At 55.0% G+C, this 57,671-nt stretch carries 27 protein-coding genes, 2 tRNA genes and 2 pseudogenes (1 of these 31 running past the window's edge); 24 read left to right on the top strand and 7 right to left on the bottom strand.

From position 1 onward, the window contains the following. The 6 genes from A1830_RS13770 to A1830_RS21540 form a co-directional block, all read left to right on the top strand. Positions 1–800: the 3' portion of a cyclic peptide export ABC transporter gene (locus tag A1830_RS13770; RefSeq protein WP_067707044.1), read on the top strand. Its footprint begins 859 nt before the window's first position; only the last 800 of its 1,659 coding nucleotides appear in the window; the start codon falls outside the window, past its left edge; it ends in the stop codon at positions 798–800. Between the two features lie 56 nt (positions 801–856). Continuing rightward, positions 857–4,084: a non-ribosomal peptide synthetase gene (locus tag A1830_RS13765; protein ID WP_067707040.1), complete on the top strand. Its 3,228-nt coding sequence runs from the start codon at positions 857–859 to the stop codon at positions 4,082–4,084. Next, on the top strand, positions 4,081–13,944 hold the full coding sequence (locus A1830_RS13760; protein WP_067707035.1) for a non-ribosomal peptide synthetase: 9,864 nt from the start codon (positions 4,081–4,083) through the stop codon (positions 13,942–13,944). Before A1830_RS13765 ends, A1830_RS13760 begins: the two co-directional genes overlap by 4 nt. After that, positions 13,944–18,119, top strand: a complete 4,176-nt coding sequence (locus A1830_RS13755) for a non-ribosomal peptide synthetase (protein ID WP_067707031.1) — start codon at positions 13,944–13,946, stop codon at positions 18,117–18,119. The genes A1830_RS13760 and A1830_RS13755 overlap by 1 nt, the downstream gene beginning before the upstream one ends. 4 nt (positions 18,120–18,123) lie before the next feature. After that, positions 18,124–18,924: a thioesterase II family protein gene (locus A1830_RS13750; RefSeq protein ID WP_082804175.1), complete on the top strand. Its 801-nt coding sequence runs from the start codon at positions 18,124–18,126 to the stop codon at positions 18,922–18,924. Between the two features lie 103 nt (positions 18,925–19,027). After that, entirely contained in the window at positions 19,028–19,543 is a 516-nt protein-coding gene (locus A1830_RS21540) for a ParB N-terminal domain-containing protein (RefSeq protein WP_197473337.1), read from the top strand. A gap of 210 nt (positions 19,544–19,753) precedes the next feature. Here A1830_RS21540 and A1830_RS22215 read toward each other — a convergent pair. The 5 genes and pseudogenes from A1830_RS22215 to A1830_RS13720 all read right to left on the bottom strand — a co-directional run bounded on the left by A1830_RS22215 (position 19,754) and on the right by A1830_RS13720 (position 24,546). Further along, a protein-coding gene (locus A1830_RS22215) for an IS3 family transposase (RefSeq protein ID WP_156485006.1) occupies positions 19,754–21,111 on the bottom strand; the annotation gives its coding sequence in 2 pieces (ribosomal slippage) (positions 19,754–20,649 and positions 20,649–21,111; 1,359 coding nt in all). Between the two features lie 77 nt (positions 21,112–21,188). Beyond that, a complete protein-coding gene (locus A1830_RS13735; RefSeq protein ID WP_067707016.1) occupies positions 21,189–22,028 on the bottom strand; it encodes a metal ABC transporter permease in 840 nt (279 codons plus the stop codon). Beyond that, a pseudogene (locus A1830_RS13730) lies at positions 22,025–22,847 on the bottom strand (metal ABC transporter permease). Before A1830_RS13730 ends, A1830_RS13735 begins: the two are co-directional and overlap by 4 nt. Beyond that, the gene (locus A1830_RS13725) at positions 22,847–23,620 is read right to left on the bottom strand and encodes a manganese/iron ABC transporter ATP-binding protein (protein ID WP_067707013.1); all 774 of its coding nucleotides are present in this window, start codon (positions 23,618–23,620) and stop codon (positions 22,847–22,849) included. The pseudogene A1830_RS13730 and the gene A1830_RS13725 overlap by 1 nt, the downstream one beginning before the upstream one ends. Positions 23,621–23,634: 14 nt before the next feature. After that, a pseudogene (locus A1830_RS13720) lies at positions 23,635–24,546 on the bottom strand (metal ABC transporter substrate-binding protein). A 274-nt stretch (positions 24,547–24,820) separates the two neighbouring features. Here A1830_RS13720 and A1830_RS13715 point away from each other — a divergent pair. The 15 genes from A1830_RS13715 to A1830_RS13645 all read left to right on the top strand — a co-directional run bounded on the left by A1830_RS13715 (position 24,821) and on the right by A1830_RS13645 (position 52,598). Next, positions 24,821–25,306, top strand: a complete 486-nt coding sequence (locus tag A1830_RS13715; protein WP_067707009.1) for a GNAT family N-acetyltransferase — start codon at positions 24,821–24,823, stop codon at positions 25,304–25,306. Between the two features lie 489 nt (positions 25,307–25,795). After that, positions 25,796–28,906 carry a type I polyketide synthase gene (locus A1830_RS13710; protein ID WP_156485005.1) on the top strand — a complete coding sequence of 1,037 codons (3,111 nt, stop codon included), beginning with the start codon at positions 25,796–25,798 and terminating at the stop codon, positions 28,904–28,906. Further along, positions 28,903–30,057, top strand: a complete 1,155-nt coding sequence (locus tag A1830_RS13705; RefSeq protein WP_067707003.1) for a MupA/Atu3671 family FMN-dependent luciferase-like monooxygenase — start codon at positions 28,903–28,905, stop codon at positions 30,055–30,057. Before A1830_RS13710 ends, A1830_RS13705 begins: the two co-directional genes overlap by 4 nt. Position 30,058: 1 nt before the next feature. Next, positions 30,059–31,348 carry a hypothetical protein gene (locus A1830_RS13700; protein WP_067706999.1) on the top strand — a complete coding sequence of 430 codons (1,290 nt, stop codon included), beginning with the start codon at positions 30,059–30,061 and terminating at the stop codon, positions 31,346–31,348. A 2-nt stretch (positions 31,349–31,350) separates the two neighbouring features. After that, positions 31,351–36,321 carry a non-ribosomal peptide synthetase gene (locus tag A1830_RS13695; RefSeq protein ID WP_067706995.1) on the top strand — a complete coding sequence of 1,657 codons (4,971 nt, stop codon included), beginning with the start codon at positions 31,351–31,353 and terminating at the stop codon, positions 36,319–36,321. Further along, positions 36,318–42,617 carry a non-ribosomal peptide synthetase gene (locus A1830_RS13690; protein ID WP_067706991.1) on the top strand — a complete coding sequence of 2,100 codons (6,300 nt, stop codon included), beginning with the start codon at positions 36,318–36,320 and terminating at the stop codon, positions 42,615–42,617. The genes A1830_RS13695 and A1830_RS13690 overlap by 4 nt, the downstream gene beginning before the upstream one ends. Then, positions 42,614–43,030, top strand: coding sequence for a carboxymuconolactone decarboxylase family protein (locus A1830_RS13685; protein WP_067706987.1), 417 nt, complete (start codon positions 42,614–42,616; stop codon positions 43,028–43,030). Before A1830_RS13690 ends, A1830_RS13685 begins: the two co-directional genes overlap by 4 nt. Then, a complete protein-coding gene (locus A1830_RS13680; protein WP_067706984.1) occupies positions 43,027–43,872 on the top strand; it encodes a nucleotidyltransferase family protein in 846 nt (281 codons plus the stop codon). The genes A1830_RS13685 and A1830_RS13680 overlap by 4 nt, the downstream gene beginning before the upstream one ends. Next, complete coding sequence (locus A1830_RS13675) at positions 43,872–45,107, top strand: MFS transporter (protein ID WP_067706981.1); 1,236 nt, start codon at positions 43,872–43,874, stop codon at positions 45,105–45,107. Before A1830_RS13680 ends, A1830_RS13675 begins: the two co-directional genes overlap by 1 nt. Continuing rightward, complete coding sequence (locus A1830_RS13670; protein WP_156485004.1) at positions 45,100–45,639, top strand: RING finger protein; 540 nt, start codon at positions 45,100–45,102, stop codon at positions 45,637–45,639. The genes A1830_RS13675 and A1830_RS13670 overlap by 8 nt, the downstream gene beginning before the upstream one ends. Further along, positions 45,636–47,249, top strand: coding sequence for an AMP-binding protein (locus A1830_RS13665; RefSeq protein ID WP_067706973.1), 1,614 nt, complete (start codon positions 45,636–45,638; stop codon positions 47,247–47,249). Before A1830_RS13670 ends, A1830_RS13665 begins: the two co-directional genes overlap by 4 nt. Further along, positions 47,246–47,950, top strand: coding sequence for a thioesterase II family protein (locus A1830_RS13660; protein ID WP_067706969.1), 705 nt, complete (start codon positions 47,246–47,248; stop codon positions 47,948–47,950). Before A1830_RS13665 ends, A1830_RS13660 begins: the two co-directional genes overlap by 4 nt. After that, positions 47,947–49,647, top strand: a complete 1,701-nt coding sequence (locus A1830_RS13655) for an NAD+ synthase (RefSeq protein ID WP_067706966.1) — start codon at positions 47,947–47,949, stop codon at positions 49,645–49,647. The genes A1830_RS13660 and A1830_RS13655 overlap by 4 nt, the downstream gene beginning before the upstream one ends. Next, positions 49,640–50,269: a LysE family translocator gene (locus tag A1830_RS13650; protein ID WP_067706961.1), complete on the top strand. Its 630-nt coding sequence runs from the start codon at positions 49,640–49,642 to the stop codon at positions 50,267–50,269. The genes A1830_RS13655 and A1830_RS13650 overlap by 8 nt, the downstream gene beginning before the upstream one ends. A gap of 19 nt (positions 50,270–50,288) precedes the next feature. Continuing rightward, positions 50,289–52,598, top strand: a complete 2,310-nt coding sequence (locus A1830_RS13645) for a penicillin acylase family protein (RefSeq protein ID WP_082804173.1) — start codon at positions 50,289–50,291, stop codon at positions 52,596–52,598. A gap of 229 nt (positions 52,599–52,827) precedes the next feature. Here A1830_RS13645 and A1830_RS13640 read toward each other — a convergent pair. Beyond that, positions 52,828–52,903 (bottom strand) — tRNA-Asn (locus A1830_RS13640). An 11-nt stretch (positions 52,904–52,914) separates the two neighbouring features. After that, positions 52,915–52,985: transfer RNA gene (locus A1830_RS13635), tRNA-Asn, on the bottom strand. 526 nt (positions 52,986–53,511) lie between these two features. Here A1830_RS13635 and A1830_RS13630 point away from each other — a divergent pair. Genes A1830_RS13630 through A1830_RS13620 form a run of 3 tightly spaced genes read left to right on the top strand, consistent with a single transcriptional unit; the run spans position 53,512 to position 56,982 of the window. Beyond that, positions 53,512–54,435: a sugar ABC transporter substrate-binding protein gene (locus A1830_RS13630; protein WP_067706957.1), complete on the top strand. Its 924-nt coding sequence runs from the start codon at positions 53,512–53,514 to the stop codon at positions 54,433–54,435. Positions 54,436–54,457: 22 nt separating this feature from the next. Further along, the gene (locus A1830_RS13625; protein ID WP_067706953.1) at positions 54,458–55,942 is read left to right on the top strand and encodes a sugar ABC transporter ATP-binding protein; all 1,485 of its coding nucleotides are present in this window, start codon (positions 54,458–54,460) and stop codon (positions 55,940–55,942) included. An 11-nt stretch (positions 55,943–55,953) separates the two neighbouring features. Then, complete coding sequence (locus A1830_RS13620; protein ID WP_067706948.1) at positions 55,954–56,982, top strand: ABC transporter permease; 1,029 nt, start codon at positions 55,954–55,956, stop codon at positions 56,980–56,982. The last annotated feature ends 689 nt before the right edge of the window (positions 56,983–57,671 follow it).

The raw sequence follows: 57,671 nt of genomic DNA, 5'->3' as shown, positions 1-57,671 counted from the left end.
TGACGTTGCTCTACATCACCGCGCCCATAAGCGTCATTATCAATAACATCCACAACATCACGCTGGCGGCTATTTCCATGAAAAAAATCAGGGAGATTGTCAGCATTATGCCTGCTGAATCCACAATCGGCGGGGATGGAACGCTGATGCCCTGGCGGGAAATGACCTTCAACGATGTTGTATATGAACATGTGGTGCATGATCGGGATACGGCTTTTAGTATCGGCCCGGTAAACTTTACGCTTCGTCGCGGAGAACTGGTTTATATCGTCGGCGGCAACGGGTGCGGTAAATCTACACTGGCGAAATTGATCACCCAGCACTATTTTCCCAGTCGGGGGTTAATCAAGGTAGACGGTCAGGACATCGATGACCGAAATCGTGACGCCGTCAGGCAGCATATCGGCTGTATTTATTCCGACTATCATCTTTTTGATTCACTACTGATCGCTGATGCTTCAAGCGATTTAGAAATAGAAGGGTATTTAAAACGCCTAGGGCTTTCTCAAAAAGTCAGTATTAAGGCAGGTGTGTTTTCCACCACATCGCTTTCAGATGGCCAGAGAAAGAGACTGGCGTTACTCACGGTACTGCTCGACAACAAGAATATTTATCTTTTTGATGAGTGGGCTGCCGATCAAGATCCGGATTTTAAGCGAATATTTTATGAGGAAATTTTGCCGGAGATGAAACAGCGTGGAAAAACAGTCGTCGTTATTACCCATGACGACCACTATTTCCATCTGGCGGACCGTGTTTTCAGAATGGATTCGGGAATGATGACGACATTGAAGTCGTGACATCGTTAATCACTTTAGTGTCCTTCACTGGTATTGCTTTTTTTCGGGGTGTTTAGATGGTATGTAATAATGATTTATTTGAACTGACGTTATCGCAGATGGATATCTATCTGGATCAAATTAAAAATATCTCCAGCCCTAAATTTAATATCGGTGGATATATAAAGCTTCACGACATTGATGTCGATAAATTGGTAGTGGCGCATGGGAAACTTATTGAGTGCTCTGATTCCTTTGGAATACGAATATTCAGTCAATTACGGCAGCCAATGCAATCTATCTCCTCTAAGAGGAATATTCAGTTGCCGATCGTTGATTTCTCTACCGATCCTGCGGGCAAAGAAAAAGCGCTGGATTGGGTTAATCACGCTTTTTCCAAACCCTTTAATTTGGACGATGGCGAATTATTTACATCCTGCCTTATCAGGGTGGACGCCTCTGAAAGCTGGTATGTCGGGATTGCCCACCACATCATCAACGATGGCTTCGGTTTTATTAACTGGACTAAGCGCCTCGCCGAAATTTATAACTGCGAACAGCCACCGACCGGTCTGAGCTGGCGCGATATTGCCATCAGCGATAATGATTACTTGCACGGCGAAAAATACCGCAGGGATCAACAATACTGGTCCGAACGTTTGCACGCTGTGGCAGCAATGAGTCTGAAGCCGGTTCACTCCGTGGCTGAACAGGAAAGCGGTGATAAAACCAGCGGTCGTACTATCCGCCATATGAGCCGTCAGGATTACCAGCACTGGATTTTCGTTGCTAAAGAGTATGGACTCACGCTCTATCATCTGATCGCTGCGGCTATCGCCATCGCTTTCTTCCGTAGTGAAAACGCCGATCAGGTTGCTATTGGTATTCCAGTACACAACCGACGCGGCAGCGAGCAAAAAAAAGTTATCGGCGTATTCACCAATATCACGCCGATATATTTGGACATCACCGCCGAAATGCGCGTTCTCGACGTTGCCATGCAGGTTAAAGCACGGCAGAAGCAAGGTATCAGTCATAACCGTTTCCCGCTCGGACACATTTCACAACTGGCTGTCGGGGAGAATCAGCAACGCAGCGTTTTCGATGTCAGTTTCAACTATCTCAAAGTCGGCGGCGGCGTCGTATTTGGTGAACGTTCATCCGAAATGTTTTACCTGAGCCACTTTCACGACGATACGCCATTGAATATCACGCTATGGGAATCAGGAAGTGAACAGGGAATAGAATTTCATTTCGACTACAACTTCAGGTATTTCAATGCGGTCGAGTCGGAACGACTGGCGGACAGAATGATGTTCCTCTTTGACAATTGCTGCCGCGCCATTACGGATAATGTCTGCCAGATCGCGATGTTGCCCGAATCCGAACTGCGGCTGATCCGACAGTTCGCCGTCAATCAATCAACAACAGTTTTACCTGAGGCTCCGGCCGCTTTCCTGCACCAGCTTGTGGAACGTCAGGCGGCACTGACGCCCGATGCCATGGCGCTGGCGGAATCTGACGGACGAAGCCTGAGCTATCGCCAGCTTAATCGACAGGCTAATCGGTTAGCCCGGTATCTGCGGCAGCAGGGCGTAAGCTCCGGCGATCCGGTTGTGCTTTGCGCGTATGCAGGATGCGATGCCACGGTAGGGATTTTGGCGATACTGAAATCAGGCGCCGTTTGCGTTCCTGTCGACCTGCGTTATCCCACGGAGCGCATTCAGTATGCGATCGCCCAGTCAGGCAGCCGCTTTTTTCTGGCGGATACCCAGGCGGCCGGATATGAACGTCTTACCGACCTTGGCCATGGTTGTCGCGAGTTCTCGCTTTGCCACCTGCCTGTTGATGACGATGAGGCGCAGTATCAGGATCTTCATCCAGATACTGTAGCGTTAGTGCCGGGCGCTGCGGCGTATGTCATCTACACCTCCGGATCGACGGGGAAACCGAAGGGCGTCGAAGTGGACCATGGCGCGTTTGCCCGGCATATTATCGATATCAACCGCTGCTATCGCCTTAACGCCGCCGATCGCTGCCTTCATACGGCGTCGATAAGTTTTGATGCGGCGCTGGAACAGCTTTTTGTTCCCTTAACCTGCGGTGCGTCGGTGTATTTTGCCGATTTGCGGATGAGCGATGTCGATAGTCTGGTCGCATTTATTGAACAGCATCATATCACCGTCGCCGATCTGACGGCGTCTTACGTGAATGAATTTCTCAATCTTTATTCGGTCGCCAGGCCTCATGCGCTGCTGAGATTATTAATCGTTGGCAACGAGTGTTTTTACAGTGCCGTATTGCGTCGGTGTCTGGCCGCCAGACTCGCGGACAGAGTGATTAATGCATACGGGCCGACTGAAGCGGTGATTACCAGTACGCTCTATGAAGTGAAACGGGATGCGCCGCCTGCAGGCGTAACCGTGCCCATTGGGCGCGCTGTTCCTGGGAATCGAACATATATTGTCGGTCGGCATGGACAACTGAACCCGATTGGCAGTATCGGCGAATTATTGATTGCCGGAGAGAGTTTGGCCCGGCGTTATATTAATGATGCCGGGCTCACGGCCAGCCAGTTTTTTGTCAAACACTTTATGCCTGGTGTTAATGAACGTTGCTATGCCACGGGCGATCTGGTTCGTTTTCGTGACGATGGAAATATAGAATATATTGGCAGAAAGGATAGCCAGCAGAAAATAAGGGGGCACCGCGTTGAGCTGCTTGAAATAGAGTCGGCGCTGCTGGAACTTGACGAAGTCAAGAATGCGCTGGTTAATTATCAATGCCATGAGCAAGAGCACGGACGTCTGGTCGCCTATATTGTCCCCAGGGTACAACAAAGTCCACCGGCTACGGTGATTAAAACCATCAAGAACAGACTGCGCTCAACCTTGCCGGACTATATGATCCCGGCACAAATCATTGTTAAGTCTGATTTTCCCTTGCTTCCCAATGGAAAGACCGATGTTAACCTGATTTTCAATACGCCTGCTGACTATGATGACGTCATTTTCACACCGGTAACGCTGGTTGAAATAAAACTGGAAAAAATGTGGTGTGAAATATTGTCGATGGACGAAGTGGATATTCACACCAGCTTCTTTAGCCTGGGCGGTGATTCGCTTCTGGCCATACGGCTTAACGCCTTCATTAAAGATGCCTTTGGCGCGTCTCTTCCCGTGGAGTTGATTTTTAACTATCCCACCGTCCATGAGATGGCGATGAATATCGACCTGATCCGCGACTGTATGACTTATCACGAAAACCCTGTTTTATCTCAATTTAATACCGAAGGATTTCTATGAGTGCTATCAATATTATCAATAAGGCGAAAGAGTCAGGGGTTTTTCTTTATTTAAATGAAGGGCGTCTGGCTTTTAAAAGTCAGGGCGAATTAAACGCTGCGTTAAAGGCTGAGATAATAGAACATCGTGAAGACATTATCGCTTTGTTGAGCAATTACCAACGCTCGTTATCGGTGATGGCGTCCGACACGCCTGCAGCGAAGCGTCGTACGGCACAAGAAAGAAGGCCAGTTACGTTCGAGCAACAGAGGATGTTGGTGCTGGATACGATATCCGTCCATAAGCAAAGCTACAACATGACCGCTTTGATTAGGCTGTCAGGGCAACTGGACATTGCCGCATTGATACGTGCTATCAATACGCTGGTGGAATGCCATGAGGTGTTGCGTACCTCCTACCGGTTTGACGAGCAGGGTTACTATGGTGTGCTTCATGCCGAGGCGGATGTCGTACTGTCGAGGGAAGACCTGAGCGCGCTTCCTGCTTCGCAGCGTGAAGCGCTTCTGTCTGCAATGGCGCAGGAAAGCGCTGAGCTGGAGTTCGATCTGGCCTGCGATATTCCGCTGCGGGTAAAGCTGGCCCGTGTCGCGGAAACAGAGCACTGCCTGTTTATCACGCTGCATCATATCGCCTTCGACAATGTGTCGATGGCGATTTTTTGCCAGCAGTTAAGTACCGCTTATAACTATGCAGCCAATGCCGCCGAGGCGCCATTATCGGCTTTGCCGCTACAGTATGCTGACTATGCGGATTTCCAGCGCGCCCAGATGAATACGCAGCGCGACAAGCTGAAAGACTTCTGGCATGAGCGTCTGCGAGGTCTGCCCACGCTGCATGATCTGCCGCTGGACTATGTACGGCCGGCAACGCTGTCAGCCGCAGGGAAATTGCATCACGACCGTTTGCCTGCGGAGTTAAGCCGGCAGGTGAGCGCCCTCGCGGAGAAAAGCCAGACGACGATTTTTGCCGTGCTACAGTCGATATTTGCCGTTTTCCTGCACCGTTACAGCGGTGCGGGAGATATTGTCGTGGGGACGCCGGTCAATAACCGAATGAGTAGCGAACTTAATACGCTCATTGGCCTGTTTGTGAATACTCTGGTTATTCGCTCGGAAATCCGTTCGCACGATACGTTCGATCGGTTTTTGACCGATAATAGCGCCATGATCCAGCAGTGTATCGCTCACTCGTTGTACCCGTTCGAACAACTGGTCGACACGATGAAGGTTGATCGCAGCCTGAGTTACAATCCGCTGCTTCAGATAGTTTTTGTTTATCAAGATGAGAGGGAGGAGTTGCTTCATCTGAACGGGTTGCAGTGCCAGATTGAGGAGATTCATACCAATACGGCCAAGTTTGATATCGTCCTGACCCTGAGCCACCATCACGATGGCCTGGCGCTCAAATGGGAATACGCAACCGATCTTTTCAGCCCTGCCTCGATAGCAAATATGTCCCGCAGTTTCATCCGGGTGCTGGAAAGTCTCTGTCGTCATCCTTCACAGAACATTGGTGCCATTCCGCTGCTCGATGCCGATGAGGCCGCGGCGACTATTGCCGCCACCTGCGCCGCTCGCCAGTGTTATACCCCTGAGTTGACGCTGGATCGTCTCTTTAATCGTCAGGCTGAAAAATATCCACAGAAGGCGGCGCTGGAGCTGGGAGAGCTTTCCCTTTCCTATGCGCAACTGAATGCGGCGGCTGAGCATCTGGCGGGGCACATCACAGACACAGGCATTCTCCCTCAGTCCCGGATTGCCATCGTAGCGGAACCTTCGTTTGAGATGATTATCGGCGTTCTGGCGGTGCTTAAGGCAGGCTGCGCCTATGTGCCAATTGATCCTGCCAGCCCTGAAGCTCGTACTCGTTACATTGCACAGGATGCCGGTGCCGATGTCTGTCTGGTGACGGAACAGACCCGGGAACTGGCGCCGGTTGAATGCACACACCGCCTGCTTATCACACTCGACCAGCCAATAGCGTCGGCGGCATTTACGCCAGCGGCTATCAGACCGGACGATCTGGCCTATGTTATTTACACATCGGGCTCGACCGGTACACCGAAAGGGGTGGAAATCACCCATGCTAATGTCGCGAGACTGTTTTCTGCCACGGAGCAGAAATTCGGTTTCCATCATCAGGATATCTGGACGCTGTTCCACTCTTTCGCTTTTGATTTCTCCGTATGGGAAATCTGGGGCGCTCTGCTATTCGGTGGAAAACTGGTACTGGTCAACCGGGAGCAAAGCAGAGATCCGGACGCGTTTTACAAACTGGTGGCGAGCAAGGGAGTGACCGTGCTTAATCAAACGCCAACCGCTTTTAATCAGTTCATCGCCGCCGACCAAAGGCAGCCGCGCAACCTGGCGTTACGCTATGTCATCTTTGGTGGGGAAGCACTGAATTTGATGAGTTTGCAACCCTGGCTACTGCGCCATGGCGATCTGCAGCCCCAGTTAGTTAACATGTACGGCATTACCGAAACTACCGTGCATGTAACCTGCAAGCACCTGACTCGTGAAGAGATAGCATCCGGCCGCGGCAGTCTGATTGGCAAACCGCTCGACGATCTTTCTCTCTACCTGCTCGATACTTCATTACAGCCGGTACCGGATGGCGTGGTCGCTGAACTGTTCGTCGCCGGCGGCGGTCTTGCCAGAGGGTATCTGAACCGGCCGGAAATCACCGCCGAACGGTTTATTCCCAATCCGTTCAATCCACAGGAGCGGCTCTATCGTACCGGTGATTTAGCCAGTCGCTTGCCTTCGGGCGAGTTCCGTTATCATGGCCGCTGCGATCAACAGGTAAAAATCCGCGGTTTCCGCATCGAAACTGGCGAAATCGAATTTGCTTTGCTACAACATCCGCAGGTGCGTGAAGCCGTTGTCATTGTCTATGAACCAGAAGGACATGGACCGCAGCTGGTGGCATATGTGGTAGAGGAAAGCGGGCAGAGCAGCAGCCAGTTACAACAGACGCTGAGACAGCATTTGAGCGCGACACTGGCTGAATACATGATCCCCTCGCTGTTTATCGGTACGCCAGGCATTCCGCTGACAATCAACGGTAAGGTAGCCCGTCACTTGCTGGCGAAACCGGATTTCAGCCTGCTCTATGAGAACAGTTTTGTTGCACCGGACACCGAGCTACAACGGCAGATGTGTGAAATCTGGCAGCGCGCACTGAACGTAACTCGCGTAGGCATTGACGATAATTTTTTTGCCCTCGGCGGCGACTCTATTCTTGTTATTGGCATGGTGGTGGCGGCCAAAGACGCCGGTATCGCGCTTTCTGCCAAAGATGTGTTTGTGCATCAGACTATCGCCCGGCTGTCTGAGCATATGGAACAGCAACGAGGGGCGTGGGTGGACGACGAACGGCCAGCGCCATTTACGCTGCTCAATGAGCGGGAAAAAGCGGTGCTGGATGGGCTGCATGACGCCCGACTCTTGCAGGATGCTTATCCGCTGACTCAGTTGCAGAAAGGCATGGTTTTCCATAATCAGCGTGACGGCGATCAAGCGACCTATCACGATATGATGGGGCTGCAACTGGCCATTGCATGGCACCAGCCCACCTTCCTCGCGACATTGAGCGTGCTGGTCGAACAGCACGATATTTTGCGCACCCGATTTGTGCTGAACGGCGACGCCATGCTGCAAGTGGTTGAGGCGGGAGTCGAGCCGGAACTGGAGTGTTTTGATTTACGTCACGTGCCGGCAGAACAGGCGGAACTGGCAATTAGCGCCTGGATGGAAAAGGAAAAATGCCGCGCGTTCGATGACGACTCCCGCTTGTGGAAAGTCACTGTTCATGTTCTGAGCGATGAAGCGATCAATTACACGCTGACTTGCCACCATGCAATTATGGATGGCTGGAGCGTCGCATCGTTCAATAGCGAACTGTTTAAACTGTATCGCGCAGCCTTGCTGCATGAGCCGGGTACGGTGGCCAAAGGATTGCCTTACAGCCGCTATGTCGCGGCTGAGATGGCCGCGGCGCAATCCGTGGTAGCACGGGATTACTGGCGGCGGACACTGGATGGCGCAACGCTGCCCTGGTGGCACCGTAGTGGACGAGGCAAAATCCTGCTGCAGACTGTGGATATAGGGGAGGATGTCGGCGACGCGCTCGTCCAGCTTGCGCGCCGGTTACAGGTGCCTGAGTCCACTCTGTTTCTGACAGCACATCTTTTTATGCTGGCCTTCCTGAACGGTAAACAAGACGTGGTGACGTCGATAGTAACTCATCAACGGCCAGCCATCGCGGGGGGCGATAGCGCGCTGGGGCTGTTCCTCAATTCGGTGCCACTGCGCATGACGCTGGATGCCGATACACCCTGGAGCCAATTGATTGACGACGTTCGGCGTCAGTTGGCGGCAATGGCGGATTATTGCTATTACCCCCTCGCGAATATTCAGAAAGACACGTCGCTGGATTTCTCATCATCGCTGTTCAATTTTACGCACTTTCATACTTACAGCGAGCTGGCTGATTCGCTAGAACTCATTAAGGAGCAGTCGTTTACAGAAACCAACTATGCGTTCGCCTCGCAATTTTCCAGGAACATCTCTACCCGGCGCTATGAGTTGCTGCTTGAGCTGGATAGCGAGGTGTTTGATCCTGCATTTTCACAGCGTATTGCGCAGTATTATTCCACCCTGCTGCGGCAACTGGTTCTCCAGCCGGAGCGGGCTGCCGATTACTACGCCATTCTGGGGAATGATGAATATTCAAGCCTGCAGCAGAGGCAACGCCCGCCTGAAGGGTTCCACCCCGGTCTGTGTATTCATGAACTGTTTGAAGTATGTGTAAAAAATCATCCGGAGAAAGTGGCGCTGACATTTGCCGATGAAATCCTGACTTATCGGCAACTTAATCAACGCGCCAATCAGCTTGCCTGTTGGCTGGTGGAGCAAGGTATCGGAGCGGATAGTCTGGTCGGACTGTGCCTTGAGCGTTCGCTGGACATGGTCGTCGCCATTTACGGCACGCTTAAAGCCGGGGCCGCCTACGTACCGCTGGACCCGGAAGCGCCGTCTCAGCGTTTGCAGGCGATGATCGCCTCGGCTGAGATATCCCGGGTTATTACCTCGGCGGAGATCGCACCCAAACTTTATCTGGTGGATAGCGGGCAACTTGTTATAGATGATGCCGACAGGATTCTGATGTTACGGAGCTATTGCGCCGAAAATATCGATAAGGCCAGACTTGGCCTGACGCCGCAGCATCTGGCCTATGTTATCCATACTTCCGGGTCTACCGGTGCGCCCAAAGGCGTGATGGTGGAACATGCCGCGTTGGTTAACCGTATCGCCTGGATGGACAAAGCATATCCGCTTGCCAGCGATGATGTGGTTTTGCAAAAAACGCCATTCAGCTTTGACGTTTCGGTGTGGGAATTTATCTGGCCGTTGACGCATGGTGCATCGTTAGTTATTGCTAAACCACAAGGTCACAAAGACCCGGATTATCTGGTGGATGTGATTGTCTCGCAGCGTGTCACCATCATGCATTTCGTTCCTTCTATGCTGCGGGCGTTCCTGAGTATCGATGAATGCCGCCGTTGTACCACATTACGGCATGTCATATGCAGCGGCGAAGCGCTTTCGACGGATGTGGTCGAGGCATTTCATCAGATGCTGCCTGAAACGGGGTTGCACAACCTGTATGGGCCGACTGAGGCGGCGATTGACGTTACCTTTTGGGATACGCGAAATATTACCCATGCCAGAACGGTGCCGATTGGCTACCCGATCGATAACCTCCGCATCTATATTCTTAATGATGGCAGAAAGCCGATGCCGCAGGGATGTCCGGGTGAACTGTATATCGGCGGAGTAGGGCTGGCACGCGGCTATCGTAACCGTGACGACCTTACCCGAGAGAAATTCTTCCTGATCTCCGATCCGCTGTTTAACGAGGAACGTGTTTATCAGAGCGGCGATTTGGCGGTGTATCACCCGCAGGGTGAAATCGAATATCTGGGCCGTATCGATGATCAGGTCAAGATCAAGGGATTCCGCATTGAGTTGCAGGAAATAGAACATCATATCGCCGGATTCCAGCCCGGAGCGCACGGCGTTGTACTGGTTAAGTCGCAGCATCACGCCAGTCAACTGGTGGCGTTCGTCACAGGCGTCGGCGATGTTGATGCGCTGCGCGCATTTCTGAGCGAGCGGCTAAACGAATACATGATCCCAGCCCATTTCATTGAGCTGGACAGCATTCCGCTGTCGGTGAACGGAAAAGCGGATCGCAAGGCGCTGGCAGCGATACCTGTTAACGATGTTCCGGCCGTTACCGGGTTTGTCAGCGCATCGACGACAATGGAGCGGACGCTGGTGCAGATTTTTGCCCGCGTGCTCGAGGCGCAGAGAGTGAGCGTGCGGGATAATTTCTTTGCGCTGGGCGGCGACTCCATCCGGAGTATCGCTCTGGTGGCCGAATGTCGAAGCAAAGGTCTGCGCATTAGCATTCAGGATGTTTACCAATATCCCCAGGTAGATCGGCTGGCGGCCTGTCTGGACTCCCGACAGCCGCCGCAGGACGACACGATGCTGATCGGTCCGACGACGCTGTTGAGCGATGAAGACAGGCGCCAGCTACCGGAAGATATTCAAGAAGCCTATCCACTAACGACGCTGCAAAAAGGGTTGGTGCTTGAAAGCCAGCTCGCCTCCGGCCGCGCGATGTATCACGATATTGTCATTTATACGGTGGAGGAGACGCTTAATTATTCTGCGTTTTCGGAGGCGTTGAGTGAAGTGCAGCAGCGGCATTCGATACTGCGTACCTGTTTTGACTGGTCGACATTCAGCGAACCGTTGCAGATTGTACGCGCAGGACAGTGCAACGGGCTGGAGTGGGTGGATTTGAGCGCGCTGTCGCCTGCAAAGCGGCAGCAGGCGCTGGATGATTTTCTGGTGCAGGAAAAACAGCATGAATTTGACTGGACGGCGCCATTAATTCGTTACTTTATTCATCAGCTCTCGAACGATTGCTATCAGTTCACGCTCAGTTTTCATGATTCCATGCTGGATGGCTGGAGCATCAACGCCTTGTCCGCCGAGATCTTCGAACGTTATTTTGCTTTGCAGCAGGGGCAGCCTCTGGCTGAAAAATACCGGTTGCCTGTCCTGCCATTCCGAGAGTATGTCGCTCTGGAAATGGCCGCCCTGTCGCGTCATCAAGATCGTGACTACTGGCGGGATAAACTGACTGATTTTACCTTCACACCACTGCCATTCACCGGTGCGAATTCAGACAATACGATTTGTTATGCAGATGTCGAACTTGCTCCCGGCATCTCTGAGGGGGTGCTGGAACTGTCGGCGCAAATGGGTGTCCCGGTGAAAGTCATTCTGCTGGCGGCCCATATGCGCGTACTTGCCTTTATCAGCGGCCAATACCACGTTGTATCCGGGCTGGAGCAAAACGGTCGGCCGGAAATGGCCGATTCAGAACGTACGCTGGGGCTATTTTTAAACACGCTGCCGTTCCGGCTGGATCTGTTGCCGGGCAGTTGGAAAGATCTGGTACGTCAGGTGTTCGATGAGGAAATTGCGCTGATGCCTTATCGCCATTACCCCATGGCGCAGATGCGGCTGGATAACGGTATCGGTGAGCTGTTCGACGTGGTCTTCAACTATGTGCATTTCCACGTGAGTCAGGAAACCATGGCCCGGCATGGCCAGGCGCTGGCGCATCTCGATTCGGTGCTGGAGACGGAGTACCCGCTGCGCGCCGAGTTCAGCCGGGATACGCAGCAAGGGCAGGTCGCGCTGAGTCTGCATTATGATGCCAGCCGCATTAGCGGTGAGGAGGTGGACGTCGTCCGTCATTACTATCAGTGCGTGCTGAAAGCGATAGCCACCGACAGCGATGCCAGCTGGCTGGATTTATCACTTCTGACCGCAGAGCAGCATCACAACATCATGCACCGCTGGAACGATACCCGCCACGCGTTGCCGAGCGCAATGGGCATTCACCAGTTGCTCGACCAGCAAGCGGCGGCAACGCCGGACCGCATCGCCGTTATTGAAGGCTCGCAGCGGCGTAACTATCGGCAACTGGCGGAAGAGGCGAACCGGATTGCCAGCGCATTGCAGCAGCAGGGTGTGAATCGCGGCGACGTCATCGCGCTCTATGCCGATCGCAGCATCAATTTCCTGACGGTTATGCTGGGGATCTTTAAAGCTGGCGCCGTCTACCTGCCGCTGGATGTCAATCATCCCGGCGATCGTGTCAGGACCATACTGGCACAATGCGATAGCCGTATGGTGGTCACCGAACGTGACCATTTGGCCTCGTTGCGTGGAATAGCCGACGGGGTACCGTCTTTCCCCGGGATCCTTCTGATCGATGACCTTCAATTGCATGACTCGACGCAGCTACCGTCCGGCGTCAGTTACGATCTGAATGATTTGGCCTACATCATCTTTACCTCTGGCTCCACGGGCACACCGAAAGGGGCGATGGTGGAGCACATCGGGCTAATCAACCACGTCTACGCCAAGATGCGCGATTTGTCGCTGACGGCGGAGGATATCGTGGCCCAGAATGCCTCCCAGTGCTTCGATATTTCGATCTGGCAATTCCTGTCTCCGCTTGCGTTCGGCGGCTGTGTTTGCCTCTGCCCGGATGACATTTCGCTGGATGCGAATCGCCTGATTGCCACCGTAGCCGGGCAGGGCATCACGATTCTGGAACTGGTGCCTTCGCTGCTTAAAGAGTTGATGAATCAACTGGAAGAGATGCCGGAAATCCGTCATCAACTCGCCCGGTTGCGCTGGCTGATACCGACTGGCGAAGCCTTACCGCCGCAGTTGGCAAGGCAGTGGCTGACTCTTTTCCCGCAGGTGCCGATCCTGAATGCCTATGGTCCGACGGAGTGTTCCGACGATATTACGCACTATCCGATAGTGACGCCGCCGGCGCAGGACGTTGTGAATATGCCGATAGGCAGACCGGTGGTGAATATGCGGATGTATATTCTCGACAGCCGGAGAAAAATGGTGCCGTTGGGGACCGTAGGGGAACTTTATGTTTCCGGTATCGGCGTAGGCCCGGGTTATATCAATAACCCGCAGAAAACGGCGGAGGCGTTTATGGACAACCTGTTCGACGATGGCTATTCCCGCCTGTATCGCACCGGAGATCTGGCTCGCTATCAGAAAGAGGGAAATATTGAATTCCTGGGCCGCGTTGACCATCAGGTGAAAATCCGCGGATTCCGCATTGAGCTGGGTGAAATCGAAGCCATCCTGCGGCGCTATCCTGACCTTAATGAGGTTGTGATTGCCGTTGTGGAAAACGGCCGGGATGATAAGCAGCTGATCGCTTATATCAGCCTCAAGAATAGCAGCGAAGCCGAACTTACCGTGCAGTATGGCGCTATCGTCGAGGCGTTGACCTCGCTGCTGATGGCGAATTTGCCGCAGTACATGGTGCCTTCGTATTTTGTTCTGCTGACGATGTTGCCGCACTTGTCGAACGGCAAGATTGATCGCAAGTCGCTGCCGGATTACCGGCTGCATATGCCCGCTGGTGTGCAAAACGTCCCACCAGTCACGCCACTGGAGCAGCAGGTCGCCGCGCTGTGGCAGGCGCACCTCACTATCGATGCCATCAGCATGGATGCCAATTTTTTCAACGTCGGTGGTCATTCGCTTATGGCGATGCGTTTGGTAAACGACATGAATAAAACGCTGAGTATGCAAGCAAGCGTCAAAGAACTGTTCATGCACCCGACCCCTGACTACTGGGCACGGAAGGCCGAGTTGCTTCGGGCGCTGGCCGGCAACGCCGAAGCTACGGTGGACGACAGCGACAACACCAGCATTGAGATGGAGTTTTAATGATGATGGATATCATTGAGATAGTGCATTTTTGCAACACGCATCGCATCAAAATCTCGGTAGAGAACGATCGTTTAAAGCTGAAGTCAGCGGAAAAAATCACCGATGCGCGGTTAGTCGCCAGCGTAAAAGAGCACAAATTGGCGCTGATCGCTCTGTTTTCGCAGCAGCGCAACGGGAGCGACGATGAGCCAGTTCCGGTTACGGAGGAGGAGCGGTCAGCGCTGTCCTATGCGCAGCAACGGCTGTTTCTGTTGCACCAAATGGATCCGCAGTCTGGCGCTTACAACATGCCGAACCAGATCGATATTAAAGGGAAATGGGACCGCCGCGCTTTCGAGGGCGCTATCCGCGCGCTGGTTGAACGCCATGAGGTATTAAGAACCACTTTTCAGGCGGAAAATCAGCAGCTTCGTGCGGATGTTCATCACGAACGTTACCCGGAGATAACCTATGAGGATCTGAGTGATTACTCCGGTCAGGATCGGGATGAACAGGTCTGGCTGCGTAGCCGGGCTGAAGCGCTGCGCGCCTTCGATTTGCAGCGGGATATCCCGCTGCGAATCACCTTAATGCAATGCGAGCCGGAACATGCCGTCCTGCTATTTACTCTGCCACACATTGTCTCCGACGGGTGGTCAATGGGCGTGCTTGTCAGGGATTTTTGCCAGTTATATCGCTGTCTGGCAAGCGGGGATGTGCAGCCGCCCGCGCCGCTACAATTCCAGTATGCGGACTATACAAACTGGCAGAAGGGTTATTTTTCCTCTCATGGCATGCAGCAATCCCTGCATTATTGGCGCGACAAACTGGCCGCTTTGCCGCTTTGCCATAGCCTGCCGGCTATTCTGGGCGGCAGAGATAAAAAAGTGTCTCTGGGGGAGAAACTGACGTTAAGGCTCGAGCCATTGCTGCGCGACGACATCGCCGCGTTTTGTCAGCGTCATAACGTCACTCTGTTCATTTTTTTGCAAACCGTCTTTGCTCTGCTGGTTTCACGCTACAGCAATGAGCGCGATGTTGTGGTCGGTTTCCCGGTTTCAGGGCGTGATGACGAACGCTTTTACGACAATATCGGCTGTTTCGTCAATACGCTGCTGGTCAGAACGCCCGTCGCTCCCGATGTGTCGTTTCTGACCCTGCTCAGGGACAATAAACTCACTATCATCGAGGCATATGAACATCAGCGCGTGCCGTTCGATATGCTGGTGGAGCAGCTCAATCCGCTGCGCACTTACCAGTGCAACCCACTGTTTCAAATTCTGTTTACCTTGCAGAACAATGAGGAGGCGGTGGCGGTTCTCCCTGACGTTATAGTAACGCGGATGGAAAATCAGACCGCGCTACTAAAAATGGATTTGGACGTCAGCGTAACGGAAAGCGACAGCGGTCTTCAGATCGATTGGCTGTATAACCCGTGCCTGTTCGAACGCTACGTTATGGAAGGGATGCTGGAGAGCTATCAGACGTTGATCCGCGCGGTGTTGACTGCGCCGGACTGCGGAGTCGAGGCGCTTCCGTTGCTGTCTTCACAGGCGGCAGCAAATATTGTTCGGATCGGCCGATCCGGACCGGACGAACCGCTCGAGGTTTGCCTGCACCAGCTGTTTGAGGCGCAATGCCTGCGTTCGCCGGACGCGGTAGCTGCCGTTTTCGATAATCGGTGCATCAGCTACCGGCAACTGAATGTATCAGCTAATCGCCTGGCGCATCAGCTCCGGCAACGACACAATATCACCCCTGATATGGTCATCGGTTTATATTGCCGGCGCAGCGCCGATATGCTGGTGTGTCTGCTGGCGATTCTGAAGGCGGGGGCAGCCTATCTGCCGCTCGATCCCGGCTATCCGGAACAGCGTATCGCCTATATGCTGTCCCATTCAGGTGTCAGGCTGGTGCTTACCACGCGGTCACTTGCTGCGCGTTTGCCAGCCGGCCCGGAAAACGAGGTGCTGATGCTGGATGAATCATTGCTCATCGACGAATCTGAAGCCGATCGTTATCCGGATCCAGCCACGTGTTCTCCCGGTAATCTGGCATACATCATTTATACCTCGGGTTCTACTGGCAACCCTAAAGGGGTCATGATTGAGCATCGTTCGGTGGTTAATTTCCTCCGCTCGATGGCGCGATCGCCAGGATTTGGCAAGGAGGATCGCCTGCTGGCGGTGACGCCGATAAGCTTCGATATCTCCGTACTGGAACTCTTTTTGCCCTTGAGCTGCGGGGGACGGGTTGTTATCTGTGCAGAAGAGGATAGCCGTAACGCTGAGATCCTGAGTGCGATGCTGTTAACACATCAGATTACGGTCATGCAGGCGACGCCGGCCACCTGGAAACTGCTGCAGCAAAGCCCTTTCTGGCATACACATCAGCGTCTCAAAGTGCTGTGCGGTGGCGAAGCCATTAGCCGTGAGCTGGCTGGGGCGCTGTGTGAAAATATGGGGTCTTTCTGGAATATGTATGGGCCAACGGAAACAACGATCTGGTCGACTGCGGGGCAAATCCATAGCGCTGAACGCGAGATCGTTATCGGTCGGCCGGTCGCCAACACGGCTTTGTATATACTGGATGAGCAGCAACAGCTGTCGCCGGCCGGGGTCATCGGAGAGTTGTACATCGGCGGAGATGGCCTGTCGCGCGGTTATTACAAACGCCCCGATCTGACGGCTGAGCGGTTTACTTCTGACCCATTTGTGCTGACAGGGCAGGCCCGGTTCTACCGCACTGGCGATATGGCAAAATGGAATGCGCAAGGGGAAATGACGGTACTTGGGCGCAGCGACAGCCAGGTAAAAATCCGTGGATATCGGGTCGAGCTGGGGGAGATCGAAAGCGCTTTGCTGTTGCAGGAGTGGGTCAGCGATACGGCGGTCAGGCTTGGCACCCGCTATAAAGAGATGCTGATTGCCTGCATCGTATTAACGCCCGAGGCGCATCAGCGCGCCGATTTTGACAAAGAGTGGCTTATCCAATCTCTCAGAGAAGGTGTATCGCAACGGCTTCCTGATTATATGGTGCCGCATCATTACCTCTTTCTTGATGCACTGCCGCTGACGCCTAATGGTAAGGTGGATCGTAACGCGCTTCCCGATATCACGCAGGTAATGACGTCCGATACGAATTACGTCGCCGGGCGCAATGACCGGGAAAGGCAGCTTTGCAAAATTTGGGGAAATACACTGGATATCAGTCAGGTTGGCATCCACGACAATTTTTTCAGCCTGGGCGGAAATTCCCTTGTTATGTTCAGGCTGTTTAATAAAATGAAAAGTCGTGGTTTCACGTTCACGCTTGAAGATCTCTTTCGGCACCAGAGCATTAATGAACTGGAGAGCTATGCCATCCAGCCGCTTGATATGCGGGCGATAAGTGTTCCCGAGTCCTCTGTCGTCGTGAAGCTCAATAACTCGTCAAGTCCGCGCAAGATATTCTGCGTTCACCCAGAAGGTGGCATAGCTACCTGCTATTCCGCCCTTGCGGGTCAACTGGTGGATTACGCACAGTGTTATGGGCTGCAGGCGCCCGCTATCTTCGGCGATGTCGAACTCAGCACCATTGACAGCCTGGCAAACCACTATGTTGACCTCCTGCTGCGCCAGCAGCCGACGGGAAGCTACCGTATTCTGGGATGGTCGCTCGGTGGCAGTATCGCCTGGCAGATGGCCGTTCAACTGCGCCGTCAAGGCTATGAGGTCGATTATCTGGGGGTATTTGACTCTGAGTTGCCCGTGCTCGCCTCAGAAGAGGAAAGGGACGGTCTGGCGTGGGAGGCGCTGGTCAACGATTTCAGAGCTGATGGATTATCGCTGGATAGCACGTTGCTGGCGTCATTAACGCCGGCCAGTCGTAAAGATTACCTGCTGGACCAGATGGCGATCGGCAAGATCCGGCCGGAAGGAATTACGGATGAGATGGCTGGCCGTTACCTGGGTTATCTGATCGATATTAAACACTCAAAGTATGACACCCGCTTAACAGCCGCCGATATCGACATCGATTATTACGCAATTGAGGACAGTATTTACGCCGCACAAGGTCAGTACCGCGGCTGGGATGACGTCTCGTCGGGCACCGTGACGCTGCTTCCTGCACAGGGTAGCCATCTGACCATGCTGCAACCTCCGTTTGTAAGTGAACTCTGCGCCACATTGCGCCAGCGGTTGGGAATATAAATCGATGAAAAGTATCCGACAACACGTTCAGACAGGCGATCCACTGGCGCGCTCGTCGTCTCCGTCCCATCTGTGGTTTAAACGGTTAAACGTCTGCACCAGGCCACGCTTACGATTATTTTGTTTCCCCTACGCAGGAGGAAGCGTTTCGGTCTTCCGTCACTGGTCCGATTATTTTACCGGGGATATCGAGTTGATTGGTGTCCAGTATCCGGGGCGCGGCGAGCGCTATAATGAAACGCTTATTGCCGATTGTGGCCAGATGGTGGATGCGATTTATGCAAATATTATCCCGCAGTTGGACGTGCCCACTGCATTTTTCGGGCATAGCAATGGTGGGTTGATCGCCTATGAGCTGGCGCGAAAACTTCAGTCCGCTAATGGCTATTCGCTGTTTCACCTGTTCCTGTCCGCCAGTCGCTCTGCGGCCGATCGTCATCCGTCGTTGGGGCGTTCAGCGTTGAGCGATGAAGAACTTATCAGCGAACTGGTCAGCCTTGACGGTACGCCGCCGGCGCTGCTGGCAAACAAAGAGATGCTGGAGCTTTATCTTCCCATTCTGCGTGCCGATTTCGCCCTTTCTGACAACTATCGTTATTGTTCCACGCCACATCTTAAAAGCAATTCATCCATCCTTTACGGTCTGCGGGATAAAAGCGTATCGGAAGAGGAAATAAACGGCTGGCAGAATATTATTCAGGGGGAAATTAATTTTATCTCCATTGATGGGGGCCATTTTTTTATTCATGAAAATTTGGAAATTGTCATTTCAAAGATTAAACGTCAACTGGGTAGTCGATCCTAATCTGACTCATTGCTACAGTCGAGCCGCCGATGTGGACACGGGAGTTTTACGTTGATGACGAGATGCTAGCGGATTAACGCTGTATGTATTAAGGAAAATGAAAGTGTCTGAATACCGTATCGATATGATGGATAAACTGATAATGGATAAAAGTTTTACTGCAAAAAAAACGGCTGCTCCGTGCCGAATAGTTTTACTGGCTCCGCATCAACTGTTACCTACAGAAGATTTTATCGAGGAGCGCGTATTACAGGTGGGACGTGATATTATTCATGAGGGCGTTTGGCATCAGCCTATTTTAGTTGAGCGAACTTCTCTCATCATTATGGATGGTCACCATCGCCGGGAGTTTGCGAGGCGCCATTTATTTGCGTACGTTCCCTGTCTTTTACTGGATTATTCACAAGTGGAACTACGTTCATGGCGAACTGAATTTGACCTTCTCCCTGAAGATGTGATTGCACGAGGGGTTCAACGTCGATTGTATCCGGCAAAAACAACGCGTCATGTGGTACACGCCGACGTTAACATCCCCTGCAATTACTCATTATCAGAACTGGAACACGGCGGCTTTACCACACCCAGCGCTGCAGATAATTATCAAGGTCACGCTGAATAAGCTGGCTAAAAATAACGGGGAAGCCCTGCTGGAAACCTGAACTTCCTTGTCTGGCTTTGGGCTTCACGCATTTGGCGGGTAGGGCGGAGAATATTCGCGCTATCAGGGGGCGGTGTCTGATACTGTCTGGTCGAAGCCTGGATAGCCGTGATAAAAAACAAAAAGCCCGCTCAGGTTTTGAACTGACCCCATAAAGTTGGACGATTTATCTTAGGCGGCTATTGGGGCCTGGGTTCGGTACTCTATCGGACTCAGGCCTTTTAGCTTTTGTTTTATTCTTTCATGGTTGTAATAGTCGATATATTCTTCAATACCTGCTCGTAACTCGCTAATATTTCGATACTCACCCAGATGCAGGCACTCCGCTTTCAGCATGCCGAAGAAGCTCTCTATCACCGCGTTGTCATAGCAGTTTCCCTTTCGTGACATGCTCTGCCTCAGCCCTGCTTCCCTGAGACGCTTTTGATAGTGTGCCATCTGATACTGCCAGCCCTGATCTGAGTGCAGCAGCGGGTGTTCACCTTCACTCAGAACGGCCAGCGCCTTAGTTAACATATCGTCAACCATTGACAGGCGCGGGCGAGCTTCCATTTGATACGCGACGATCTCACCGTTATACAGGTCCAGAACCGGGGATAAATACAGTTTTTCACCGCCAATTTTAAATTCCGTCACGTCCGTTACCCACTTCTGGTTGGGTTTGTCCGCGCTGAACTGACGGTTCAGAACATTGCCGGCGGCTTTGCCGTATCGGCCTTTGTAAGAGGTGTATTTCTTCCCTCTGATACAGGATGCTAACCCCAGGTGCTGCATCAGCCTCTGAACCGTTTTGTGATTCAGCTGACTGCCTTCCCGGCGAACGGCAAGCGCGATGCGCCGGTACCCATACCGCCCTTTATGCTTGTGGAACAGCGTTAAAATCTGCTGCTTATCATCGGCGTATTTGTCCGGCTTCTTACCGCAGGCCAGCTGCCAGTAAAACGTACTTCTCGCCAGACCCGCCGCTTTTAACTGGCGGGCCAGAGGAAACTGCGGCCTTAGCTCATTCACGACCTGCGTTTTATGACGCGTTTCGCCGCGTTTTTTTCCCTGAGTAAGGCCTGCAGCTTTTTTAGATAGGCCACTTCAACGCGTAGCTGTTCAAGCTCCTCACGCTCATCCGGGTTGAGGTCCGTTTGCGAAGGGGCGACTGCCTTATTTTCAGGTTGTTCCGGCATCGTTTTTTTCCTGCGGCGGTTGTCTGTCAGGGCTTCAAGACCGCCTTCATCATACCGTCGTTCCCACTGACAAACCGAAGAAAAGGCAGGAATAGTGAACTTTGCACAGGCTTCGCGAACGGACAGCCGGTGTTCACGCATATGCAGAATAACGGACTCTTTAAAGGCCGGCGAATAGGAGAAATGGCGGGTAGTCAGACCGGCTTCACCATGAAGTTCCCAGGCGGCCGACCATTTACGAACGGCGCTGTGCTCGATACCAAAGCGCTTAGCCGTAGCCTTATGCCCTTCCAGTCCGGAAAGATAGTGCTGCACGACCTTAAGCTTAAAGCTGAGAGAATACTTGCTCATAAAAAACTGCACCTTACTCAGTTGGGTATCCAACTTTTGGGGTGCAGTTCAGAACACAGCGGGCTTTTTTTTTATTCTCAGCGGGCAGTGATAGCGTGGCGATCGCGCCTGGCCGAGAAGATAAACGCGGCGATAAACAGCACAGCGAACAGCAGCACAATGGTCGGGCCGGGCGCGCTGTCGAGGAAGAATGACAGGTAAGTGCCGCTAAAACAGACCACCACCGACAGCAGCACCGAGCAGATCATCACCGAAGAGAAGCGGCGCATCAGCAGAATGGCAATTGCCCCGGGCGCGATCAGCAGCGCAATCGACAGCACAATACCGACCGCCTTTAGCGTGGCAACGATAGTCAGGGCAATCATACTTAGCAGCCCATAATGCAGCAGCGCGGTATTCAGCCCGCAGGCTTTGGCCTGCTGCGCGTCAAACGCGTGCAGGACCAGATCGCGCCACTTGATGCCGATAATCATGGCAATCACACCGGCAATTGCGCCGCTCTGCCAGATATCCGCAGGCGAGATGCCGAGCATGTCGCCAAACAGGATGTGGTCGAGGTGCACCTCTGACTTGACGGAGATATAGATAATCAGGCCGACGGCAAACATCCCCGAGAAGACGATCCCCATCACCGTATCCTGCTTGATGCGGCTGTTCTCCTTCAGGTAGCCAGTCGCCAGCGCGCAGAACAGCCCGGCGTAGAATGCGCCAATAGCCAGCGGGATGCCGGCGATCCACGCAATAACCACCCCGGGAAATACCGCGTGGCTCATCGCATCGCCCATCAGCGACCAGCCTTTGATCACCATAAAGCTGGAGAGCAGGGCGCAGGGAATAGCGACAATCACCGAGATGGTCAGCGCGGCATGCACGAAATCAAACTCAAACGGACTAAGCAGCAGCTCTGTCAGACTCATCGTACCTCCTCCCCCTGGCTGACCCGACGGCGGCGCGCAAGCAGCCCGTGTTTCGGGGCGAAGACAAAGGCGATAAGAAACACCAGCGTCTGCGCCACCACGATAATGCCGCCGGTTGCGCCGTCGAGATAGTAGCTAACCCAGGCGCCGAAGAAGCTGGTGACGCTGGAAGCGGTCGGTCAGCAGATACGCCGTCGCCCCCGGCGTGACCACCAGGCAGATCACCAGAAAGGCACCGACGGTTTGCAGCGCGGCGATGGTGCAGGCCGCCAGCAGGGTGAAGAACAGCAGCTTCAGGGGGGTGGGATTGAGGCCGACCGAGCGCGCGTGGTTCTCGTCGAAGAAGGTCACCATCAGGTCTTTCCACTTCACCAGCAAAATCAGCAGTGAGGTAAAGCCGATTATCGCCAGCTGCAGGATATCTTCCGGGGCAATCGCCAGAATATTGCCCAGTACGATGGTCTGAATATTTACCGATGTGGGGTTAAGCGACACCATAAACAGCCCGAGGCCGAAGAAAGAGGAGAAGATCAGCCCGATAATCGCATCCTCCTTCAGCCGGGTGCGCTGGTTGAGAAACAGCATGCTGCCCGCCGCCAGCTCGCCGGAGAGAAAGGCACCCAGCGCGAACGGCAGGCCCAGCATATAGGCTCCCGCCACGCCGGGCACAATCGAGTGCGACAGCGCATCACCCATCAGCGACCAGCCCTTAAGCATCAGATAGCAGGAGAGAAAGGCGCACACGCCGCCGACCAGCGCCGAAACCCACATGGCGTTCAGCATATATTGGTAGTGAAAGGGTTCCGCCAGCCACGCCATCAGCGCTGCCCCCCAACCACCGTCAGGCCCGGCTGCGGTAGCTCATCGCTAAACTCGACGCCGCGCAGCGCGCCGCTGAAGGCATTTTCCAGATTCTCCCGCGTGAAGGTGGTGGCAGTTGGCCCGCAGGCCAGCACCGTGCCTTTGACTATGGCGGTATGATCGCAGTAGTCGCTGACGGTGGCGAGATTATGGGTAGAGACCAGCATGGTGCGGCCCTCGGCGCGCAGCTCATGCAGCAGGCTGATAATTTGCCTTTCGGTGTTAACGTCCACCCCGGTAAAGGGTTCATCCAGCAGGATCACCTGCCCGCGCTGAGCAATGGCGCGGGCGAGGAACACGCGTTTTTTCTGTCCGCCGGAGAGTTCACCAATCTGGCGCTGGCGGAAATCAGCCATACCGACGCGCTCCAGCGCCGCAGCGACCAGCCGTTTGTCTTCCGCCCGCGCTATGCGCAGCATCCCCATGTGCCCGTAGCGGCCCATCATCACCACATCCTCCACCAGCACCGGGAACGACCAGTCGACGTCTTCGGACTGCGGGACGTAGGCGACGAGGTTACTTTTCAGGGCGCGTTTTTCGCTCATGCCAAGCAGGGTGATTGACCCGCTGGAGAGCGGCACAAAGCCCATAATCGCCTTAAACAGCGTCGACTTCCCGGAGCCGTTGATGCCGAACAGCGCGGCAATGCTGCCGGCCGGGATCTGTAAGGTTGCGTCGCGCAGGGCCGTGTGCCCGTTACGGTAAGTGACCGTCAGCTGGCTGACGTCGATACCGGGCTGCTAGTTCATTTTGCTAACCCCTCGTTGATGCCTTTGACCACGGTTTCGCTGGTGACGCGCAGCAGGTCGAGATAGGTCGGCACCGGGCCGTCTGCCGCACTCAGCGAGTCGACATACAGCACGCCTCCATAGTGGCTGCCAGTTTCCCGCGCCACCTGGCGCGCGGCTTTATCCGACACGGTGCTCTCGCTGAACACCGCCGGGATCTGCTGCTGCTTCACCGTGTCGATCACTTTACGCACCTGCTGCGGCGTACCCTGCTGGTCGGCGTTAATCGGCCACAGGTACAGCTCCTTCAGGGCGAAGTCGCGCGTCAGGTAGGAGAATGCGCCCTCGCTGGTCACCAGCCAGCGCTTGTCGGCGGGGATCTGCGCCAGCGCCTGCTCGACCGGGGCAACGGCAGCGCTGATTTTGGTTTTGTAGGCTTCAGCGTTCTGGCGATAGGTTGCCGCGTTGTCCGGGTCATACTTCACCAGCGCATCGCGGATATTATCGACGTAGATCAGCGCATTTTTCGGCGACATCCACGCGTGTGGATTCGGTTTGCCGCTGTATTGCCCTTCGCTGATGCCCATCGGCGCGATTCCGTCAGAGACCACGACCTCCGGCACCCCGGAGAGATGACGGTAAAAGCGCTGGAACCAGAGCTCGAGATTGAGGCCGTTGGCAAGGATCAGCTGCGCCCCCTAAGCGCGCTTGATATCGCCCGGCGTCGGCTGATATTCATGGATCTCCGCCCCCGGTTTGGTGATCGAGGCGACATCGGCGGCATCCCCGGCAACGTTTTTCGCCATATCGGCGATCACGGTGAAGGTGGTGATCACCTTGAATTTTTCAACGGCGCTGGCCGGGGCCAGCGGTAACAGAGCAACGAGCAGGGCGCACAGCCCACGTTTAATCCAAAGCCGTTCAGGCATCACAACCCCCATAAAAGTATAAAAAAGCGGCATAGTTAGCTATTGCTATAAGGCATAGCACAGGCTATAAATCATGCGGAGCTAATTTATACAACATTACAAAATGGATTTAGTACCAGAATGGAATGTGAACTGGGTGTGGATTTTTTCCTGAACAGGAGGTGAGGTTCGTTGTGGCGGGAACCCTGACTTTAATTCTGTCGCCGTTAGTTAACATTTTTAACGTTATACCAGCTACTATTATCCTTATAGGGATTTTAACGGAGAGATTTAAATGAGCATTGAAATAAAAATAATTAAACGACCGGCGGAGGATAAGCAGGTTGCAGAGTTAATAGCGCTTTTAAACTCATCCCTTTCAAATATCAGCGGCAGTGATGGTTCGAAACGTGCAGACCTGTCCGACTTTTCCCTTGAAGGGGCACTTTTTCTGCTGGCAGTAAAACATGGAAAGGCGGTTGCCTGCGGCGGTTTTCGCCCATTAACGGCGCAGGCATGTGAAATCAAAAGAATGTTTTCGTTAGAGAAGAGGCAAGGGCTGGGACGAACGATCCTCCAGGCACTTGAAGCGGCCGCATTTGGGCAGGGTTACCGGGCAGTCAGGCTTGAAACGCGCAGGATCAATCAGTCGGCGGTGCAGTTTTATCTGATGAGTGGGTATCAAATTATTGAAAATTATGGCGTTTATCAGGGGCGGGATGAAGCAGTTTGTTTTGAGAAGAAACTATTAGGCGAGTTAATCTATAAGAAAAATCTATGATCGTAACGTCAACTGTTGCTGTTGATGAATGCCAGTAATTTTTTGATATTAAATGCTGTTTTTAGTTTTTTTATAATTTCTTATGCTGTTCTTTGGTGTGTTTTTTGGATTTTAATTTTTATGTGATTGTATTTTTCGCCTCATTGGCTTGTTAACTGATTATTGGTTGTTTTCAGGTTTATAGTGCTGCTTATTTCCTGATTATATAGGTTTTTATTCTGTATATTGTCCTGTATTTATACATATGCTTTAAATGTTTCGTTTTTATTTCAGTTGCGTTGACAGTTATTTACATTGAGGTTTATAGTTGGAATCAATAAATTCAATTCATGATTTAATACGATTTATCTTAGCAAGGGTTTTAGAAGCCATTATGGCTTTCCTCCCTTATTTTGAGTTCTTTTTTGCCAGGAATATAAGTTTTTAATCAGAAACAAAGCTCTTTTTTGAGCTTTGTTTATTAATGGCTGCTATTTCCTGGTGGGTAAAATGAATATTGCTATTGTTGCAATGCAGGGCGTTTTTCCTGATGCTGAAGATGTCGATACTTTATGGAGAAATATTAGTAGCGGCAAAGTTTCTATACCTGAATTTCCGCCAACGGTTGAAGAAAAACCCGGTCAGAACTGGATACATCGCCGGCCATTATTGACCCGCCCGGAATGGTTCGACGCGGCTTTTTTTGGCTATTCCCCGATCGAAGCCGAAGCGCTTGACCCTCAGTTACGCTTACTGATGGAGCAGGGCTGGCTGGCGCTGGAGCAGGCGAATGCCTGTCAGGAAAGCCAGCGTTTACGCACCGGTATCTTTGCTGGTGTGCGCCACTCTCGCTATTACGAAGAGCACTTACAGCACAATCCCCGCCATCAGGCCGCGCTAGGGGCCGATTATTTGCAAATGATCAACCGCAAAGACAGCGCGGCAACGCTGCTGGCTTACCGCTTAGGGTTAGGGGGGCCTGCCATTAGCGTCAATACCGCATGTTCAACCTCCCTGCTGGCCGTTCATTTAGCCTGTAACAGCCTGCTGACCTGGGAATGCGATGTTGCGCTGGCGGGCGGGGCGGCGATCCCCGCTTTTCGGCCCGAATCCCAGCGAGCGATCCCTGGCGGTTTTCTCTCACCGGATGGCTTGTGTCGCCCCTTTTCAGCGCAGGCCAATGGCACCATCGACGGTGCTGGCGTGGCGCTGGTGGCGCTAAAACGGCTGGATGACGCATTACGCGATGGCAATGCTATCCACGGCGTGATCTCTGGCAGTGCGGTCAACAGCGATGGCAACGACAAAGTGGGCTATTCCGCTCCCAGCGTCAGTGGTCAGGCGCGCGTGATTGCTGAAGCGCTGGCGGTGGCGCAAGCCGATGTAGAAGATATTGGCTATGTGGAAACCCATGGTACGGGAACGCAGCTGGGCGATTCGATTGAAATTTCCGCGCTTAAGCAGTCATGGAGCAGTGCCACCGGGCGCACCGCTTACTGCGCGCTGGGTTCCATTAAGGCGAATATTGGTCACCTCGGTGCGGCCGCTGGCGTGACCGGGTTGATTAAGGCCTGCTGCACCGTACGGGAGGGGGTGATCCCGCCGCTAGTACATTGTGAAACGCCACATCCTGCGTTGGAGCTCGCGCACTCGCCGTTTCGCATTCCGCTACAGGCGGAACCATGGACATGTGGGGAAAAGCCCCGCCAGGCAGCCGTGAGCAGCTTCGGGATCGGTGGCACCAATGTCCATCTGATCCTGCAACAGGCTCCCGAGGCATGCGCAGCGCCATTGCCAGCACCTGAAGCATCACTGCTGGTGGTGTCGGCAAAAAATCACGCCGCGCTGGAAAATCAGTGTCACCAGTTGGCTTCGGCGCTGGCGTCACGCAACGATGCCGAACTGCCGGGTTTTGCCACCACGCTGGCGTCGACGCGCGCTGATTTTACCTGCCGCACTACGGTGGTCGCTGAAAATATCGCGCAGGCAGTGAACGCGTTAGAGTCGCTTCGGCCAACATCAATGGCGGAGGTTGGCAGCAGACGGCTGGCATTGCTCTTTCCCGGTCAGGGATCCCAGCATGCGCAGATGATGCTGCCGCTGTACCGGCAACGTGCCGATTTCCGCCGCTGGCTGGATCAAGTGGCGGAGAGCATGCGACGTCATGGTGGTGGCGATCTGCTGGCACTGCTGGCGGCGGAAGGCGAAACGTTGATGTCGACGCAGCAGGCGCAGCCGGCTCTGTTTGCTACCAGCTGGGCGCTGGCGCAGTGGTGGTGCCAGCAGGGGATCGCGCCTGCGGTGCTACTGGGGCACAGCATCGGCGAATGGGTGGCAGCCTTCCTGGCAGGTGTCTTCTCACTGGATGATGCAATGCGCCTGGTTTGCCTTCGTGGTCGTTTAATGCAGGCGTCCAAGCCCGGACGCATGCTGTCCGTAGCATCAGATGCGGAGTCCTTGCAGAAGCAGCTGCCGCCGGAGCTGGAGATCGCCGTTATCAACCAGCATAACGCCTGCGTGGTGGGGGGCGATGCAGCTCAGCTTGAGCAGTTCAGCCTTGAACTGGAAAGGCAGGGGATCGCCTGCCGACTGTTGCACACCTCTCATGCTTTCCATACTGCGGCGATGGTCCCGGCAGCAACCGAGTTTGCTCAGGCAGTGGCCGCCACGCCACGCCACCCTCCCACCATCCCGATTGTCTCCAACGTCAGTGGACAGCTGCTGAGCGAAGAGCAGGCGCTTTCGGCCCAGTACTGGGCGGATCATATTCGCCGCCCGGTGCAGTTTGCCGCCGGTCTGGAATGTGCCGCCGCGCAGGGGGCAGATATTTTTGTTGAATGTGGTCCCGGTACGGTGCTGACATCGCTGACGCGCGGCGTGTTACCTCAGGCCACGGTTATCAGCAGCCAGCCGCATGTGATGCAAGCCGGGAAGTCAGTCAGCGCGCTGTTGCAGGCCGCGGGTGACCTGTGGGCGCATGGCCAGCCCATCGATCTGAGTGGATTGATGACGGCACCGTTAGATCTGCAACGTTTTCGCCTGCCGGGCTACACCTTTGAGCGTGGCTACCACTGGGCAGAGCCCCATCTTGTGCCGGATACCGCGCAGCTCAGTCAGCTTCTGGCTAAGGGCGGTGTCAGTCTGAACCTGGACGGCAAAGAGTATCGCAGCCAGCAGGAGATCCAGTCCCTGTTCAGCCAGATGATCACTCCGCAGGCTGTATCCCCTAACTTTTCTTCAGCTGGGAACCTCACGATGAAACAACCCGATACAGGCAGCACGCAGCCACAGAATGACGTTCATCAGCAGATTGCTGCTATCTGGCAGGAAGTGCTGGCCTTACCGTCAATTGGTGCGGATGAAAACTTTTTTGACCTTGGCGGCAATTCCCTTTGGGCCTTGCAAATCGTCAGCAAAGTCAACGCCCACTTTGGTTGTGAAGTACACCTTTCTGAGTTACTGCATGCCGCCACCATCAGCGATCTCAGCGCCCTAGTCGAACAGCGTTTGTTGAATAGCGTAGACACTGCAGAGTTGAATGCGCTGCTGGAGGAACTGGGTGAGCTATCTGAAGAAGAGCTGGAAGCGTTGTTGCTGGGAGAGCAGGGACAAGCGTCATGAATGAATTTCTGAAAGAAAAACTGGCGGCGTTAACATCGCAGCAGCGGGAGCATCTGCGTCAGCGCAGTGTTAAACGGGCGCAGCAGCCGCAGCCAGAAGCCGCAGGGGAGCTGGATTTCAGCCTGTTTTTTTTCTCGGCTAATGATGAAGAAGGTGCGGGGAATAAATACGACCTGCTGTTTCGCTGTGCGGAATTTGGCGATAAGCACGGTTTTAAAGCGATCTGGTTGCCTGAACGCCATTTCACCCCATTTGGCGGCCTTTACCCCAACCCTTCCGTGCTGGCCGCAGCGCTGGCGGTGCGCACCAAAAATATCGAGCTGCGCGCCGGTAGCGTGGTGGTACCGCTGCATAATCCGGTGCGCATCGTGGAAGAGTGGTCAGTGGTCGACAACCTCTCTGGTGGCCGCGTGGCGCTGGCGCTGGCTAGCGGATGGCATAAAGGTGACTTTGCGTTACGGCCTGAGGCCTGGCATGACCGGCGTGAGCGCGTTGCCAGTGGTATGCAGCAGATGCAGCGCCTGTGGCGTGGAGAGGCGGTCGCCGTTGCGGGTGTAGACGGGGAGAGTGTTGAGGTACGCACATGGCCGCGCCCGATCCAGCCAACGCTGCGCTACTGGTTGACTTGCAGCTCACCTGAAGGTTGGGTGCGCGCCGGAGAGCAGGGCTGCAATGTGCTATGTATGCTGGGCAACTCCCTCAGCCTGCTGGAAGAAAATATTCACAACTACCGTCAGGCGCGCGAGCGGGCGGGATTGGATCCGCACAGCGGGACGATTAGCGTCATGCTTCATACCTATCTGGATAATGATGTCCAGCGGGCAAAGGAGCTGGTTCGGGAACCGATGTTGCGCTACCTCGAAGGGTATATCCGGCAATACGACAGCCTTGTGGATGCGGATGTTCGTCAGAATGTGAATGACAATAAGACGCAATTTCTCGACTTTGCCTTCGAACGTTATTTCGAGCAGGGCGCATTATTCGGCCCGGTCGAAAAATGCCGCCGTCTGACCCACACCCTGAGTGCCATGGGGGTGAATGAAATCGCCTGCCTGATTGATTTTGGCATCCCCCTCGACGCTACGCTAACCAGCCTGGCGCTGTTGCGCGAATTAGCTCCCTCCCACTTTCGTGAGCAAAAGGTAAACTGATATGTCCAGTGTTTCTGCATCCCTTTCAACCCTGACTCCTGAATTAAAAAATAAACTGTTAGCCCAGCTGTCGCAGCGCGCCAAAACCGGCAATGAAGTACAAGAGATGCTGAAGACGCAGCCAGCGCCCTGGCTGACCCTCGATCGCCGCCCGCTGCTGACGTTGTTTGCGGCAGGTGAAGAAGCACCTGTGGATGCGGTGTCCATTACCTGTCTGAACGACCGCGTGGTCGGGAACGGTTTCAGTTTGCGCGATATTACTCATGGGATCTGCGGCGATCTGCCGCTGCTTAGCAATATCCGACAGCTACCTGAAGGACGCATTGCCACGCTGACGCTGCCACGTACTTATGGGCAAATTTACTCGCAAAGCGGTGATATCGTGCGGCTGGTTGAACAGAGTCTGAATATTGCGCAGTCGCTGGGCGCGCGTAGCGTTTCGCTGACCGGGCTGATCCCATCAGCAACCCGCTACGGCGAGGCCATTCGTCATCAGCCCGGCCAACCGTCAATCACCACCGGGCATGCCACCACCACCTCGGCGGTGGTGCTGTCTTTGCAAAAACTGCTACAGGCAGCAGGGCGCAATCTGGCAGAAGAAGATCTGAGCTTTATTGGTCTGGGATCGGTGGGGACTGCTGCGCTGTCTCTGATGCTGAAAGTGCTACCGCATCCTCGCAGTCTGACATTGTGCGATCTCTACACGCGGCGCGATGCGCTGGAAACATTCATGCGCTATCTGCGCGAGGAGCTAGATTATCAGGGGGAGCTGCGTTTTGTGCCTTCACAACGTACCTGCCCGGAAGAGATCTACCAGGCGACGACGCTCGTGGGCGCAACCAACGTGCCGAATGTGGTAGATATCACCCGCCTGCGCCCGGGGACTCTGATTGTTGATGATTCCGATCCGCACTGCTTTGATACTGCGCAGGCGATTGAGCGACTGGAAACTCAAGGCGATATTCTGTTTACCGAAGGTGGCGCATTACGTGCTCCCGGCGAGATCCAGCATCGAATTTATGTACCCAAAGCGCTGGAGTGGGCGCTGCAATATCCGGCGGATGACGATAACGCCCATCATATTACCGGCTGTATTCTCTCCAGCTTGTTCTCCGGCAAATTTGGTTATCCTACAACACTGGGTATGGTCGAGCCGCAGCATGCCGTTACGCATTACAAGGCGCTGGTTGAACGAGGCTACCAGGCGGCCAACCTGCATTGTGGCTCCTGGCGTGTCCCTGCTCCCGCCATCGCGGCATTCCGCCATAGTTTTGGCGCGGGGGAGGCGTAAGCATGACGTCCCTGATTGAAAAATTCCATTGCTTTCATCACGTTATTCAGCACTGGGCACAGGCTCGTCCAGACACCATCGCCTTTCATTATTTGCCGGATGGCGAGAAGGTCAGCACCTCACTCAGCTACGCCGAACTGGACAGGCAGGCGCGCTTGACCGCACTGATGTTGCAGGGGAAGGGCCTGAGCAAGCAGCCGATCCTGCTGCAATTTCGCCCCGGAATCGATTTTATCGTGGCATTTTTTGGCTGTTTATATGCGGGGGCGATAGCGGTTTCCGCCTATCCGCCTGGCAGCAACCGCTCGAAGAGCGATCGCCTGCAAAAACTTATCGCTACCAGCCAGGCAACCACGATTCTCACCAACAAGGAAACGCTGGATGATGTGCGGCGTGAAAGTGATGCTGACGCATTCGCATTACTTTGTATCGAAGAAGCGCAAGGCGGTGATGCTGAAGTCTGGATGGCACCAACGCTGACAGGGGAAGATATTGCCTTTCTGCAATACTCGTCCGGCTCGACCGGTGACCCGAAAGGGGTGATTATCACTCACACCAATCTGATGAGCAATCAGTTCGCTATCCGTCAGGGAATGGGTAATGGCGATCATACGGTATTCGCCAGTTGGCTACCGCTATTTCATGATATGGGGCTGATCGGCAACGTGATGCAGCCGCTCTATCTGGGTGTCAGTTGCTGGCTGATGCCGCCAATGGCATTTTTACAAAAACCGGTGCGCTGGCTGCGGCTGATTTCTGCTGTTGGGGCGACCTGTAGCGGTGGCCCAGATTTTGCCTATGCACTCTGCGTCAATAGTATTAGTGACGAGGAGCGCGCCGGACTCGATCTTTCCCGCTGGGAGGTTGCCTATAACGGTGCGGAGCCTGTTCGTAGTGAAACCGTGGCGCGTTTTCAGGCTGTCTATACGCAATATGGCCTGCGGCACGGCGCGCTGTATCCTTGCTATGGCCTGGCGGAAGCGACGCTGTTTGTGTCGGGCAGCGTTGCGGGCCAATCCGCAACGACCCTGCGCGTTGATAGCGAACGGCTCAGCGCGGGGGTCGTCCTGCCGACCACTGCAGAGGGCACAACGCTGGTGAGCAGCGGTCAGCTTTGGGGGAGGACGCAGCTGACGATCGCCGATCCTGAACGGCGGACGCGCTGTGCTGACGGTGAGGTGGGGGAGATTTGGCTGCGCGGTGACAGCATCAGCCGCGGATACTGGAATGCGCCTGAGGCGAATAGCACCCTGCTGGCTACGCTGGTGGACGATGTTGACACCCTCTGCCTGCGCACTGGTGATCTGGGCTTTATATACGCGGGTCAACTCTACGTCACCGGACGTCTGAAAGAAGTCCTGATTGTTCGCGGCCGCAACCACTATCCGCAGGATATTGAACACACCGTCCAGAGCAGTGACAGTCAGTTTGTCACTGGCAGCGGTGTGGCATTTATCAGTGGCGATGCGCTGGTGGTAGTGCAGGAAGTTCGACGCAGCGCGGTACGGCGCTTTGATGCCGCCCGGGCACTGGAGCGGGCGCGCAGTGCCGTTGCCGACCACCATGGTTTGACGCTGGCACACCTGGTGGTGGTGAAACCAGGAAGCGTTGCCAAAACCTCCAGCGGTAAACTGCGCCGCCGCTATATGCGCGGGCAGTGGCAGGCCGGTCATCTTACGGCGTTGGGTTCACCAGCGTTAACAGCTGAGCCGGACAGCACCACAGTTTCCACACTTCTCGCGCTGCTGGCGGCGAAAGGATTAGACGCTCATCCGCAACATACCCTGAGCATGCTCGGTGTGGATTCACTCCTACGGCTTGAACTGCACACCCTGCTACAGCAGCAGTGCGCCCGCACGATTCCGCTCGACTGGTTACTGGCCGACTTGACGCTGGAAAAGCTTGAGCAGCAGATTGCGCTGTTACCCGAGGCAGAGGCGCTCACCGAAGATCATACGCCGGAGGAAAATGCAGCGACGACGCCCTGGCAACAAGCTATCTGGCTGCATCAGCAGACTCAGCCAGGTGCGGCATTTTACAACCTTGCGACTCTGCTGCCACTTCCGCCAGGCCACACGGCTGAACAGGTGCAGCAGATATTAATGCGACTCAGCGCAGCGCACCCACAGCTGGCGGCAACGCTAACAGGATCTGGCTGGACAGGCGGAGCGCAGCTGATGCTAGAATGCGTGGACGTTTCCGACTGGACGGCAGCGCAACGATCATCATGGCTGTTTGACTTTCGTGCGCGGCCTTTTGATTTGACGACCAGTGTACCCTGGCGTTGCGCCCTGCAGATGGAGCAGGGGCAGGGCAGACAACTGGCTATAGCGGTGCATCATATGATCATTGATCATACTGCCGCGCAGATATTGCTGCATGATTTGCGGCAGTTGCTGGCTGGAGAAAGGTGCCCAGCGGCAGCCAGTAATATACCGCTATTGCCCGCAAGCCTGCACAGTAGCGCGCGTCCCGATATGCAGGCTGAGGCTGACTGGCTGGCGGCCCTGTGTGCCACGCCAGAGCACCAAGATTTTAATCTGGTAAAACCGGCTCAACCGGCGGCGCTGGCGAGCGTTCGCCATACGCTGGCTGCTACTGAGACCCGGGCATTAAAGCATTATGCCCGGCAGGCCGGGGTGACGCTGCATGTGCTGTTAGCTGCTGCATTCTCTGCTCTGCTGGCGCGCTACAGTGGTGAAACGCGGCTGGCGCTTGGCGTTCCCGTTTCCGTGCGTGCGCCTCTGCAGGCCCGCTGCCTGACGAATGCGGTCAATATTTTACCACTTGTGTTGCACTTCGATGATGACACCACGTTTAAGACACTGATTGAGCAAGTGGGCGCACAAACTCATTTGCTGCTCCGTCATCGCTTTCTGCCTTATCTTTCGTTACTCGAGCAGGTGCGGCGGCATCAGCCACAGCGTGTCAGGCTCTACCATGCCGTGTTCGCCTGTCAGAGTGAAACAGAGGAATGCCCGCCTTATATCCCCGCTACTGCGGCGCAAAGTTCGTTCTCGCTGCTGGCATTTCCATCATCACAGCAGATCGTGCTGGAGCTGGAGTTTGATCCGCAGCTGTGCGACAGCCACAGCGCTCAGCGTCTGCTGGGGCATTTACAGCACTGGCTAGATGAAGCGCTAATGCGGCCAGATAGTGCCATCGGTCAGATTTGCTACCTGTCACTGGCCGAGCAAGCGGAAATGGGCCTGCTGACCTGCCCGCAGGTTTCCGTTCAGCATCACGAAGATGTCATTACCCGCTTCACTCATCAGGTGACGTTGTCCCCCGAGGCTATTGCGGTCGAGGATGACAAAGGAGCATGCAGTTACGCTCAGCTTCAGAGGCTGGCGCAGGGATATGCCGCGTTATTACAACATCAGCAAGTCCAGCCTGGAGAGCGCATTGGCCTGGCAATGACGCGCGACCGCCATCTCCCCGCTGCAATGCTGGCGATCCAGGCAGCGGGTGCCTGTTACGTACCGCTGGACCTGAGTTATCCGCCAGACAGGCTGGCGATGATGATGGAAGACAGCCAGTGCCGAATAATCATGGCGCGTGACCCAGCATTATTCCCCGAACGCCATGTTATTTCTCCAGCCGATCTTCGGCCGGAGGTTACGTGCCCGCTGGCGGCAGTCAGTCTTGATGCTATCGCCTATGTGCTTTACACCTCCGGCTCTACCGGCAGACCAAAAGGCGTACAGGTGACGCAGCGTAATATTTCAGCACTGCTGAACTGGGCGCAGGCATCTCTGAGTGACACCGAGCGCGAGCGCGTGCTGGCATCAACATCCATCTGCTTTGATTTATCCGTATTTGAGTTCTTTGTTCCACTTTGCCTCGGTACGTGCTGCGTAATCGTTGAACGTATTCTCGATCTGGCCGGGCACCCGCGTGAGGTTTCTCTGGTGAATACTGTGCCCTCCGCCATCGAGGCTCTGTTGCAGGCTGGCGTGTTTCCCGCCCAGACTCAGGTCGCGCTGGTGGCCGGCGAGCCTTTCCGCCAGGCGCTGGTTGATCGGCTGTTAAGCCAGGTCGCGCTGCCGCGCCTGCTGGATCTGTATGGCCCAACTGAGGACACCGTCTATTCCACCTGTGCCCGGCGCTATGCCGGAGGGGACGAAACCATAGGCCTACCGTTACCGGGTACCCGGTTATATGTGCTGGATCGCTTCCAGCAGCCTGTAGCGCACAACATGCAGGGAGAATTATGGCTTGCCGGGGAGAAATTGTCGCAAGGCTACCTGCAACGTCCCGAGCTTAACGCAGCGGCCTTTACCGTACCTGCCGCGCTGAGCCACCTGGAGAGTCGAGCCTATCGTACCGGAGATCGGGTCCGCCGCCAGGCGGATGGACGCTTAGTCTATCTGGGCCGTCTGGACCATCAGATCAAACTGAACGGTTACCGCATTGAAACGGGGGAGGTTGAGCGTTGCCTGCTGCGCCTGCCTGGTATTCAGCAGGCGGTGGTCAATGTGGTGGAGAACGTCGCCGGGCAGAAACAGCTTGCCGCCTGGTATGTTGCGACTGGAGAGGATCCCGGTTCCAGTGAATTACGTCGTCAGCTGATGAAAACGCTGCCTGAGTGGATGTTGCCTAGTGTCTGGCTGGCCTTAACGGCATTGCCGCAAACCCCAAATGGAAAAATTGATCGCCGCGCATTGCCGCTGCCTGCCGCCGCTGAGCCGCCGTCTCGCCCCTTGCAGCGTGAAGATGAGCGGCAGCTGGCGGATATCTGGCAGCAGGTTCTGGGGCAGCGCCCACAGGATCGCGAGGCGCATTTTATCAGCTTGGGGGGCAATTCTCTGCTCGCCGTGCAACTGTGCCAACAGCTCAGCCGCATTCTGAATATTGATGTTCCTCTGACCTTACTGCTGAATCACCGGGTCTTTGGCGAACAGGCTGATGCACTGGCTGACTGGGTGCAACAGGCTCAATCCTGCGACGACATAGAGGAAATTTCGTTATGAGTACCGCACTGGCGCTCTATGAGCGATTAACGTCGCTGGGGATAACTCTCCAGTATGATGATGGTCAACTTCGGGTACGGGCAGCGAAAGGTGCGCTCGATGAAGCGCTGAAAGCGCAATTGCAACAGCACAGGTCCGCACTGCTGCAATTATTGAGTGGTGAGGGGGAAAACATTCCGGCCAGCGATGGCCAGACCCGGCTATGGCTGTGGCAGCAGCAGCACGGTGGAGATGCTTATCATCTGGCGCTGGGGCTTGAACTGATTGGCGTGCTGGATGCGGCGTTATTTTGTCAGGCGCTGCATGATGAAATCGCACAGCATCCCGCCTTACGTATGCGGCTGGTGGAAAGCGAACAGGGCTTACGGCAGCGCTCCGGTCAGGGATTGCCAGCTATTGATGTGCAACCAGCCCCTTCCGGTATGCCACATCAGTGGCTAAATCAGCTGGCCGCGCCGGTATTTGATCTGGCTAATGATCTGCCGCTGCGTGTGCAATTACTGCGTGTAGCAGAACATCGTCATGTGCTGCTGCTGGTGTTTCATCACAGTGTTATTGATGGCTGGAGTCTCGGGATAGTGCTGAATAACGTTGCTAAACGTTATCAGGGCGATCTGCCTGCAATAGAAAGCCTGCCGGTTTACCGTCCGGCAGTGGATACCCAACAAGCGGATGCCTGGTGGGAAACGCTGTTACAGGATGCCGCAGAACCGATCTCGTTTGCGCCCGCAGTCGGACAGCCGCTGGCCGGTCATTTAGCCCGGTCGGTGAACCCGGCGCTGTGGTCACGCCTGACGGCGTTGGCAGAGCGCAGCGGCGTCAGCCTGCACCACTGGATGAATGCGGCATTCCAGTTATTGCTGGCCAAATATTATGCAAAAAACGATATTGTGGTGTTGACTCCGTATGCCAATCGTAATGTCACTGCGGATGCCCGGCGCGTCGGATTTCTGGTCAACACCCTTTACAGTAGAGCTGCCATGCAGCCGACACAAACGCTGCGTGAGTTAGTGCTGATGCTGGCCCGTCAGGCGCAGGAAAGTCTTATTCACAGCCACGCTTCTTATCACAATCTGCATACACGTTATCCTCATGCAGCCAGCAATATTATGTTTAGCCTGGAAAGCGATGCAGCGGATCAACTGGTGCTGGCAGGGATTGATGCCAGCGTGCTGCGATATTTGCCTCAGCAGGCCAAGTTTGATTTGATGCTGACCGTGGTGCCAGGTGTGCAGCCGCAGTGCCTGTTCGAGTATCGCCACGGCGCCCTGGCGGCGCAGGATGTCGCGGTTATGGCCGAGGCCTATATTTATCTGCTGGCGCAAATCGCCGACTCTCCCGATGCTGCTTTGCAGACCTTCCGCTTGCAGAAGACGCTGGGTGTCGTACCGATGCCGTCATCCCCTGTAGGTCCGCTGGAGCAGATTGCGCGGCAGGTCAGGGAAATGCCGCAGGCTGTTGCTGTTGCCCGGGGAAGCGAGTCCTGGTCGTATGCGCAGCTGTGGGCAAAAGTGGGCAGGGTTGCACAATGGTTGCATCAGCAGGGGGTACAACCGGGATCGACGGTAGGTATTTGCCTGCCTGCCGGGCCTGACTCGCTGGCGGCAACGTTGGGCGTTTTTGCTGCGGGTAGCGCCTATGTGCCGCTCGACCGCCAGCAGCCCGCAGCGCGCCTGGAGGATATGATGGCTGACGCTGGCCTGGCATTGGTGATTGATGAGCAGACCATGCCGACGGGCGAAATTCTTGACCAATGGCAGCCCCGGGAGGCGCAACCAATAAATCCCGCCTGGCTGATATTTACTTCCGGCTCCAGCGGAAGGCCAAAAGCAGCGGTTGTACACCATGCCGGTGTGGCACGTCTGCTGGCATGGTATCAACAGGCCGTTGGCGGTGAAGCGATGCGCGCGCTGGTGATCAGTAATCCGTCATTTGATTTAACCCAGAAAAATCTTTTTGCGCCGTTAATGTGTGGCGGACAGGTGCTCTTTCCCTGTATGGATCGGTTCGATCCTCTGGCGATACTGGAGGCCATCGTTAAGCATCAGGTCACGGTGATAAACTGCACGCCTACCGCGTTTATCTCACTGTTACAGGAAGCTCGTGAGCAGGAATACGCTGCACTTGACAGCTTGCATCATGTGGTGCTGGGCGGTGAACCTGTGCTGCTGGCGCCGCTGCGGCAGTGGCAGCAGTCCAGGCCAACGGCATGCCGTTTTATCAACAGCTATGGTCCTACAGAGTGCGCCGATGTTGTTGCCTGGCATCTGCTGGAGTATCCACTAACGCAGCAACAAGAACCCGTCCCGCTGGGGCGGGCTATTCCGGGAGCGCTGCTTTCGGTCGTGGATCAGCATGGTCAGCTTTTGCCCGCAGGGGTAAGCGGTGAACTGATGATTGACGGCGACAGTGTTGGTCTGGGATATCACCAGCGTCCCGATATTACCGCACGTCAGTTCTTGTCAGGAGGGGCGGGCGTTAACCAGCGGCGCTATTTAACCGGCGACCGGGCTGTTTTACGTGAAGATGGCAATCTTTACTACCTGGGACGCAGCGATCGGCAAATTAAGATTAATGGCTATCGCATTGAAATTGAAGAGATTGAAGCTGCGTTGCTGGCTACCGGGTGGGTGGATGAAGTGGCGGTGGTGTTACGCGAAGATGCGTGGGGACATGCGCTGCTGGCGGCATTTTACTGTAGTGCCAGGTCCGGGCTGACTGAAGCCCAACTGCACGATGCGCTGGCACTGCGACTGCCGCATTATCAGGTGCCGGCACGCTATGTGCCACTTGCCGCGATGCCGCTGACCCGCAGTGGAAAAATTGACCGCAATGCGTTGCCGCACTCCTTACCGCTACCTGACATTACTACTGTGACAGGCACGTTAAACAACGATCTGGAGCGCCACATCGCAGAAATCTGGCAGATATTGCTGGATTGTCCGATTAATCATCGCGAAGCTGATTTCTTCGCATCAGGCGGACACTCGTTGCTGGCGATGGAAGTGGTACGCCAGATCCGCCGTCAGCTGGGTATCGCCGCTTCCACCGGATTATTGATGCAACACCCGCGCCTGGCAGATTTTGCTGCCGCGCTTGCACTGCTGCCGGCCGGGCAAACGTATAGCGATCCGCGCAACAATCACGATCCTCATGCCGCCTATCCGTTGAGTGCAATGCAACAACGGTTATGGTTCCTGTGGCGGATGCATGGCGCGAGCAGTAATTATTCCATGTCTGCGACGTGGTGTCTCGACGGCGAGCTGGATACCTCCCGGCTGCAACAGGCGTTGACTGCGCTGGCGGTGCGGCACGCTATTATTGGCAGCCGTTTAATTGAATATTCACAAGGCCCTCATTATCAGCTGGATGCCGATGACGGCCCGATAGTGGCAGAAGAGTATCAGATAGATGAAGCGGAGTTTCCCGCCTTCCGCCAGCAATTCCATACTCAGCCGCTTGATTTGGCGTGCGACCGCTTCATTCGTTTCGCCCTGGTGCAGACGGCACCAGCACGTCATTATCTGCTGGTGAATCTGCACCATATCGCTGCCGATGGTTTGTCGCTGCCGATATTACTGCACGATCTCCAGCTCGCCTGGCAGGGCTTGCTGCCAGCAGAAATGGCTCCGCAGTTCGCATGGCTGGAGCAGCAGCGCAAAGCCAGCTATCCCTTGCTGCGCGAGCGCTGGAAAAGCTGGCTGGCGGACGCGCCGCAAACCTCGCGTTTTCCGGCGGACGCGCTGCCCGACAGCGACGATACTCAGGATGCCGGGATGCAGGCGCTGTCATTAGCGCCTGCACAGTGGCATCAGCTGCGGCAGCAAGCACGCCAGTGGGGCATGACTCCTTTTGTTCTGCTGTTAAGTAGCTGGTTTATCCTGCTGCAACGCTACAGCCGTCAGCAGGATCTGGTCCTTGGCATCCCAGTTGCACTGCGGGATGATCCTGACAGCGCTGCGGTGATCGGGCCATTGCTTAACACTATTCCACTGCGCGTACACTGCGATGGCTCCTTACCGCTGGAACAGCTGATCAGACGCGTCGCGACGGCATTCGATCAGGCGATGTCCGGCTCCGCGCTGCCGTTTGAGGAGATCGTCGAGGCGGTGAATCCGCTGCGCAATATCCAGCAGTCGCCGCTGTTTCAGATCCAGATAGTGGAAGATCCGGTCAGCCTGGATGAGTTCAGCCTGTCGGGGCTGACAATAACCGCATGTCCTGCGTTGTCGCAGCAGGCGAAGTATGATCTGAACGTACATTTTCAGACTCAGGGCGCTGCGTTTGGCGGCTATATCGCTTACCGCCAGTCGCTATATGGCGAAAAAACCATTGCACGGCTGGCACAGGCATGGCAACAGCTGGTCAGCGCGATGCTGAAGTCACCTGGTGCAGCGGCCAACACCCTGAGTCTGCTCTCTGCCGCAGAGTTCAGTGCTCAGCAGCGGGAAATGGTTGATTACGATCCTTCGCTGCCCACCTCTCAGACATTGCATGGTCTGTTTGAAGCCCAGGTGGAGCTTACGCCACGGGCAACGGCGCTGGTGTGGGAAGGCAGAGAACTGAGTTATGCCGAACTTGATGCCTGGGCAAACCAGCTGGCGCACGGTTTAATTGCTTCAGGGCTGGCTTCGGGGGAGTGCGTCTCAGTCTGCCTGCCGCGTAGCAGCGCCCGCGTCGCCGTGCTCTACGGCGTGCTGAAAGCGGGGGGGATATATTTGCCTGTCGATCCGCACTGGCCTGCTGAGCGGCAATTGCTGGTACGCGAACAAGCGCAGCCAGCTCAGCATATTGATGAGCAGCGTCTGCTGACGCTGGCACAGGGGCAGCCTGTTAACGCGGTGGAGCGGCATGTTGATGCGCAGCAGTGCTGTTATCTGATGTATACCTCAGGCTCTAGTGGTATACCGAAAGGAGTGCCGGTACGTCATGGCGGTGTGGCGCACGATTTACTTTTCCTCATTCGCCGCCTGGCGCTGGGCGAGGGTGACCGGGTACTACAACTGACGTCATTTAGCTTCGACCCGTCAGTACGCGATCAGTTTGCCACGCTGGCGAGTGGTGCTGCGGCTATCCTGCCAGATGATGCCACGGCCACGCATCCTGCACGTATTCTGGCGTTGATCGCAGAACAACGGGTCAGCCATATTCTGTCCATGGTGCCCACTCTGCTGCGCGCCTTGCTGGTGGAGCAGCAGCGGGTGCTCTCTCTGCGGGTGCTGATGCTGAACGGTGAACGCCTGCGCGGTGACGATCTGACGGCCGCATGGAGAGCTTTCGGCAGCCATCTGACCATTATCAATCAGTATGGGCCCACTGAAGCGACGATGACCAGCGCAACGCACATAGCGACAACTCAGGATGAGAATGCGCTGACCGTCCCGCTTGGTATCGCTAACCCGAATACCCAACTGTTGATTATGGATGAAGAAGGCCTGGTGTTACCGCAGGGGGCAGTAGGTGAGATTTGCATTGCCGGACCTGGGCTTTCGCCGGGATATCTGGGGCAGCGTTCGCCACACGCCTTTGTCTCACGCACTCTGCCTGATGGGACGCGGCAACGTTTCTACCGCAGTGGCGATCTCGGCCGCTGGCGCAGTGATGGTGTGCTGGCGTTCTTTGGGCGTATTGATTTTCAGGTCAAGCTGCGTGGCAATCGTATTGAGCTGGGAGAAATTGATGCCTGTCTTGGGCAACTGCCTGAGATCCGCCATTGTGCGGTAACGGTGGTGGGTGATGAGCGTAACCCGGTTCTCGCAGCATGGATCGCTGAAAGTGCACCTGGCGCGGTACAGGCCGAAGCGGTGAAACAAGCGCTGATGGCAAAACTGCCTGCTTATATGGTGCCTTCCTGCTTCACGCTATTACCCGAATTACCGCTCACCGCCAGCGGCAAAGTTGACCGCCGCCGTCTGCCGCAGCAATTGCCGCAGCAGTTACAGAGGAAGACGGAAACGTTGAATTCCCTCGAACAGACGATTGCCCAAGTATGGCAACAACTGCTTGAGTTACCCACAGTGCCGGACTGCGAAACCAACTTTTTCGAGATGGGTGCCAACTCGTTGATGATGGTTCAGGCCAGCGAACGCATCGGCCACGCTTTGGGGGAGCCGCTGGCGGTGGTCGATCTTTTTGCCCACCCCACTATTCGGGCGCTAAGCCAGTTTGTCACGATAAAAACACCCACCGCCGTCCCATCGCCTGAAGTGAATGTTAATGCTGCGCGTCGCCGCGCGGCATTTTCTCAGGCACGTGAGCGGCGTGCAACACCGCAGAAACAAAGGGATCCTTCATGAGTGATACACAACCTAACCGTCTGGCGCGTGGATTGCAGGCGATTGAACATCTTGATCAGCCGCTGGGAAACCCTTACGGGCTGTTACACGGCATGCGCCTACAGGCACCAGAATTCAAACAGCATTTTCTGGAAGATTTTGGCGATTATTTCCGCCCCGATCAGGTGGTAGATGAGAAAACGCGCACCTTATTGTCTCTGGCGCTGGCCTGCACTGCTGGCACTCCGCCAGACCTGCTGGAGTTTTGCGCCGCAGCCGCTTTAAAACAGGGTTGGCAGCGTAAGCAGGTATTGAGCACGGTGGAACTCAGCGCGTTATTCAATGGCTGGCCAGCGGCGATCGCGGCAACGCAGACGGTGATGGCCACCTTCAGCAAACTGGATAACCAGGCGATGGAGGCTAACAAATCATGACGCAGGCTGATATTCCGGGACGCTTTTTTCCCTTGGACGAGCAGGGATTTATTGTCAATGACACTTCGGCGCACCACTTTCCCGCCACGTTCGGCGCGCGGCTGGTCAGCGCGTTTCAGCAGTGGTTTCCACAGACGCTGCGCGCGGTGTATTTACGCGGGTCTGTCGCCCGCGGCACTCGGGTGCCGGGACTTTCCGATCTTGATGCCTTCGCGGTGCTGGAGGATGGAAGCTCGATAAAACCGCTGACTGCAGATGATCTCCTGGCAGCGGAGTTAAGCCAGTTATTGCCAGGATTAACCGAACTTGAATTCACCTGCTGTCAGGAAAAAGAGGTGATGGGTAACTACCTCGGCGTGTGGTCGTTTTTTATCAAAACGCAGTCGCTGCTACTGTACGGCTATGATTATGCCTCTCAACTGGCGTCCTATCGACCCGGCGTCGCCATTATGGGGGAGGCGCTGTGGCTGACGCAGCGAATGGAGGAGTACCGGCAGCGCCTGAACCAGCCAGAGTGGCAGGAAAAACCGCGGCTGTTGTGTGAGTGGATAATGAAAGCGGTGGTACGCGCCGCTTTCGAACTGACGATGGAGCAACAGCGTTGCTATACGCGCGATCTGTCGTTGTGCTGCCAGGTCTTCTGCCGTCAATACCCACAGCAGGCCGACCTGTGCCGCAGGGCGGTGAACTGGGCGATCCATCCGGATGATTGCATTGCAGAGCAGCAGCAGCTGCTGTTGGTTTTTTGCCCGTGGATAGAGCAGCAGTTGCGCATGTTGTTGCAGCAGTATCAGGTCGATCCCGCAGGTTACCAGCTGGCACCTGCCGGGGAGGAAGGTTGATGGCCAGCCTGAGTGAAACGTTACGCAACAAGAGCCTGCAAACCATCTGGTCAGCGGTGCTGATCAGCACGCTAGGGAATTTTTTGCTGATGCTGTCGCTGTCGGTATACATCTGGCGAATCACCGGCAGTAATTTTCTCGCCTCGGCCGTCTTTGCCGTGCAGTGGGGCGCGATTATCTTCTCTGCTCCACTGGTCAGCCGGCTGTTGCAGCGTATCAGCGCAGCAAAACTGGCCGCCTGTAGTGAATGGCTGGGCGGCGCAGTTTCACTGCTGATCGGCCTGAGCTATCAGCATCTGACGCTGGTGTTTGTGCTGCTAGCCCTGCGGGGACTGGTTGAGAGTCTGAGCAAAGCTGCCAGAGTAGTTGCACTGAAAAATAGCGTCCCTGAGCCACTGCTGGGGCGTGCGGCCTCGCTGTTCGGTACCGGTACGTTTATTGGCATTGCGCTGGGTTCGCTGCTGGGGGCCATTCTTGTAGAAAAACTTCCGCTGGGATGGGTCGCACTGATAGACAGCCTGACCTTTCTGCTCTCCGGCGCACTCTTTTTCCTGCTGTGGCGACGTAACAAAACGCAGGAGAGTACTGCACTGGCAGCCAGCGGCAGCGCGCTGCGACCGGCGTTTCAGGCATTGCGTGAGTTGCCACAACTACGACGTCAATTTATCTGGGTGATCGTGACCACCGCATTACTTCAGGGGTTTCATAACGTCGCCCGCACCTTATTGCCGATTAATCTTCTCGGACTGGGTGAACAGGGGGTCATGTTGCTCCAGGCGATTGCCAGCGTCAGCTTCTTTTCTGGCGCTCTGGTCGTAGCGTTGCTGATGCAGGGGGAGGATCAAAGCTGGCGCAGTCAGCCATGGTTTATTGCCCTAATCAGTGTGGTACTGATGCAGTTGTCACTGCTGACCCCGGTAGTGTGGCTGAGTCTGGCGGGCTATGCCCTGTATCTGTTTGTCTTCGAAATCGCGTTCACGTTCTGCCAAAAGAACATGATTATCCAGTGTCCACCGTCGGCAATGGCTGCGGTATCGTCGAGCGCCTTGTCGATATCCACTCTTGGTATGGTGCTGGCCATTGTTGCTGGCGGTGCGCTTTCCGATCGGGTGGGGTTGGTCGCCACAGGATGGACGTTATGCGCGCTGTTTGTCGTGGTACTGCTGTGGGCAGAATTACCTCTCTGGATGGGAAGAACGAAACCCACTTCGCTGGAGGATGCTGAAAATGATTAACTGGCTGCGCAACGATTTGAGTGAAAAACTGGTGTGGTGGATTAAACCCAGCGAGCAGGGGGCACCGTTGCCAGACTTGCTTGCTATCCTGCAACGCGGAACGCTGAACGGCGAACGTCCGCCTTATATCCTCGGTGAGCGTCGCTGCATCGCCTTTAGTGAAATCCCGCTGATTCAGGCCGCCCGGCTGCTGTTAAACGCCGCTCAGGCAGGAATAAATTTTGCGCCCTACGGGCTGCAGTTTGAGCGCAATGCGCTTTATGCGCGCGGTGCGCGGCAAACCATTCATCAGCCATTCGCTGAAGCTGAACTGCTTCATCCCGAACAACGTTTTCGCCATGTCTCACTCGCACCGGAATGCGGGATTGATTTTAGCTGGAAGCGGGAATGGCGACTGCCGGTGGATGAACTGCCTCTGGAGGCTGAGCAGTGCACACTGATTTTACCCGATCGTCAGGCGCTGCAATGGCTGCGGCAGCATAACACCTCCCCAATAACCGAAAATGCCCTTCTTCTGGAGACTCTGTTATGAACCAGGCTTTGGCCTCAGGCGCTGAACCACAACACCGTTTGTGGGCGCTGGACTCACTGCATGACGCACTTTCACTGGCTGCGGAACAAGCCGAAAACGGCATTGAAACAATCAATTCGGCCGGGGAACGTACCTTTTGGCGGTACGCTGATTTCTATCCACAGGCGCTGGCCGCCAGCCAGGCTCTACGGGAGAAAGGGATCCAACCGGGAGAGCGCGTGCTGCTGCGGCTGGCCGACCCTGCGGACTTTGTGCTCGCCCTGTGGGGTTGTCTGTTGCTTGGTGCGGTGGCAGTGCCAATTGCCGCGGGGCAGCCCTGGCCAACGCAAGAGCAGGCGCTGCGGCTGGCGCTGGCTTCACTGGATCTCATCCGCCCGGCCGCGATGATTGGCGCAGGCGAGGACCTGCTTCGCTTTCAACAGATCCAGCATGATATGCCGCAGGCGCGCATGCCAGTTATTGATGCGGCAAAGTTACACACGCTGCCACCCTGCAACGAAGTGTATTCGGCTGGAGCCAGGGGGGACGATCTGGCGCTGATTTTTCCGACATCGGGATCGACCGGGCAGCCGAAACTGGTGACCCAAACTGCACGTGCGCTGCTCGCCATGGCCGCGGGTAGCGCACAGATGAATGATTTTACCGGGCGGGATATATTTCTTAACTGGATGCCGATGGAGCATGTGGGGTCGCTGGCATTTTTGGCGATTTTGCCTGTCTGCTGCGGTGCGGCACAAATCCACCTGGCGACACCGTGGGTCAGTGAAGATCTGGGCCGCTTTCCGCGTCTGGTCGCGCAGCGCCAGGCCACTGTGGGCTGGATACCTAACCATGTTTTCAGCCAACTGATGCAGCTGGAAATTGCTGGCGACTGGGATTTCAGCAGCCTGCGTTTCCTGGTCAATGCCGGAGAGAGTATCGGCGATCAGATGATGTATTGCGCTGACCGTTTTTCCGCACATGGTCTGAAACCTTCGGCATTAAGACCCGCTTTTGGCATGTCAGAGACTTGCTCAGGGCTGACCTGGTCGTCGGGCGACGGTCGCCGGGTCGATGGCTATGTGGATTTAGGCGTGCCTATCCCAGGCGCGAGCGTGCGCATTACCGATCACAGCGGCGCGCTGTTAAATGAAGGCGAGATTGGCTATTTGCAAGTGCAGGGACCATCGGTTACACGCGGCTATTTTAACGGCGAAGCAGAAAGTTGCTTCCTTTTAGAAGGGTGGTTTGACACCGGCGATCGTGCCTTTTTACATCAGGGCCGCTTGTATATCACCGATCGCGAAGGGGACGGTATCGACGGTATCCCGCTCTCAGGCTACCAGCTGGAAGCTGAACTGGAGCGTCTGCCTGGCGTGCGAGCTGGTTTTACTGCCGTCTGTCAGGTCGCGGGAACGGTCGGTATTTTTTTCGTCGCCCAGGCCGGATGCGATCCGCAGGCGGTGCGTCAGCGGATTGTTGCGCGCCTTACCCAGCTGATTGCGGCTGTGCCATACCGGCTGTTTGACTGCGAAGCGGCTGAAATCCCACGCACTTCCATCGGCAAAATTCAGCGTAAAGTGCTGCGTCGTCGTCTCGCCGCTCTGGCAGAGCAGGAGCAGGTTGAATGAGATGTTACGCATTTGGCTATGCAGGCAGCAGTGATAATGCATTTATACCGTTGCTTGCTGACTGGCCACAGACGATACCTCTGCAACAGTATCTTTATCCCGGACGCGGTAGCCGTATGTCCGAGGAATTTGCCCCTTCGCTGAGGATGCTGGCGCAACAGGCGGCAGAAGATATTGCCGAATCAGAACCGATGCTGCTGCTGGGCTACAGTTTCGGTGCTCTGGTTGCTTATGAAACCGCACGCTATCTGCGCAGTCAGAACAGGCCCGTGGCGGGGCTGGTGGTGGGGGCGATGAATGCTCCCCATCAACAGCTTCCTTCTCGCCATGTTCACACGTTTGACCTGCCAACGCTCACCACTTATCTCGCTAAGCTGGGCGGTACGCCAACTGAAATCCTTGCCTCTGCCGAACTGATGCGCTGGTTTGCCCCAGCCATACAGAGTGATTACCAGATTCTTGACGCTTACAGACATGAGGAGGGAGAAGTGCTGGACTGCCCGATTGTTGCACTGTATGGCGAAACTGATGAGCTAACCACGCCGTCAGGCATTGCGTCATGGCGAGAGTGCACCTCAGGCTCTTTTCATTCAGTTGCGACTGCCGGCGGTCATTTTTTCCTGTTGCGCCAACCGCAAAGCACGCTGTCTTCGTTGTTTCGTCTGTTATCTGTGACCATCAGCAAGGAAATAGCCGTATGAATACCGATCTTCGTTTGGAGTTTTGTGCGATGAATAGTCGGGTCGGTGATATTACCGGCAACAGCCAGCGTATTCAGCAGGCATGGCAGCAGGCGGACAATCGCCATGCCGATCTGCTCTTTCTGCCGGAAATGGCCCTGTCGGGCTATCCTGCTGAGGATTTAGTACTACGGCGCACTTTTATGCAGCAAATTGAGCAGGAGGTGGTACGTCTGGTGACATTGTCATCGCAAATGCGCACGGCATTGATGCTAACCACCCCTTGGTATTACGAAGGTAAAATGGTGAATAGTGCCCTACTGGTTGAGCATGGCGCGATTGTGCAAGTTATCGGCAAATGTGAATTGCCTAACTATGGCGTTTTTGATGAAGCTCGCTGGTTTGTGCCTGCCATCGAACCCTCCCCGGTTTCTTTTCGCGGCTATCGGCTGGGTGTGATGATTTGTGAAGATGCCTGGCTGCCACATTTATCGCAGCGGCTTGCCCAGGCGGGAGCGACGGTATTAATTTCACTCAATGCCAGCCCCTGGACGCAGAATAAAAGGGACCAGCGTTTACAGGTCTTACGCCAGCGAGTGAGTGAAACGAAATTGCCGCTGGTTTATCTGAATTTGCTTGGCGGTCAGGATGAGCTGGTTTTTGATGGCGGCGGCTACGTATTAAATGCTCGTGAAGAGCTGATCGCCAGCTGGCCTGCCTGGCAGGAGCAGAACTATTTACTGTCATTGGATAGTGTGCAGGGCCAGCCGATCGAGAGTACTGCTCAACTGCTGATGCAGCAGGAACCCCTGGCAGATCTGTATCAGGCTCTGCTACTTGGACTGCGTGATTACATTACAAAAAATGGTTTCACCAGCGTGGTTCTGGGGTTGTCCGGTGGCATTGACTCGGCGCTGGTGGCGATGATTGCTGCAGATGCGTTGGGTGCAGGGCAGGTACGCGCAGTAATGCTGCCGTCACGTTACAGTAGCGAGGGCAGTATCGAAGATGCACGGGAACTGGCGCAGCGCAGCGGCATCTCGCTCTATTCTCTGCCGATCAGCGCTGCACATACCGCGTTTGAGCAAACGCTGTCGACAATCATCACCCCTGAGCCGCTGAAAGATCTCACTGAGCAGAACCTGCAAGCACGCAGTCGCGGCGCATTGCTGATGGCGCTATCTAATCAGTGGGGATCCTTGCTGTTGTCTACCGGTAATAAATCAGAAGTCGCGGTCGGCTATTGCACTCTTTATGGCGACATGTGCGGCGGGTTTAATCCAGTGAAAGATGTTTACAAAACCCAGATTTATGCGCTGTGCCAGTGGCGCAATCAGTTCCAGCCCTGGCAGGGTAAGGTACAGGCGCTGAATGTCATTCCGCAGGCGATTATCAGCAAAGCGCCAAGCGCTGAACTGAAACCGGGGCAGCAGGACAGTGACAGCCTGCCACCTTATGAAACACTGGATGCATTGTTGCAGCTGCTGATTGAGGAGAACCTCACTGCAGCCGAAATCGTGGCGCGCGGTTTTTCACCCGGGCAAATCGTTCAGGTGGCCGGCCTGCTGGAGTGTGCAGAATACAAACGTCGCCAGGCCGCACCCGGCACTAAAATCAGTGAACTGGCGCTGTCACGTGAGCGGCGTTACCCCCTCACCAGCGGTTTTATCTTTGCTGCCGGAGACACGATCCGGGTGGAGCAGCAGACTTATGATTGAACCGGGCATGTTAATAACCTTCGTTTTTACCAATCTGGCCCTGAATGTTACGCCGGGTCCAGCGGTGATCCAGGTCACCAGTCATGCCTATAGCCAGGGTTGGCGGCGGGCGCAGCTATCTGTGCTGGGTATTCTGTGTGGCAATGCACTCTATTGCTTGCTATCTGCCGCTGGTCTTGGGGCTTTGCTGATGAAGTGGCCGCAGGTTTATCAGGTGCTGCGCTATGCGGGGGCGCTGTATCTGGTCTGGCTTGCCCTGAAGCGTCTTTGGCACACTTCACAGCGTGCGGCAGACGGGACAGGTGCGCAAACGATAGCTTCGCGACCGGCTCTGTTCCATGAAAGTCTGCTACTGCAACTCTCCAATCCCAAGTCACTGTTGTTTTTCTGTGCATTGCTGCCTGTTTTTATCGGCACCACTGACGGCTCCGGTGGATGGGCCATACTGCTGCTTGGGCTGCTGGCTATCGCGCTGGAATACCCGGTGCTTCTGGGCTATACCCTCGCCAGTTCGACCCTGGCGTCAAGGGCAAACACCGAAAACGGGCGATGGTACAGATTAATCGACATTATCTGCGCGCTTTTACTTCTTTTATCAGCATCTCTGGTGCTGTTTGCCTGAATACATGGAAGAGGTTGTTATGCATAAAGCTATTCGCTGTATGGGTAAAACTGGGCTGTATTTACTCAGCGCAGCTGTGACCGTGGTGTTATGCATTGCCGTGGCAGGCTGGCTGACTTTATACCAGAGCCTGCCGGAGCGTGAAGGTCGCGTGAAAGCACATGGGCTGACGGGAAAGGTTGTCGTAACCCGCGACAGTGCTGGCGTACCCGAGGTTATCGCGCCAGATAGCCAGTCAGCGTGGTTCGCGATGGGGTATCTGCAAGGGCAGGAACGTTTTTTTCAGATGGATTTGTTGCGGCGCAGCGCGGCTGGTGAGCTGGCCGCGCTGGTCGGCAAGAGTGGTCTGAAATTGGATCGGCAGCGGCGCATATTTCAGCTGCGTGAGCAGGCAGGCCATGAGCTGACGCGATTACCGCCGGAGCAACGCCAGCGTTTGGCGGTTTACAGCGCGGGGGTAAATGCTGGATTGCGTGCGCTTAAAAGCCGTCCGTTTGAATACTGGATCTTACGCACTGCTCCGCAGCCATGGCGCGATGAGGACAGTTTGCTGGTTATTGCCGCGATGTATTTCGACCTGCAAGGTAACCAGCCAGGTAGAGAATACGCGCGTGGTTGGATCGCCAGCCATAATCCACAACAATCGACTTTTCTGCTGCCAACAGGGAGCCGCTGGGATACGCCTCTGACTGGTACTGTACCTGCTGAGGCCACTATTCCACATTCAGCGCCTGATTGGTGGGGGATACGTCAGCCAGCTGAGGACAAAGTCGTTAGGGAAGAGGGGATGAAGGGCAGTAACGGCTGGTTGATCCGCCGGGACGGCAAGGCGGTTCTGGCCAATGATATGCATCTGGGTTTGACGTTGCCGGGCATCTGGTATCAAGCGCAGATTACCTATCCCTGGCAACAAACAACGTTGAAACAAAGCGGGATTACGCTACCGGGCGTACCATTTTTACTGAGTGGCAGCAATGGCCATATCGCCTGGGGTTTTACTAACAGCTATGTGGATACTTTTGACTGGATTGCTATCGATCGCCGCGTGAAAGTTGTATCGCAGCAGGCCACCCTGTCTGTTAATCATGGTAGGCCGCAGGCGATCACGATTCGCAGCAGTGAATGGGGGCCGGTGGTGTCAACCCCGCGCGGTGAAATGGCGATGCGTTGGGTGATGCAGTTGCCTGATACGCTCAATCTCAATCTGATGGCACTGAGTGAGACTCAAAATGTTGCCAGCGCCTTAGCGGTGGGAAAGCAGGCAGGTATCCCGGTGCAGAATTTGCTGGTGGCTGACAGCAAAGGCAATATCGGCTGGACGCTGGCGGGGGCATTGCCGGACCGAATACAGCCCGGGCAGCAGAATAGTTTCCCCTTATCTTCCTCAGCGGAGAACCTGTGGCGTGCCTTGCCTCTGGCTCCTGATCTTCATCCACAGCGGGTTAATCCGCCTGAAGGCACGATCGTTACTGCCAATAATCGCCTGCTGTATAACGCACAGGGCGATCGGCTGGGGGATGGCGGTGCCGATATCGGGGTACGCTCTTATGCTATTGCTCAACAGCTAAAGCAACAGCAGTCGGCTGATGTGCGGCAGATGTATCATTTGCAGCTGGATAACCGCGCATGGCTGGCACAGGTATGGCGTGACTGGCTACTGCAAAGTCTTGGTGAACATCAGCCGGGAGAGGATGCGGCCCGTAGCGACATGCGCAGGTTGCTGGAGGAATGGAACGGCAACGCCAGCGCGGATTCCGTTGCTTATGGGTTGATCTCTCGCTGGCGTGATGAGGTCTACTCAGCCCTGTTCGGTAAGCTGGACAGTCAGCTGTTGACGCAGTGGCCACAGGCCAGCTATCGGCGGGCAAATCCCCGCTGGGACGAAACGCTACTGACAGTTATGGCAGCGGGTAGTTGGGTGCCTGACGGAGCCAGCGACTGGGCGGATTTTACCCGCCAAAGACTGGATTCGGTGTGGCAAAGCTTAGGTGAGGGTAAAATGAACTGGGGCGATATTAACCGTAGCAACTACCAGCATCCGCTGGCCAAATCGTTGCCTGTAGTGGGACAATATTTACGTTCCCCGGCAGAGCCTTTATCAGGAGATAACAATGTGATACATATCAATCGTCCTGCTTTTGGTGCTTCTGAGCGAATGGTGGTTTCCCCCGGCGACGAGTCACATGCGATTCTGAGCCTACCTGTGGGGCAAAGTGGCAATCCATTAAGCGACTGGTGGTTAGATCGTTTTTCCTTGTGGATGCAGGAAAAAGCGCAGCCGTTACAACCGGGACAGGAAGCGTATCGGTTAACTCTGGAAGGGAAGTAGTTTGCCTGCATGTAATAGCATGTTAATAGATCCTGTAAACCATTCTGGGTCACTGTCAGAGTAATAAAGGTGTTCGCTCACGCGGTCACCTCTATGGCTAACAAAATGACGCCTTGCCGGCCGCCAGTTGAATTCGTCATCTGGGTATTAGTGCCGATATACATTTCCCACCCATTCTATTGCAAAGCAAAAATCCCGCTCAGGTTTCCCTGAGCGGGATTCTCAAATATGGCTCCTCTGACTGGACTCGAACCAGTGACATACGGATTAACAGTCCGCCGTTCTACCGACTGAACTACAGAGGAATTGTTTCAACGGNCTCTGACTGGACTCGAACCAGTGACATACGGATTAACAGTCCGCCGTTCTACCGACTGAACTACAGAGGAATTGTTTCAACGGGGCGCATATTAACGATGGCCCAGGGGAATGTCAAAGCCCGATTTCACCTTTGTGGTGCGTTTGCTGGCAAAATCAACGATCTGCTCTCTTTCTCATCCATTAGCCCCTTCCTGCCTTCAGGATAACGCGCAATCTCTTGCGCCAGATCTCAATTTAAATCAATTACCGCGCCGATGTTAGAGGTATGTCAAAATTTTGTTGTTTGATTATTTTAAAACGCGCGTTCCAGTGTTTTGATGGTGAAAATTTCAAATAGTCAATTTATGAAATAAATAAACTTATCTTGCTATTAATACCGCGGGTTAACTCGTTAGGTGTCCGCAGGTTTGGTTTAACCTTCTAATTCAACAGAAGATGAGGTGTGAATGGTTTAAAGAAAACGTGCTGTTTTTCCAGATAGTTTTGGCTGTGGAATTAACTAATGCCGTTGGTGAAGTTGTGTGAATGTAAAAGATATTTTTCATTCGACGTCCGACCCGCCTGCGCATACTAACGATAAAAGGGCTGAGTTATGAACGTGAAAAAAACGATTTTAGCGTCGCTGTTAGTGTGTATGTTACCGGTCGCGGGCTTTGCCAAAGACCTGCAGATTGGGGTCTCGATGGCGTTATTTGATGACAACTTCCTGACCATCGTGCGCACCGCGATGCAGAAAGAGTTGCAGAAGGATAACGTTAAGGCGCAAATCGAAGATGCCAAAGGAGATGTTTCCCAGCAGCTTCAGCAGGTGCAGAACTTTATCGGCCAGGGGGTAGACGCCATCATCGTTAATCCGGTCGACACCAATGCCGTTAAGCCGATTATGGACCAGGCCAGCAAAGCGGGCGTTCCGCTGATTTTCGTTAACCGCCGTCCCTCCGCAGAGCTAACCGGAAAAATGGCCTATGTCGGCTCTGACTCCGAGCTTGCAGGCCGTCTGCAAATGGAGGCGCTCGCTAAGGATCTGAATTTCAAAGGCAACGTCGCCATTCTGATGGGTGACCTGGCGAATGAATCCACCCGTGAACGCACCAAAGGCGTTAAAGCCGTGATAGCGAAGTATCCCGGCCTGAAGGTGGTGCAGGCGCAGACGGCGAAATTTATGCGCAACGATGCGGTGGACGTGGTCAGCAACTGGCTAACCGCCGGAGACGATATCCAGGCTATCGCCTCTAACAACGATGAAATGGCGATTGGCGCGCTCCAGGCTCTCGGTAAAAACGCTAACCATATCCTTATCGCCGGCGTTGACGGCACTCCCGATGCGCTACAGATGATCAAAAATGGAAAAATGGTGGCGACCGTCTTCCAGGATGCCAAAGGTCAGGGTGAGGGCGCGGTAAAAACGGCTATCAGCCTCGCAAACGGCGAGCAGGTGCAGAAGGTGGTCGACATTCCCTACCAGCTGATCACCAAAGACAATATGGCCAAATTTATCAGCCTCAATCAGAAATAACCCTGTTGTCCGGAGGTGAAAAATGTCCGCATATGCGCTTGAGGCCGAAGGCATCAGCAAGTTTTTCCCCGGCGTGAGGGCGTTAGATAATGTCTCTCTGCGCGTTAAACCGGGAAGCGTCCATGCACTGATGGGCGAAAATGGCGCGGGGAAATCCACCTTAATGAAATGCCTGATCGGGATATATCGTCCCGATAACGGGATTATCCGCGTCAAAGGGGAGCCGGTGCAGTTCAACGATACGCTCGACGCGCTGCGTTCGGGTATTTCGATGATCCATCAGGAGCTAAACCTGGTGCCGCATATGACGGTAGCAGAAAACATCTGGCTGGGCCGTGAACCGATGAAGTATGGCTTCGTCAATCATCGCCAGCTCAATAAGCTGACCTGCGATCTGTTGAGCAAGCTGAATATCCGCCTGACGCCGGAAAAGATGGTGGGTGATTTGAGTATTGCCTCACAGCAGATGGTGGAGATTGCCAGGGCCGTTTCATGGAATGCCGACGTGGTGATTATGGACGAACCCACTTCGGCCTTAACCGAAACGGAGGTGTCGCACCTGTTCACCATCATTCGCGACCTTCGGGCACAGGGTAAGGCCATCATCTATATCAGCCATAAAATGGATGAGATTTTTTCCATTACCGATGAGGTCAGCGTCTTTCGCGATGGCGCCTGGGTGGGCAGCGATACGACCGCCAGCTACAGCCGCCAGTCGCTGATTACGCAGATGGTAGGAAGAGAACTTACCCAGCTCTTTCCAAAATTCAATAACGACATCGGTCAGGATGTGCTGACGGTGCGCAATCTGCAACGTAAAGGCGTGTTTCAGGAGATCAGCTTTAGCGTCCGACGCGGTGAGATCCTCGGCGTTGCCGGGCTGGTGGGGGCAGGGCGCAGCGAGGTGATGGAGAGTCTGTTCGGCATGACGCACATTGACGGCGGCGAAATTCTGATTGATGGCGTACCCGTCACCATTGATTCCCCCTCAACCGCGATTGACAAAGGCCTGGCGTTTCTGACTGAGGATCGCAAAAAATCCGGGCTGTTTTTGGTGCTGTCGGTAATGGAGAACATGAGCATCGTCAATATGCCGGAGTACAGCAGTTGGGGAGGCTTTGTCAGCCATATGCAGATGGCGAAGGACTGTATGGAGCAGATTCGGCGTCTGAATATCAAAACGCCGACGATGGATCAGATTATCAATAACCTCAGCGGAGGCAACCAGCAGAAGGTGCTGATTGCGCGCTGGCTGCTGGCACAGCCAAAGGTGCTGATCCTTGACGAGCCTACGCGCGGCATTGACGTGGGGGCCAAGGCGGAAATTTACCGACTGATCAGCGAACTGGCTAACCGCGGCGTGGCGATTGTCATGGTGTCCTCGGAGCTGCCTGAAATTCTGGGTATGAGTGACCGGGTGATGGTGATGCACGCCGGTCGGATCACCGGCATCCTCAGTAAAGAAGACGCCGATCAGGAAACCATTCTGTCGCTGGCATCCGAATAAGGGTTCAAATTATGAGTGACGTAAAAATGACAACTCCCCAGCTTACTCTGCCCGCGCAGCTCTCCAGGTTAACCTCCCGGCTGCCGAAGGATACCGGCATCTTTATCGTGATGGTGGGGATTGCGCTGATCTTTGAGGGATTCGGCTGGTACGTGCGCGATCAGTCGTTCCTTCTGAATCCAAACCGCCTGGTGCTGATTATTTTACAGGTGGCGATTATTGGCATTATTGCGGTGGGGGTCACGCAGGTGATCATCACTACCGGGATTGATCTCTCTTCCGGCTCGGTGATTGCGCTGACGGCGGTGGTGGCGGCCAGTCTGGCACAAACCTCCGACAGCCTGTCGCCGGTGTATCCTTCGCTGGTGAATTTACCGGCCGTGGTGCCCATCGTTGCCGGGGTGGCGGTCGGGCTGCTTTGCGGGGCGGTAAACGGATTTTTGATCACCAAAACCGGTATTCCACCCTTTATTGCCACCCTGGGGATGATGGTGTCGGCGCGCGGTCTGGCGCAGTATTACACCCAGGGGAATCCAATCAGTTTTCTGTCCGATGGTTTTACTTCGATCGGGCAGGGCGGCATGCCGGTGATTATTTTTCTGGTGGTGGCGTTTGTTTTCCATATTGCGCTGAAGTACACGCGCTACGGAAAGTATGTGTATGCGATTGGCGGCAATATGATTTCGGCAAAGGTGTCGGGGATCAACGTTAATAAGTATCTGGTGATCGTTTATACCTTTGCGGGTGGGCTGTCCGGGCTGGCGGGGGTGGTGTTGGCGGCCCGCGTGAGTAGCGGTCAGTCGAGCATGGGGGTTTCCTACGAGCTAGATGCGATTGCCGCCGCGGTGATCGGTGGCAGCAGTCTGATGGGCGGGGTGGGGCGCATTACCGGGACGCTGATAGGTGCGGTGATATTGGGGCTGATTAAGAGCGGCTTTACCTTTGTTGGCGTCGATGCCTATGTGCAGGACATTATCAAAGGGATCATTATTGTGAGTGCCGTTTCGATTGATATGTACCGTAATCGTAAGAAGCGCTGAGGGGGATGCCTGGTGCGGTAAAGGCTGGTGATGTCGCCAGGGGTTGGTGCGCGGTGCGGCAGGGGCTAGTGATGTCGCCAACGGGTGGTGCCCGGTGCCTGGCGGTCCTCGCGCCGCGCGTGGCGCGGTTCCTTCGCTTCGCTCGTCGACTTTCCGGACCGGNCTGTCCCGGCATGCCCTTGTGCCAGCCTCCCTGCTGGCCCATCCGGGTCTTCCTCCCTGCGCTCAGCGCTGCGGATTGCCTGTCACCGGGCCCCACCCGTCTGCTCTTTTTGCTTTGTGCTGGCTGTGGGTAAGGGCGGTTTAGGGGGTTACAGGCGATTCTTTGGCAGGTTTAAAGCAAAGAGAACTCTGCAATTAAGACAACCTCCGTGCCAAAGCTTCAGGGCCGTAGCTTGCGGGTTGCGCACGGTGCGCTAAAGGCTTAGTGCTGCCGTCTGCGGGTTGTGCCTGATGCTGTAATAGCCCTGAATGTCATATGTAGATGGAGCCTGATACGGCAAAGATCCGGGGTGTCGTCAGCGGATGGTGTCCGATTCAGCAAAGGGTTCAGTGCTGTCGCCAACGAACGGCACCCGGCTAGCTAAAAGGTCTGGTGCCGTCGCCAACGGGTGGTGCCCGGTGCCTGGCGGTCCTCGCGCCGCGCGTGGCGCGGTTCCTTCGCTTCGCTCGTCGACTTTCCGGACCGG

The sequence above is a fragment of the Erwinia sp. ErVv1 genome, assembly GCF_900068895.1.
Classification (GTDB): domain Bacteria; phylum Pseudomonadota; class Gammaproteobacteria; order Enterobacterales; family Enterobacteriaceae; genus Erwinia.
Note: the sequence above shows the minus strand (reverse complement) of the source record. Positions and strands in the feature narration are given on the sequence as shown.

Excerpts from the sequence above, each read along its gene's own strand:
- A1830_RS13765 (WP_067707040.1), top strand. The coding sequence starts at position 857 with ATGGTATGTAATAATGATTTATTTGAACTGACGTTATCGCAGATGGAT.
- A1830_RS13760 (WP_067707035.1), top strand. The coding sequence starts at position 4,081 with ATGAGTGCTATCAATATTATCAATAAGGCGAAAGAGTCAGGGGTTTTT.
- A1830_RS13755 (WP_067707031.1), top strand. The coding sequence starts at position 13,944 with ATGATGATGGATATCATTGAGATAGTGCATTTTTGCAACACGCATCGC.
- A1830_RS13750 (WP_082804175.1), top strand. The coding sequence starts at position 18,124 with ATGAAAAGTATCCGACAACACGTTCAGACAGGCGATCCACTGGCGCGC.
- A1830_RS13735 (WP_067707016.1), bottom strand. The coding sequence starts at position 22,028 with ATGAGTCTGACAGAGCTGCTGCTTAGTCCGTTTGAGTTTGATTTCGTG.
- A1830_RS13715 (WP_067707009.1), top strand. The coding sequence starts at position 24,821 with ATGAGCATTGAAATAAAAATAATTAAACGACCGGCGGAGGATAAGCAG.
- A1830_RS13710 (WP_156485005.1), top strand. The coding sequence starts at position 25,796 with ATGAATATTGCTATTGTTGCAATGCAGGGCGTTTTTCCTGATGCTGAA.
- A1830_RS13705 (WP_067707003.1), top strand. The coding sequence starts at position 28,903 with ATGAATGAATTTCTGAAAGAAAAACTGGCGGCGTTAACATCGCAGCAG.
- A1830_RS13700 (WP_067706999.1), top strand. The coding sequence starts at position 30,059 with ATGTCCAGTGTTTCTGCATCCCTTTCAACCCTGACTCCTGAATTAAAA.
- A1830_RS13695 (WP_067706995.1), top strand. The coding sequence starts at position 31,351 with ATGACGTCCCTGATTGAAAAATTCCATTGCTTTCATCACGTTATTCAG.
- A1830_RS13690 (WP_067706991.1), top strand. The coding sequence starts at position 36,318 with ATGAGTACCGCACTGGCGCTCTATGAGCGATTAACGTCGCTGGGGATA.
- A1830_RS13685 (WP_067706987.1), top strand. The coding sequence starts at position 42,614 with ATGAGTGATACACAACCTAACCGTCTGGCGCGTGGATTGCAGGCGATT.
- A1830_RS13680 (WP_067706984.1), top strand. The coding sequence starts at position 43,027 with ATGACGCAGGCTGATATTCCGGGACGCTTTTTTCCCTTGGACGAGCAG.
- A1830_RS13675 (WP_067706981.1), top strand. The coding sequence starts at position 43,872 with ATGGCCAGCCTGAGTGAAACGTTACGCAACAAGAGCCTGCAAACCATC.
- A1830_RS13670 (WP_156485004.1), top strand. The coding sequence starts at position 45,100 with ATGATTAACTGGCTGCGCAACGATTTGAGTGAAAAACTGGTGTGGTGG.
- A1830_RS13665 (WP_067706973.1), top strand. The coding sequence starts at position 45,636 with ATGAACCAGGCTTTGGCCTCAGGCGCTGAACCACAACACCGTTTGTGG.
- A1830_RS13660 (WP_067706969.1), top strand. The coding sequence starts at position 47,246 with ATGAGATGTTACGCATTTGGCTATGCAGGCAGCAGTGATAATGCATTT.
- A1830_RS13655 (WP_067706966.1), top strand. The coding sequence starts at position 47,947 with ATGAATACCGATCTTCGTTTGGAGTTTTGTGCGATGAATAGTCGGGTC.
- A1830_RS13650 (WP_067706961.1), top strand. The coding sequence starts at position 49,640 with ATGATTGAACCGGGCATGTTAATAACCTTCGTTTTTACCAATCTGGCC.
- A1830_RS13645 (WP_082804173.1), top strand. The coding sequence starts at position 50,289 with ATGCATAAAGCTATTCGCTGTATGGGTAAAACTGGGCTGTATTTACTC.
- A1830_RS13630 (WP_067706957.1), top strand. The coding sequence starts at position 53,512 with ATGAACGTGAAAAAAACGATTTTAGCGTCGCTGTTAGTGTGTATGTTA.
- A1830_RS13625 (WP_067706953.1), top strand. The coding sequence starts at position 54,458 with ATGTCCGCATATGCGCTTGAGGCCGAAGGCATCAGCAAGTTTTTCCCC.
- A1830_RS13620 (WP_067706948.1), top strand. The coding sequence starts at position 55,954 with ATGAGTGACGTAAAAATGACAACTCCCCAGCTTACTCTGCCCGCGCAG.